This window comes from Sphingobacteriaceae bacterium (assembly GCA_016715905.1).
In the GTDB taxonomy this organism is placed as follows: Bacteria; Bacteroidota; Bacteroidia; order B-17B0; family Aurantibacillaceae; genus Aurantibacillus.
Genome location: JADJXI010000004.1, coordinates 749,729 through 807,399 on the forward strand (window position 1 = coordinate 749,729; position 57,671 = coordinate 807,399).

42 protein-coding genes and 1 tRNA gene (2 of these 43 running past the window's edge) are annotated in these 57,671 nt (G+C 34.3%); 17 read left to right on the forward strand and 26 right to left on the reverse strand.

All coding sequences use genetic code 11. The features are described from left to right. Nucleotides 1-705, reverse strand: the beginning of a protein-coding gene (locus IPM51_07585) for a DUF2339 domain-containing protein (GenBank protein ID MBK9284170.1). Its footprint begins 1,767 nt before the window's first position; 705 of the gene's 2,472 nt are visible here — the first part of the coding sequence; the start codon lies at nt 703-705; its stop codon lies beyond the left edge, outside the window. 151 nt (nt 706-856) lie between these two features. Between IPM51_07585 and IPM51_07590 the strand changes: the two genes are divergently transcribed. The 4 genes from IPM51_07590 to IPM51_07605 all read left to right on the forward strand — a co-directional run bounded on the left by IPM51_07590 (nt 857) and on the right by IPM51_07605 (nt 4,310). Next, complete coding sequence (locus tag IPM51_07590) at nt 857-2,092, forward strand: ABC transporter permease (protein ID MBK9284171.1); 1,236 nt, start codon at nt 857-859, stop codon at nt 2,090-2,092. A gap of 105 nt (nt 2,093-2,197) precedes the next feature. Continuing rightward, on the forward strand, nt 2,198-3,268 hold the full coding sequence (locus tag IPM51_07595) for a PA0069 family radical SAM protein (protein ID MBK9284172.1): 1,071 nt from the start codon (nt 2,198-2,200) through the stop codon (nt 3,266-3,268). A gap of 30 nt (nt 3,269-3,298) precedes the next feature. Next, complete coding sequence (locus IPM51_07600) at nt 3,299-3,730, forward strand: SRPBCC domain-containing protein (protein MBK9284173.1); 432 nt, start codon at nt 3,299-3,301, stop codon at nt 3,728-3,730. 46 nt (nt 3,731-3,776) lie between these two features. Next, a complete protein-coding gene (locus IPM51_07605; protein MBK9284174.1) occupies nt 3,777-4,310 on the forward strand; it encodes a hypothetical protein in 534 nt (177 codons plus the stop codon). A gap of 16 nt (nt 4,311-4,326) precedes the next feature. On the opposite strand, the gene IPM51_07610 is transcribed toward IPM51_07605, so the two are convergent. The 5 genes from IPM51_07610 to IPM51_07630 all read right to left on the reverse strand — a co-directional run bounded on the left by IPM51_07610 (nt 4,327) and on the right by IPM51_07630 (nt 16,882). Beyond that, complete coding sequence (locus IPM51_07610; GenBank protein ID MBK9284175.1) at nt 4,327-5,010, reverse strand: alpha/beta fold hydrolase; 684 nt, start codon at nt 5,008-5,010, stop codon at nt 4,327-4,329. Beyond that, entirely contained in the window at nt 5,007-8,237 is a 3,231-nt protein-coding gene (locus tag IPM51_07615; GenBank protein ID MBK9284176.1) for a SpoIIE family protein phosphatase, read from the reverse strand. Before IPM51_07615 ends, IPM51_07610 begins: the two co-directional genes overlap by 4 nt. Before the next feature lie 68 nt (nt 8,238-8,305). Further along, complete coding sequence (locus IPM51_07620; protein ID MBK9284177.1) at nt 8,306-10,984, reverse strand: T9SS type A sorting domain-containing protein; 2,679 nt, start codon at nt 10,982-10,984, stop codon at nt 8,306-8,308. Nucleotides 10,985-10,990: 6 nt separating this feature from the next. Continuing rightward, complete coding sequence (locus tag IPM51_07625) at nt 10,991-13,660, reverse strand: T9SS type A sorting domain-containing protein (protein ID MBK9284178.1); 2,670 nt, start codon at nt 13,658-13,660, stop codon at nt 10,991-10,993. 81 nt (nt 13,661-13,741) lie between these two features. Then, the gene (locus IPM51_07630; protein ID MBK9284179.1) at nt 13,742-16,882 is read right to left on the reverse strand and encodes a CHAT domain-containing protein; all 3,141 of its coding nucleotides are present in this window, start codon (nt 16,880-16,882) and stop codon (nt 13,742-13,744) included. A 22-nt stretch (nt 16,883-16,904) separates the two neighbouring features. Here IPM51_07630 and IPM51_07635 point away from each other — a divergent pair, with 22 nt between their 5' ends. Next, entirely contained in the window at nt 16,905-17,252 is a 348-nt protein-coding gene (locus tag IPM51_07635) for a hypothetical protein (GenBank protein ID MBK9284180.1), read from the forward strand. A 34-nt stretch (nt 17,253-17,286) separates the two neighbouring features. Here IPM51_07635 and IPM51_07640 read toward each other — a convergent pair whose 3' ends face one another. The 3 genes from IPM51_07640 to IPM51_07650 are packed head-to-tail and all read right to left on the reverse strand — an operon-like array spanning nt 17,287 to nt 22,245. Further along, nucleotides 17,287-17,748 (reverse strand): hypothetical protein, encoded by a 462-nt coding sequence (locus tag IPM51_07640; GenBank protein MBK9284181.1) that lies wholly within the window; start codon nt 17,746-17,748, stop codon nt 17,287-17,289. Between the two features lie 42 nt (nt 17,749-17,790). Beyond that, nucleotides 17,791-20,142: an immune inhibitor A gene (locus IPM51_07645; protein ID MBK9284182.1), complete on the reverse strand. Its 2,352-nt coding sequence runs from the start codon at nt 20,140-20,142 to the stop codon at nt 17,791-17,793. Beyond that, nucleotides 20,143-22,245: a S9 family peptidase gene (locus IPM51_07650; protein ID MBK9284183.1), complete on the reverse strand. Its 2,103-nt coding sequence runs from the start codon at nt 22,243-22,245 to the stop codon at nt 20,143-20,145. Between the two features lie 86 nt (nt 22,246-22,331). On the opposite strand from IPM51_07650, the gene IPM51_07655 reads away from it, so the two are divergent. After that, a complete protein-coding gene (locus IPM51_07655; GenBank protein MBK9284184.1) occupies nt 22,332-23,114 on the forward strand; it encodes a glucosaminidase domain-containing protein in 783 nt (260 codons plus the stop codon). Here IPM51_07655 and IPM51_07660 read toward each other — a convergent pair. Next, a complete protein-coding gene (locus IPM51_07660) occupies nt 23,085-23,420 on the reverse strand; it encodes an SRPBCC domain-containing protein (protein MBK9284185.1) in 336 nt (111 codons plus the stop codon). The genes IPM51_07655 and IPM51_07660 overlap by 30 nt on opposite strands. 947 nt (nt 23,421-24,367) lie before the next feature. Here IPM51_07660 and IPM51_07665 point away from each other — a divergent pair. Both IPM51_07665 and IPM51_07670 read left to right on the forward strand, forming a co-directional pair. Continuing rightward, nucleotides 24,368-24,441, forward strand: a tRNA-Met gene (locus tag IPM51_07665). A 91-nt stretch (nt 24,442-24,532) separates the two neighbouring features. Then, nucleotides 24,533-26,314 (forward strand): chloride channel protein, encoded by a 1,782-nt coding sequence (locus IPM51_07670; GenBank protein ID MBK9284186.1) that lies wholly within the window; start codon nt 24,533-24,535, stop codon nt 26,312-26,314. A gap of 14 nt (nt 26,315-26,328) precedes the next feature. On the opposite strand, the gene IPM51_07675 is transcribed toward IPM51_07670, so the two are convergent. Next, on the reverse strand, nt 26,329-27,792 hold the full coding sequence (locus IPM51_07675) for a glyceraldehyde-3-phosphate dehydrogenase (protein ID MBK9284187.1): 1,464 nt from the start codon (nt 27,790-27,792) through the stop codon (nt 26,329-26,331). Nucleotides 27,793-27,892: 100 nt separating this feature from the next. Beyond that, complete coding sequence (locus IPM51_07680; GenBank protein ID MBK9284188.1) at nt 27,893-28,105, reverse strand: hypothetical protein; 213 nt, start codon at nt 28,103-28,105, stop codon at nt 27,893-27,895. Nucleotides 28,106-28,242: 137 nt separating this feature from the next. Here IPM51_07680 and IPM51_07685 point away from each other — a divergent pair, with 137 nt between their 5' ends. Next, nucleotides 28,243-30,624 carry a hypothetical protein gene (locus tag IPM51_07685; protein ID MBK9284189.1) on the forward strand — a complete coding sequence of 794 codons (2,382 nt, stop codon included), beginning with the start codon at nt 28,243-28,245 and terminating at the stop codon, nt 30,622-30,624. A gap of 129 nt (nt 30,625-30,753) precedes the next feature. Here the strand turns inward: IPM51_07685 and IPM51_07690 are convergent, their stop codons facing one another. The 3 genes from IPM51_07690 to IPM51_07700 are packed head-to-tail and all read right to left on the reverse strand — an operon-like array spanning nt 30,754 to nt 33,759. Continuing rightward, entirely contained in the window at nt 30,754-32,019 is a 1,266-nt protein-coding gene (locus tag IPM51_07690) for an aminotransferase class V-fold PLP-dependent enzyme (protein MBK9284190.1), read from the reverse strand. A gap of 2 nt (nt 32,020-32,021) precedes the next feature. Beyond that, entirely contained in the window at nt 32,022-33,308 is a 1,287-nt protein-coding gene (gene purD / locus IPM51_07695; GenBank protein ID MBK9284191.1) for a phosphoribosylamine--glycine ligase, read from the reverse strand. Nucleotides 33,309-33,354: 46 nt separating this feature from the next. Beyond that, nucleotides 33,355-33,759, reverse strand: a complete 405-nt coding sequence (locus tag IPM51_07700; GenBank protein ID MBK9284192.1) for a hypothetical protein — start codon at nt 33,757-33,759, stop codon at nt 33,355-33,357. Between the two features lie 233 nt (nt 33,760-33,992). Here IPM51_07700 and IPM51_07705 point away from each other — a divergent pair, with 233 nt between their 5' ends. Both IPM51_07705 and IPM51_07710 read left to right on the forward strand, forming a co-directional pair. Next, a complete protein-coding gene (locus IPM51_07705) occupies nt 33,993-36,539 on the forward strand; it encodes a T9SS type A sorting domain-containing protein (GenBank protein ID MBK9284193.1) in 2,547 nt (848 codons plus the stop codon). A 102-nt stretch (nt 36,540-36,641) separates the two neighbouring features. Next, the gene (locus IPM51_07710) at nt 36,642-38,645 is read left to right on the forward strand and encodes a gliding motility-associated C-terminal domain-containing protein (GenBank protein MBK9284194.1); all 2,004 of its coding nucleotides are present in this window, start codon (nt 36,642-36,644) and stop codon (nt 38,643-38,645) included. On the opposite strand, the gene IPM51_07715 is transcribed toward IPM51_07710, so the two are convergent. Next, nucleotides 38,642-39,040, reverse strand: coding sequence for a hypothetical protein (locus IPM51_07715; GenBank protein ID MBK9284195.1), 399 nt, complete (start codon nt 39,038-39,040; stop codon nt 38,642-38,644). The genes IPM51_07710 and IPM51_07715 overlap by 4 nt on opposite strands. A 90-nt stretch (nt 39,041-39,130) precedes the next feature. Between IPM51_07715 and ligA the strand changes: the two genes are divergently transcribed. Then, complete coding sequence (gene ligA / locus IPM51_07720) at nt 39,131-41,158, forward strand: NAD-dependent DNA ligase LigA (GenBank protein ID MBK9284196.1); 2,028 nt, start codon at nt 39,131-39,133, stop codon at nt 41,156-41,158. Nucleotides 41,159-41,207: 49 nt separating this feature from the next. Here the strand turns inward: ligA and IPM51_07725 are convergent, their stop codons facing one another. The 3 genes from IPM51_07725 to IPM51_07735 are packed head-to-tail and all read right to left on the reverse strand — an operon-like array spanning nt 41,208 to nt 45,209. Continuing rightward, nucleotides 41,208-42,434: a T9SS type A sorting domain-containing protein gene (locus IPM51_07725; GenBank protein ID MBK9284197.1), complete on the reverse strand. Its 1,227-nt coding sequence runs from the start codon at nt 42,432-42,434 to the stop codon at nt 41,208-41,210. A 56-nt stretch (nt 42,435-42,490) separates the two neighbouring features. Continuing rightward, complete coding sequence (locus IPM51_07730; GenBank protein MBK9284198.1) at nt 42,491-44,488, reverse strand: dehydrogenase E1 component subunit alpha/beta; 1,998 nt, start codon at nt 44,486-44,488, stop codon at nt 42,491-42,493. A gap of 22 nt (nt 44,489-44,510) precedes the next feature. After that, nucleotides 44,511-45,209 (reverse strand): hypothetical protein, encoded by a 699-nt coding sequence (locus tag IPM51_07735; GenBank protein ID MBK9284199.1) that lies wholly within the window; start codon nt 45,207-45,209, stop codon nt 44,511-44,513. Between the two features lie 172 nt (nt 45,210-45,381). Here IPM51_07735 and IPM51_07740 point away from each other — a divergent pair, with 172 nt between their 5' ends. Continuing rightward, nucleotides 45,382-46,803: a beta-lactamase family protein gene (locus tag IPM51_07740; protein ID MBK9284200.1), complete on the forward strand. Its 1,422-nt coding sequence runs from the start codon at nt 45,382-45,384 to the stop codon at nt 46,801-46,803. On the opposite strand, the gene IPM51_07745 is transcribed toward IPM51_07740, so the two are convergent. The 5 genes from IPM51_07745 to IPM51_07765 all read right to left on the reverse strand — a co-directional run bounded on the left by IPM51_07745 (nt 46,800) and on the right by IPM51_07765 (nt 52,293). Beyond that, a complete protein-coding gene (locus IPM51_07745) occupies nt 46,800-48,317 on the reverse strand; it encodes a T9SS type A sorting domain-containing protein (protein MBK9284201.1) in 1,518 nt (505 codons plus the stop codon). The genes IPM51_07740 and IPM51_07745 overlap by 4 nt on opposite strands. A gap of 62 nt (nt 48,318-48,379) precedes the next feature. Continuing rightward, on the reverse strand, nt 48,380-49,822 hold the full coding sequence (locus IPM51_07750) for a fused MFS/spermidine synthase (GenBank protein MBK9284202.1): 1,443 nt from the start codon (nt 49,820-49,822) through the stop codon (nt 48,380-48,382). 235 nt (nt 49,823-50,057) lie between these two features. Further along, complete coding sequence (locus tag IPM51_07755) at nt 50,058-50,834, reverse strand: sulfite exporter TauE/SafE family protein (GenBank protein ID MBK9284203.1); 777 nt, start codon at nt 50,832-50,834, stop codon at nt 50,058-50,060. Between the two features lies 1 nt (nt 50,835). Further along, nucleotides 50,836-51,681 (reverse strand): ATPase, encoded by an 846-nt coding sequence (locus tag IPM51_07760; GenBank protein ID MBK9284204.1) that lies wholly within the window; start codon nt 51,679-51,681, stop codon nt 50,836-50,838. 87 nt (nt 51,682-51,768) lie between these two features. After that, nucleotides 51,769-52,293: a 30S ribosomal protein S16 gene (locus IPM51_07765; protein ID MBK9284205.1), complete on the reverse strand. Its 525-nt coding sequence runs from the start codon at nt 52,291-52,293 to the stop codon at nt 51,769-51,771. 131 nt (nt 52,294-52,424) lie between these two features. Here IPM51_07765 and IPM51_07770 point away from each other — a divergent pair, with 131 nt between their 5' ends. From IPM51_07770 to IPM51_07785, 4 genes are all read left to right on the forward strand, one after another. Further along, on the forward strand, nt 52,425-53,252 hold the full coding sequence (locus IPM51_07770) for a universal stress protein (protein ID MBK9284206.1): 828 nt from the start codon (nt 52,425-52,427) through the stop codon (nt 53,250-53,252). A gap of 16 nt (nt 53,253-53,268) precedes the next feature. Next, nucleotides 53,269-54,615 (forward strand): hypothetical protein, encoded by a 1,347-nt coding sequence (locus IPM51_07775; GenBank protein MBK9284207.1) that lies wholly within the window; start codon nt 53,269-53,271, stop codon nt 54,613-54,615. Nucleotides 54,616-54,868: 253 nt separating this feature from the next. Then, nucleotides 54,869-55,348 (forward strand): GNAT family N-acetyltransferase, encoded by a 480-nt coding sequence (locus IPM51_07780; protein MBK9284208.1) that lies wholly within the window; start codon nt 54,869-54,871, stop codon nt 55,346-55,348. A gap of 91 nt (nt 55,349-55,439) precedes the next feature. Next, a complete protein-coding gene (locus IPM51_07785; GenBank protein MBK9284209.1) occupies nt 55,440-56,093 on the forward strand; it encodes a hypothetical protein in 654 nt (217 codons plus the stop codon). Here IPM51_07785 and rfbH read toward each other — a convergent pair. Continuing rightward, nucleotides 56,090-57,397: a lipopolysaccharide biosynthesis protein RfbH gene (rfbH, locus tag IPM51_07790; protein ID MBK9284210.1), complete on the reverse strand. Its 1,308-nt coding sequence runs from the start codon at nt 57,395-57,397 to the stop codon at nt 56,090-56,092. The two genes, IPM51_07785 and rfbH, sit on opposite strands and share 4 nt — an antisense overlap. Nucleotides 57,398-57,400: 3 nt before the next feature. Next, nucleotides 57,401-57,671, reverse strand: the end of a protein-coding gene (gene rfbG, locus IPM51_07795; protein MBK9284211.1) for a CDP-glucose 4,6-dehydratase. Its footprint extends 794 nt past the window's final position; only the last 271 of its 1,065 coding nucleotides appear in the window; the start codon falls outside the window, past its right edge; it ends in the stop codon at nt 57,401-57,403.

Genomic DNA, 57,671 nt, shown 5'->3' on the forward strand with positions numbered 1-57,671 from the left:
GACCATAATCAAAAAGGCAACTGTTTGTGAAAAAATATGATATTCGTGGAAAGCTATGGCAATGGTAAAGTAAAAAACAGCAACAGCGCCGGCCACTAAAATGGAACTGAATGCCTTGAATTTGGTATGCAATTTATGCGCAAAAACCATAATGATGGCGCCGGTTAAAATACCTATGCCTACCCTAGCCGTTTCATTTATCCAATCTTTATCAATAGCGTATTTCACAAAGAAAGCTATGCCCAATACTAAAATGGTAATGGCTATTTTGCTGAGTAAATTCTCGCCAATAAATTTTTCGAGATCAGGATTGTTTTTCCGAAAGGTTTCAATAAATCCGGGAGACGCAACTTTAATCGGAGCTTTGGTTATTACCTTTTGTTCTGGAACTTTTTGTTGCGGTATTTCAGCTTCCTTTTTGGTTACTTTAATTTCCTCTTTAGGGATTGGAATTTCCGTTTTCTGAACTTCTTTAACCGGCTCAACTTTAATTTCCTGCTGCAGCGTTTTCTCTTCCTCTTTTTTTACTTCCGAAACTATTTGCTGGCTTGTAACCTGAGTTTTTTCATTTAAAAATTTGAGTTGAATAATAATCTGTTTTTGCAGATTATCTATCTTATTCTGAAGCTCTTTAATTTTGCTTTTTTGTATGGAATGAAATACAATAATTAAAACTAAAACAACCAATAATAAAAAAATTTCCATAACCGTATAATACTAGCGAATATAATAAAATATAGGGCACTAACAAGTAGGAGTTATATCCCAAAAATTCATAATTTAATGTGTACTGCATTTGTAAAATATTATTATTAAGCATTCTTACAAAGCAAGGAATGATTACCTTTATTTATTGATTTTTTTAAAAGATAATATAGGTATAGCTTGGGAATCGATTAAAGCGAACAGACTACGTGCTATCATTACCATGCTCATTATTGCCATTGGTATTACTGCATTGGTTGGTATACTTTCAGCAATTGATGCGATTAAAAACGGTATAAATAACAATTTCACCAGTATGGGCGCCAATACCTTTACTATTCGTAATGCCGATGGTAGTATTCGTATTGGAAGAAAAGGTAAAAAAGCCCGAGTTTTTAAACCGATAACCTATAAAGAAGCCGCAAAATTTAAACAGGATTTCACGTATGATGTAACCACTTCCATATCTACCATGGCAAGTGGCAATGCACGGGTTAAATATTCTAACAAAAAAACAAATCCAAACATTCAAATTTACGGGAGTGATGAAAATTATTTGACTACAGCAGGTTTTGATTTAGAAAAAGGCCGGAATTTTACACCTTCTGAAGTACAAGGCGGTGCACATATAGTATTATTAGGTCACGAGGTGAGGTATAATTTATTTGGAGATAAAGAAGACCCTATTGATAAAACCATTAAAATTGGTGCGGTACGATATAAGGTAGTAGGCACTTTAAAGGAAAAAGGTACGGGTGCCGGTTTTGGTGGTGATAAGCTTTGCATTATTCCGGTTACTAATGCGCGACAATATTTTGGAGGTCCGGATATGGATTTTACCATAAACGTTTTATGCAAAAATAGTTTTTTACTTAATTTAATTATTTACGAGTCTAAAGGAATGTTTCGTAAAATCAGAAAAGTAGGTATTACAGAAGAGGAAGATTTTGATGTGGTAAAGTCAGACAATTTAGCTTCCCTATTAATCGGAAATTTGCAAAAGGTAACGGCGGGCGCAACCATAATAGGATTAATCACTTTATTAGGGGCAGCCATTGGTTTAATGAATATAATGTTGGTAAGTGTAACGGAAAGAACCCGGGAAATTGGAATTAGAAAAGCCATGGGGGCTACGCAAAATATAATTAAATCACAGTTTTTAATTGAAAGCGTGGTAATTTGTGTATTTGGGGGATTAATCGGCATATTATTCGGAATTATCATTGGTAATTTAATCAGCATGGCCCTGGAAACCGGATTTTTCATTCCCTGGTTTTGGATTATCAGCGGCGTTATTATTTGTATTGTAGTTGGATTACTCAGCGGATACATTCCCGCTAAAAGAGCCTCCAAGCTTGATCCTATTGAGAGTTTACGATTTGAGTAGGTAAATCAACTCCGTTTAAATACTTTTTATAATATCAAACCTAATTTTAAGGAATGCTACAATTTGTAGCAAGACATTGCTACGCGCCTAGCTACCTTTGTTGTGATGATAGCAACGGCAAACACTTATTTTAAAGGAAGAGGCGCTCAATTGAATACCTTAAACCGATTTGAGAAATCTTCCTACGTGACCGATTATCAAGAAGTTTTGGATGAAGAATTACTCTTGGAACAAAAAACAGAAGTAATCTTTACGATTCCTAAAACAATAATAAATACGGTGCAAAGTCCGGATTTGGGCATGGAGTATTCCTTAAATCCCTATCAAGGCTGTGAACATGGTTGTATTTATTGTTATGCACGGAATACCCATGAATATTGGGGATATAGTGCGGGGGTAGATTTTGAGCAAAAAATAATTGTTAAACAAAATGTAATCGAAGTTTTAGAAAAACAATTGAGCAACAAAAACTGGAAAGTTAAACCTATTGTGATTTCCGGAAACACGGATTGTTATCAGCCACTAGAAAAGAAATTTGAGATTACCAGAAAAGTATTGCAAACCTGTTTAAAATTTAAACATCCGGTAAGTATCATCACTAAAAATGCTTTAATACTACGTGATTTAGATGTATTAGCTGAATTAGCCTCTTTAAACTTAGTTCATGTAATGATTTCCATTACCGGAACGGACGAAAAAATGAGGAATAAATTAGAACCTCGTACAAGTACATATCAAAATAGATTGAAAATAATAGAAGGTTTAAGCAAGGCAGGGATTCCTTGCGGAGTGATGATTGCGCCGATTATTCCCGGCATTAATAACCATGAAATTCCTGCGATAATAGATCTCGCCGCAAAATCCGGCGCCACTTCTGCCGCTTATCAAATTGTTCGTTTAAATGGAGCTGTCGGTCCAATTTTCAAAGACTGGCTAACTAAAACATTTCCCGATCGGGCAGAAAAAGTTTGGAACCAAATATGTGATGCGCATGGAGGAAAAGTAAACGACAGTAGATTTGGTGTTAGGATGCGCGGCGAAGGTAAAATGGCTAAATCCATAAAACAGTTGTTTGATATTTCGTTAAATAGATTTATGAAGAATCGAAAAAAATTTGAATATAATTTAAATGATTTTAATTATAAAGCAGCCAATGAACAATTAAGTTTATTTTGATTGGCTATTAATAAATATTAATTTAAACAAATGAATAAGCACTTAAAAATTTCCAACTCAGTCACCATTACTTGTACACCGAAGCGCTTGTGGCAGGTTTTAACCGAACCTGAACTGATAAAGATTTACTTATATGGAACTGAAACACTAACGGATTGGAAAATTGGAAGTGATATTGTATTTCAAGGAGAATATGAAGGTCACAAATATCGAGATCATGGGAAAATATTAGATATTATTTTACATGAAAAAATACAATATAGTTATTGGAGTGGTTTTAGTGGTTTAGCCGATAAGCCGGAAAATTATCACACGATTACTTATAGAATTAAATCCAATGGAGAAAATTGTGAATTTACCTGGGAGCAGGAAGGATTTGCCGATGAAAGCAGAAGGGATCACACCCAAAAAAACATGCCTGAATTTTTAAGTTCCATTAAAAAATTAGCAGAAATAGTTTAGTTTTTTATGGAATTAATACTTTTTCATCATCTTAACAGTAAAGATGATGAAAAGTTATTTTATTTATGTGTTTCTTACACTATTAGCCATAGCTAGCATTGGTAACGCACAAAAAATACCAGTTTCGAATTTAGAAAATACTAGATCTGAAATACAACAGAAAGCTATTTATTTAAATGAAAATTGGAAAAGAATTTCCGATAGCAGTCAGGCTTCCTTTAAACGTATAACACTTTTAAAGGATAATAATAATTTGCTACCCATGGGCGCATGTGGCAAGAAAAACTGGGAATTATACGGTTACAGAGATTCTTCTTCCAAATATACACTGCTTAATGGAGAATATTATTGGTTTGATTCCAAAAAGAGACTCAGTTCAGTACATTCATTTAAGGACGGGAAATATAAATACTGCAAAGAGTATTATAAAAACGGAGAATTGAAGCAATTTTTTAATTACGAAAGTGATTCATTAAACTCATTATGGTCGGTGACGCTGTACTCCAAAAAAGGGAAAATTAAAACAATGTATTTGATGAAATCGGATGAACATGGAAAATGGCCTAAAACAAGAGATTAAACCAATATTATTTTCTTTATTTAGTTTCCTTGCATATTAATTCACACAAGAATAAAACATCAATAGTTTCTAGTATATGAGCACCATGATTTATGGAAATGAATTTTGAATGGGGTATTAAACTAGCAATATGCTTTGATTCCTTTTCGCTTACCATTTTATCGCCTTCGCTCAAACAAATACACACCGGGTTTGTAATCTTTTTAAAATCCTGTTCTTCTATAGGATTCTTCTCCCCCATCGCATGCATCATTCGGCCGGTTTTCTGCAATAACTCGCGCCAAGATTCTCCATGCAATTCTTGTAGTATATGTGCGAATTTCGGAATTTTAGCTGCAATTAATTCCGGATTTAAATTTTTTATTTCCTTTGATGCAATTTCCGGATTCCATTCAAATTTAGTACCTAAACAAATTATCACATTCAATAAACCGGGATTTTGCAAAACGGTATACAAAGCAACATAACCTCCCATACTATACCCAAAAACATCAACACCTTGTAATTTGTTTTCATCAATAAATTCGGCTAATTCGTTCGAAAATTGTTCAATTGAAAAACCTTTGGCAAAAGTTTTTTTTCCATGACCCGAAAAATTAAACGTGTATACCTTTTTCCCTTGCGAAGATAAATTTCTTTGAAGTGCATTAAACTGAACATCGCTACCTAAAGCGCCGTGCAATAAAATTATTGAACTCATAAACAAACTCCAATAACCAACACATCATCAACCTGTTCATGATTACCTTTCCATTCTTCAAATGTATTCTTAAGAACAAGTTTTTGTTGAGCTGAATTCTGATTGATAATTTCAGAAATTAATTTATGCATGTTGGCCACCATTAATTTTTTACCTCTGGGTCCACCAAACTGATCAGCAAAACCATCACTAAAAATAAAAAACTTATCTCCTTTTTCAACATCTATCACGTGATTAGCATACAATCTACTCTCTTCTAACTCTAATCCTCCAATAGGATATTTAGTTGGTTTAATTACTTCAACTTTATAATTTTCTTTTTTACGGTACAACCAAAGCGGACGGTTAGCCCCGGCAAACTCTACTTTAGCACTCTTTTTATGAATAGCACATAGGGCGATATCCATACCATCTCTCCTTTGACTTTCACGTTCATTACTACTCAAGGCTTGTTTTACTCCTTTATGTAATTCAAGTAAAATATCACCCGGGCTAACTGCCAGTTTAGCATGCAGAATTTCATTCAGAATGGTATTTCCGACAATGCTCATAAAGGCACCGGGTACCCCGTGACCGGTACAATCTGCTGCAGCTATATATTTAATTTCGTCTGTTTCATAAAACCAGAAAAAATCACCACTAACTATATCTTTAGGCTGGTAAAATATAAACGCATCATTAAACGATTGTTCTGCTTTTATAATGGAAGGAAGTAAGGCTTCTTGAATATTCTTAGCATATTTAATACTATCGGTAATTTCAGTATTCTTATGTTCAATTTCCTGTTTCTGTAAAATAACTTCCTTATTAATATTTTCAACTTTTTCTTTTTCTTCCCTTAACTCTTTAGTTCTGATTAAAACTGTTTTTTCCAATTTAATATTACTTTTCTTTAATGCATTGGTTTTATACGCATTATAGGCGGCTATACCGACTAAAACTAAAATAACTGACAAGGAATAAAACCACCACGTTTTATACCAAGGGGGCAAAATTTCAAATGCAAAAGTTGCCGGTGTTTCATTCCAAACACCATCATTATTCATTGCTTTAACACAAAACGTGTACGTGCCTGGCGGCAATGACGGATAAGTAATTTCAGTAGTTCCTATTTCCGGACTCCAGCTTTTTTCTAAACCGGCAAGTTGATATTTATAACGAACTTTTTCAGGAACCGTTAAACTTACACCATCATATTTGAAATTTAAATTATTTTTATCATACGGTAAAACCAAATTTTTAGGTAAATGGTTTATGGAATCAAAGCCTTCACAATATTTTTGAATATCATCTAATCCAAATGAGAGTTCAACATTTACTACATGTACTTTTGGTTCGAGTTGATTTATGAAATCATGTACCGGATCGTAAATTTGCAAACCATTTATTGTGCCAATAAAAATTCTATTACTTTCATCAATTGCAATAGCATTAGCATTGGACTCTTTACTTAATAACCCTTCTTCTTTTACAATTTGTTTTAAGTGTAATTCTCCTTTGTAATATTTGTTTAAATCTAAAATCCCAATATTACTATTTCCACCTATAAATAATTTATTTTGCCTATCTATTGCTAACAAACAAATATTAGAACTGGTAACATGGTATCCTTTTCCAATTAAATTAAAACTTTGATTACTGAAATGGTAAAGTCCTTTTTCAGTTCCCAACCAAACATTGTTATATTTATCTCCTACAATAGCATTTATTCGACCAGTAATAAAACCATTCAGCTTATTGTAATATGTTAATGAAGCGGCATCCTTTTTGATTACTCCAAAATCTGTAGCAAACCATAAATTTCCTTTATTATCTTCCCTAATACAATAAATACTTAATTCCTCTCCTACAGGGCATAATTTATTTACATCGTGACATTCTTCAATATTTTCATTTTGAAGTTTATATAATCCATTGGTAGTACCAATATATACTATTCCATTTTTATCTTCATATAAACTGTAAATGTATTTCCTTCTAATCAGGTTATTTTCAATAGTAATAAACTTTTCATTTTCAAAATAACACAAACCTTCTTCAGTTCCGAAATATAACCTTCCTGCCTTAGTGCAAATAATGCTATTGATATTGTTATCAACCGGACCAACACTCGTTTTAAAATCATTTTTAAAAACTTCGATCTGCTCATTTTTAATTCTCACTGCTCCAAAGCCGGTTATTGCTAACCAAGTATTTTTATCTTTATCAATACAAACTGAAGTAATATAATTAGCGGGTAAACCATCATTCTTACTCATGTAAGTGAATTTCTTACCCGAATATTTATACACTCCGCTTCCATTAGTTGCAATCCATAAATTTTGTTCCCGATCTAAAAGCAGATCTAAGACGTGACTATTAGTGAACCCTTTACTTGCTCTATAGCTTGAAATAATATTATTCTTAAAATCAGCTTTGATTAAACCTTCGCCAAATGAACCAAAATACAAAAGATTATCCTTAGCCTTTTCAATACATGTAAAAGATACATTCATGTTTTTATTAAATTCTTGTACCGATGAAATTTTATCATTAGTGTCGATTTTATTTAAACCGGTTTGAGTACCAATTAGTATTTCCCCTTTTTCTGTTTCATTAATTGAAAAAACATAATCGTTTGTTAATCCATTGGCAGTAGAATAATGACTGTACTTATTTTGGGGAAGATTAAACTTGATGGCACCGTTTTGAATTGTGGCAAACCAAATATTTTGTTTTCCATCTATATAAATTCTGTACACAGAACTGTTTTCAAGAATAGAATCTCCTTTTAACTCTTTAATTGAACCTGATTCATAAATAAAAACACCCCTGCTGGTTGCGATATATAATTTGTTATTGTAAAATTTAGTATGGAAAATAAATGTAGAAAGTAATCCGTTCTTTTCATTGTAATTAGTGAACGTTTTGTTACTATAAACGCTTAATCCTTTTCCGGTTCCAAAATATAATTCTCCATTCCCATTCCCGCTTATTGAATAAACTACATTATTAGCTAACCCATCATTAGTGTTTAAATTAAAAAAATGTTTGCCATCAAATTTGCTTACACCTCCGCTATTGGTTCCAAACCACAAATAACCCTTCTCATCCTGATAAATACCCAATACTTGAGATTGCGGTAAACCATCTTCTGTACTGTAATTTTGAAAATTATGGCTTTGAGCATAAAGCGTATTATAATTTACATAGCAGTAAAATAACAGGAAAAGGATAATTGCTCTCATTATATTTCAAATATAAGAAAAAAGCCAAACGTATGTTTGGCTTTATATTTAGATGGTTATAATTTATTTTAATTTATTAAAATTTTAATTGTTTTCAGCTGACCATCTTCTTTAATATGCAGAAAATATAATCCGGATTTCAAATCTTTATGATCACTGATTATCGTTAATTGCTTACTTTCTTCAAGCGACTCCGGATATATTGTACTTACTTTTTTACCCAAAACATCATACAATTCAACATTTAGAACAACCGGTTTTACAAAATCAAATTCGATGTATATTTTTCCATTTGATGGATTAGGGTAGATTTTATAATTTTTCTCGGCTATCACTTTTTCATTTATACCAACAAATATTGCAGGATGAATTTTAGCGGAATCCACAATAAAATCTAAATCAAAAAACTGATCATTTCCGGTTAACACAACTTTATGGTATGTACCATTAGTGTCTAATCCCGGAATATCAACCAACACAAAATAAGATTCTCCGGCTATATTATTTGGTAATCCGGATAAAGTATAAGAACCGTTTGGCAATGTTCTATCTTGCGCACCAATATTTCCTCCGGGATTTCTTCCTCCTTTAACACTTATTCCTTTAATCGGTTGTCCGGGTACTGTTATTCCGGCTCCTTTCTGTCCATATTTCAATCCCTCTACAATTTTACCGCTCAATATCCCATTTCCAACGCCAAAATTTGTCAATTCTTTCACGTCCACATTTACTAGGTCAGAAGTAGCGCAACTATGATAAAAAATATTGGCGTCCTTCCATCCTGTTTTATTAGGAGCATAGGTTGTAATTAAAGTATTAGAAGTTGGATTAGCCTGAATAATATAACTGCCTTCAGGAACGGCTAAAAAATTATAGGCGCCTCCGCTTAAATTTTGTTTTACTACTGTATCAAACTTGGTGAATTGAGATTCATATTTAAATAAAACTACTTGGCCATTTACCGGAACAGGCGTTACTGTATTACTGGTTACCGTACCTGAAATATTTGTGAGTGGATTTACCGTTACAGTTCCACTAAAACATGCACCTCCTGAAGGAACACAACCTCCATCACCTTTAACAAAATAAGAAGTGGTTACTGTTGGGCTAACTACTAATAATGTTCCGGTGTTAACTAATGTACCACCGCAGGTACCGGTGTACCATGACCAATTGGGAGCATCATTTAATTGTCCGATAAGTGAAAAGGTTACACTAGCACCTTGGCAAATATTATTACCGGACTGAAAAAACGAAGACAAAGCCGGTAAATTACAATTTGAATACTTAGCCATAAAAAAATCAACGGCTCCAAAATTATTTACCGTACTTGTTGAAGGCCCCGGATCCATGTCCATAGTTTTGGAATGATTTCCTGCTAAATAAACATCCGTACCATTTAGATGAATGTATGATGGATAACTATTCGGATTAGAATCACTGCTACCTAAAACATAAACATTACTCACATTTGCATTGGATAAATCATAACTACCCATAAAAATATCAATGCCCGGCAAAGCAATGGCACTAACCGTGTAACTTCCGCCATTCAAATCAAAATTAACTACATTACCAAAACTACCTGTAACAAAAAATCTATTATTTCCGTTAATTGCCAAAGCATTTGGAGTAACATCCACTCCTGTAAAAGCAGAACCGGTTAACTTACCCCAAATTCCGGTTCCGGTACCTCCGGTTAGTAATCCCAAAAACATATCATTAAAAGTTGATAAACCTACTTTTAATATATTATTTACAACCGGCCCCGGATCGTTATCAAAAGTTAAACTCTTTACAGCGCCAGATACAAGCACATCCCCATTATTAGTGAATTTTACACTGGAACCAAAATCAAAATCCGGACCTCCATAAGAACCTGCCCATAAAAATGCACCTGACGCATCGTACTTGGCTACAAAAATATCTTCTGCTCCTGCAGAAACAATTGTATTGGTACCTACGCCCGGATTTACATCTACTGTATAATCAAATCTTCCTGTAATAGCTACTTCACCGGTTGCGTTCACATCCACTGCGTAAGCATGATCGTATCCAGCCCCACCAATACTAAATGACCAAATATGATTTCCTAGATTATCTAATTTCAACACAAAGGCACTTTCAAAACCATTATTTGTTAATGTACTTACGCCAATAATATCCGGATCAAAATCACAATTCATATTGAAATAACCAACTATATGTACACTTCCACTTGGCGTTACTTTCATTGCTATTGGGTCTACATTGGTTGACAATTGTCCAACTTTTTTATGCCATTGGTAATCGCCATTACTGTTTAACTTCACAATAAACATATCACTTTGATCAGCTGTTACTGTTTGTGTTCCGGGTCCGGGATCAAAATCAAGTCCTCCGCCCTGAAAATAACCGGTAACATAAACATTTCCTGTTGCATCAATTCCTATAGCTTGACCAGCTGCATTAGCCGTTCCTGTAAAAGTTTTAACCCAAACCAATGCCCCATTGCTTGTGTATTTTGCCACATACGGTTTAAACACCAAACTCTCAATTGCATTTCCAATTCCGGGATCAAAATCAACATTTCCATTGATAACCCCGGTAATAAATGTATTACCTGTAGCATCCGTTACGGCTGCATTTAAATAATCATTTCCACCACTACTTCCAAAACCATTTGACCAGGTATGTGTGAAGTTTATCTGAGCATTAATTAAGGTACTTAATAATAATGCTACTAGAACAGATATTTTATTTTTCATAATTTATTATTTAACAATAGATATACGTTTTACATACTCCTTGGAATCTATTTTAACTTTTAAAAGATAAATTCCATTTGAAAGTTTAGATTGATCGCTGATAACGGTAATATTTCGGCTTGATTCAAATGAAACCGGATAGGGTTCTCCAATTTTTTTACCCATGATGTCAAATAACTCAATGCTTAAAAATGAGGGTTTTTCCAATTCACACTCCACATAAATTTTACCATTAGAAGGATTAGGATAAATTTTAAAATTTTTCTCTGAAATTAAATTTTCATTTGCCCCCACAAAAATAGCGGGATAAATTTTTACAGAATCTACAACAAAATCTAAATCAAAAAATTGATTGTTACCGTCGGTAACTATTTTATGATATGCGTTTGCTGTATCTAATCCCTGAATATCAACAAAAACAAAATAAGATTCACCGGCTATATTATTTGGTAAACCGGCTAATGTGTACGAACCGTTAGGTAAGGTTCTGTCTTGGGCTCCAATATTTCCTCCCGGATTTCTTCCTCCTTTCACACTTATTCCTTTTATAGGTTGCCCCGGAACAGAAATCTCCAATCCTTTTTGTCCGTATTTTGTTCCCTCCACAATTTTTCCCGATAGAATACCCGGACCGGCACCAAAATTGAATAATTCTTTTACATCAATATTCTGAATATCATTGCTGATACAACCATGATTAATTATTATGGCATCTTTCCATCCCATTTGATTGGGCGCGTAAGTTGGAATTAATGTATTAGCATTTGGAATAGCTTGCAATATATAACTGGCGGCAGGAACAGAAGTTAAATTGAAAGCGCCACCTACTCCAATGTTTTGTTTTACAATAGTATCAAACTTGGTTAAGTTAGGTTCGTACTTAAATAATAATACTTGCCCTGCCACTGGAACAGCACTTATTGTATTTGAGGTTACATTTCCTCCAATATTGGTATTTGGGTTTACCGTTATGCTTGTTTGTTGGCAAGCCCCGCCCGGAGGAACACAACCACCATTACCTTTCACAAAATAAATTGTGGTTGTTGTTGGATTTAAACTCACACTTGCTCCTGTAGCCACTAATGAGCCTGTACAAGAACCGGTAAACCACGACCAATTTGGAGCATCATTTAAGGTTCCACTGGTTACAGATAAGGTTACAGTATTTCCTATACAAATTGGTGCTGAACCCGAGAGCCCTGTTAGATTTGGTAAAGTACAAAACGTATATTTAGAAATAAAAAAATCAGTTAAACCTTCAAGACCTAAAGAAGGGCTTGCAATACCCGGATCCATATCCATGGTGTTTGTGTTTACCCCCATTAAATAAAGGGTGTCATTTCTTATCGATAAATTCTCGCAATTATTTCCATTCTGATCGCCACCACCCAAATTAAAACCGAAAACAAGATCGGCGTTTGCGTCTTTATATTTAGCCACAAAAATATCGCTGTTAGAATTCGTTATTGCACTCAATGTGGTTGTTCCGGGATTCAAATCTATATCCATAACACCACTAAACCTTCCACCGATAAAAATATTATTTTGCGAATCAATTTTCAAAGCGCTTGCCATGGCTTCATTTTGCCCAAGAGCACCTGCGGTTTTTCCCCAAATTAAACTTCCATTTGTTCCATTTAATTTAGAAAGTAAAATGGATAAATATCCCGGATCACCTATTTTAACCTGAGGAGTAACAGGAAGCATTGGATTTATATCAAAGGTTCCGCTGCTAACAACAGAAGACAATACAATATCACCTGCATTATTATATCTCACTCTTCCGCCAACATCATTTAAGTCTCCACCCATAGAACCACCCCATAAAAATGTTCCTCCATTATCAAATTTTGAAATAAAAATATCATCTCCGCCGTTTGTGATCACATCATTATTACCAGCACCCGGATCCAAATCAACTGTAAACTGCATTTGACCGGTAACAGCAACTTCACCGGAAGCATTTATATCAACACCAAAAGCTCTATCATTACCCAATCCTCCAAAACCATGTGCCCAAACAAAATTACCTGAAGTATTATATTTAGCAATAAAAGCATCTACTCCTCCAACGGTTGTTAATGTTGCGGTGCCGGGTCCGAAACTAAAAAAATTATTGAATTCACCACCTAAACAGATTTCTCCAGACGGTGTAACACGAATACCATAAGGAGTCAATACTGCATTTGACTCACCAAAATGAACTACCCATTGGTAATTACCCGCAGCATCATACTTTGCCAAAAAAACATCATTGTAAATTGCTGTTAAAGTGCTTTGAGATGGGCCAAAATCAAAATCTGCATCGCCCAATTCAAATTTACCTAATACATAAATGTTATTAGATGCATCAACATCAATTCCAAATACTTTATTACTTGCACTACCTTCAAAATTTCCGGCCCAAAGCAGAGCCCCGGAAGGACTGTATTTGGCAATGAATCCGCCAACATATCCGGTAAAGGAAGTTACCCCGCCAATGCTAGGATCCAAATCGAGATCTCCGTCCAAATAGCCTCCAACAATAGTATTACCCTGGCCATCAACAATACCACCTCTTAATTCCTGATCAACATCGGACGCCCCAAAATTATGAGACCAATGATAGTTAATACTGGTTTGTGCATTAAAACTTAGTGAGAATAGTATACCAAAAGATAAGAATAAATTTTTCATTATTTTTTATAAAATTAGAGTGAAAAGATACAAAATAAATCGTTATAGATTTATAAGAAAATTGAATAAATTATTAAGATTTCACAATCCTTTTAACAATACAAAAGCCGCCCAATAAGCCGGATGGGGATATTTGAGCTTACACGCATTTTGTGCAACGATAAATGAATTTTCTATACTATTTGATTTTGCAAATTGTTGGTAAAAGGTAGTCATTAAAAATTTAGTTGCTTCATCATCAACCGGCCATAAACTCATAATTATATTTTTAGCACCTGCAATTGCAAAAGAGCGCTGTAAGCCGGCAACACCCTGACTACCCATATTATCACCTAATCCGGTTTGACATGCGGATAATACTACCAATTCGGTTTCATGCAAATCCAGTAATAATGCATCATAAGCTGTTAAAATACCATCATTTTCTGTATTAGAATTAACGCTATCGGCGCTAGAAGGAATAGCTCCTGCCAATATTATTCCTGATCTTAAATAACTATTTTCTTTAAGTCGACTCCTTTCAAATCCAAGAAAAAACGGATCTGTGCTTTCAATATTCTTCAAATAAAATCCATGAGTAGCTATATGCAAAATGCGCGGAGAATTTATTTCTCTCAAGTTTTTTTCACTGGCATTTTCATTCAGGTAACTTTTTACACTCCATCCTGCACTTTGAAGTATTTGTCCAATTTCGTTCACTTCAATTTTGGTACCGGGGAGTTTTGATAATTCCGTTAAACCATATCTTTTGGCTATTGCTAATGGCTGCTCAATTGTGGGAACTGACGGTGTATTAAAATTATACTCATAATCCGGATAACCGAATAATTGCGCCGATTTATGGGTTGAAATTAAACTCGAAGTGTTTTGGATTATTCCGGCCAAATTAGGCATGGATAGAACTTGGTATTTATCAAAAATAAATTTATGTTGGTTCGCTATAAACAAACCATTCAAATTAATTTTTTGATAAACTCCATCCGCAGAAACATATAGTTTTTGAATTCCTTTAAGATTTTTGTCGATTTTTTCGAAATAAACAGAATAAGATAGTGAATCGATTAATTCATTTTCAATGGCCTGAGTATACAATTGAAATTTTGTATTTTCCAGTTCATTTCCGTTATTAAAAACAAACAATTCCGGTTGTAGTTTATTTTTATGAATTAAAATAGCACCATATTTTGCTTGATAAGTAGTATCGCTAACCCATTCAGTAGTTTTAAAAATTTCCACCAAAGCTTCATCTTTACTTAAATGCTTCTGAAGCTGTTCCATATCAACATGCTCCACTTCAAAAATAGCTCCAACATTTTGTTTAAGATACGTTTCCATTTGTGAAACTTTTTTCACTAATTCATTTTCCAAACTATCATTCTGTCCGCTTTTATTTAAATTGATCAATTGGTTCTTCACTATTTTCCAGTCATCATACACACTTTTTAGTTCCTGATTATTACTTTTCGATATTTGTTTCTGTAATCCAGATGCATTTTTTCCTAATAACGATTTAATAAGCAATTGATTTTTTAAAACTTGTTTAATTAAAGCATTAATATTTTTTTGGGGATGACTCAGTTTATAATTTAACACAAACAAATTATAACTCTGAAAAACGGACTCAAATAAAGATAAATAATGAGCTTGATTTTCTTCACTCATCGCACAAAAATAAGTATCAATTTTTTTTATGTAATACTGAATGCTTTCATTGTATAAGCTAGTGGCTTCTTCAAAACGGCCGGTTGTTGCTAAAATTTCAGCCAAACCAAATTGAGCGCGAACGTAAAGCTCGTGACTTAAGCCAAAATTCTTTTTCGCTAATTGCCCGGCTTCCATTAAAGATTTTTCAGCAAGTTTATAGTCGGCTAAGCGCACATGCATTGACGACAAAGAAATTAAAAAGTTAATATAGCGGTAATGATCTTTTCCAACACTATTTTCTGTTATGGCCAGTGCCTTTATTTTATTTTCTTTCGCCAATTTATATTCGCCAGTAACAAAGTTTAAAGAAGAAATATTATTTATACAATTTCCGTAAAATTGATGTTGAGTTCCCACTGTTCTTTCATAAACCAATAAAGCGTGATTTAAACGTCTTAATGCTTCATCATAAAAGCCGGCATCAAAATAAATCAAACCCAAATTATTTAATGTATTAGCATATACTTTAGAGTTTGTATCTAAATATGTCTTTCTTATAGTTAACGATTTTAAAAGAATTTCAGAAGCATAGCCATACCTTCCTAGTTCTCTATATAAATCTCCTTTGTTGTTTAGCGTAACACAATAATCGTTTGTGTTATTGTGATTGGCCTTATCATATAATAAGAGAGCGGAATCAAAAGATTCTTCGGCTTCTTTTATTTCACCATTCATTTTATAACATAAACCCATGTTATTTACAATAGAGCCTAATATTGGAAGTTGATTTAAACGATAAGTATAAAATTCCTCTTTTGCTTTTTTAAACAAAATTATGGCCGAATTACAATCGCCGGCTTCGCGATAAACATCACCTAAATTGCTGTAACTTTCAATGTAAGCTGCGGTATCCTTTAATTCTAAAAAAATTTTATTCTCTAGCAATGGTTTTAAAATTTCAATGCTTTTTTGATATTCACCCAAATATTGATAAATGTCAGCCAGATTATTATTTAGATGAGCATATTCTAAACTTTTTTCTCCATCCAATGTTTTATAATAATAAATTAAGGCTTCTACTCCCGGTTTTGCCTCTGCATACTTCCCTTGAAACATTAAAACCTGCAAATATTCAAAATAGATTTGTGAATATTCTCTGTTAGATTCACCTAATATAACGGCTAATGTGCTCAAAGAACCCAAATAATATTTTTCTGCCTCAATATAATTTCCCGTTAATCTATAATAATCTCCGAAACGATAAACAACAATGTGTTTGAGTGTTGTATCATTTGCTTGTGTGGAATAATGATAGGAATATTTTAAGGCTTCTAAAGCCGAATTCTGGTCTTTTACATTTAATAAAGCATAAGCATAAGAACTATAAAAATGAGTGGCCTCATTTGCAAAATCAGCAAATTTCTTTTCGTATTTCTTTTCAAATTCTTCGTATACGGCTATTGGGAGATTTTCTTTTTCCATTTTTTTGGAAAAATCACTCCACGCTTTCCCGAAATCCTGTGCTTTGGTATAAATACCTGTACAAAGAAAAAAGATTAAAAATAATTGTACTTTCACTCATTAAAATTAAGCAATTAGAATGAGAAAAATATATCATTTAGGCAGTTGTTCCACCAATCAGCGAATAATTAAAGAATTAGATCTGACGAATAAGAATTTTGAATTTCAGGAAATAAAAACGGAAAAAATTACTGCCAAACAACTTCAAGAAATGAAAGAATTAAGTGGAAGCTATGAAGCATTATTTAGCCGCGTTGCCCTCAAATACAAAACACTTAATCCTAAACCTGCTACGGAAAATGAGTACAAAAAACTGATTTTAGAAGAATATACTTTTTTAAAGAGGCCGGTAATTTTATTGGATAAAAAAATATTTATCGGAAATTCAAAAAGTACTTTAGCAGACTTACAAAAGTATCTGTTATAAAAAAACCTCCAATTAAAAATTGGAGGTTTAAGTTTTAATCTTCTAAATCTAAATCCAGAGGCTCTTCATTCATCTTTCCTTTTCTGTTTTTCATTTTCGCTTTTCTTTTCTCCATTTTCTCCTTTTTAATAGCCTCATGCTTTACTTTCTGCTCATCCGTTAATAATGAATTTACAGCTTCATCAAACTTTTTATTATTGGCTCTAACATCTGCATGTATCTGTTTTCGTTCATCAGGCGTTGTGGAGCCTTTTAATTTGACGCGATGTGGGTCATTCCCTTTTATTCTTTCCAAACAGGCTGCTTCCCATTTTGTTTTTTGATCGGCGGTTAATCCCAATTTTTTTTCGGCGTGATTTGCACCCGCTTTAGCCCTTTCTTCGGGCGTTTTGTTTTTCATTTCTTTGCCGGGTTTTACACTGGAATCTGTTTCCTGAGCTAAAGAAGTTGTTCCGGTTAAAGTCAGAACTGCGATTGCTAAAATTAATTTTTTCATAGTTTGTGTTTATTTGATTTGACTGTAGGAAAACGACATAGTTTAATCCTTAACAATTTTTTTGATTTCTTCAATGCCATTGTGTTTCAATTTCACAAAATACACACCATTGGGTAGTTCGCTTGTAGAAATGGCAAGCTCCCGTTCATTTGTATTTTTATCTTGTAAAACTTTTTGACCTAAGACATTAGAAATGGATACGGTTATATCAATTTCATCCGGATTAGAAATATTAATAAAAGCTGATGCCGGATTAGGATATATACGGATATTATCCATTACGATTATTTGATTATTCACCGATGCCGGAGGCGCCGGAGCCAGCTTTCTGATCAATAAATCATCAAAATAAAAACCATCTTTATTTACAGAAGGATCTGTTTGAAATTGAAATCTCAAACGAATACTTTGACCAATGTAGGCACTCAAGTCAAAATCTTCCATCACCCATTCATTTTGAATGCCATCGTAAATAGGATTTGTACCTCCAAAGGTTACCGGTGGAGTTTCATATTTTCCACATAAAGGACTCCAACTCGTTCCATTATTTGTACTGATAAATATTTGTGCGTCATCGCCGGCTTTTTCCATCTCGAAACGCGTGAAAAATTGCAAATGTGCATAAATAGCATTGGTAATAGCAATGTTGGATGCAGTGGTAATTGTTTTTAATTGATTGCCTGAATAATTTCCGGCCGGACTTTCGGTAATACTAGAGGGAGCCGAATTAAATTTGGTAGTACTTAAACCCCAAGTTCCTGTTGTTGTGAAATTTGTTACAGTACTGTTACCTGGGTCGTATAATAAAGTAATGGGGTTACCATAAACTTTACTAATCGTATCATGATAAATATAATCCCCATTATTAATTTCCAGTTTATATTTGATAACTTGGCCGGGAGACAATAAGAAATTTGCGGTATAGGAAATAGAATCGAGCACTTCCTGATTTAAATTTAAACTCGGATAAATTTTTGGTGCACCAACCGCGCTTAACTCTGTCCCAATTGGATTTATACTTACCGTAAAACTACCGGTTCCCAAACCTAATCGCTTGATTCTGTATTTTAAATATCCGCTGTTTGATAAAAATTTATCTTGTTTATCGAGTACCCTTGCATATTTACCGGATAATTTAGCCAGGTTATAATTTTGAGTAAAAGTTGCTTTGCAAATATCTAAAATACGAGAAGAGGCAGGCCAAAATCCATCAGCGGCAGATCCGGCTTCAGGAGTCATGGCTAATATTTTTGGTTTAGTACCTTGTTCTCCATACATCCAATCGTCACTAGAGCCGTTTGTTACATAATTTACAGTTTGATCGGCTGTGCCATATAAAAATCTGCTATCCTGCGTTAATAAAACTCCCCAATTCACATAGGTAGCGCTATCAGGTGTATATAATCCTAGTTGATAACCCCAAGGATAAATTAATAAATTACCATAAGTATGCGCATTCAAAGCGTTTACAAAAGTTCTGGTATTACAAAAATTACGAATGGCCTGTGTTTCGGGTTCGCTAAATGCCGAAGGGCCTCTGTATGTATCACTAGTAGATGTTGGTGATGAGCCTGAATTATCAAATCCCCAATTATATCCATAATTTCTGTTTAAATCCACACCAAAACTTCCTCCTCCATTTGTTCTCCTGTTTTTACGCCACATACCCCCACCGTTAGGACTAATAGTTTGATTATACACATAACCATCCGGATTCACTACAGGAATAAAATATAACTCTGTACCATCCAAGGTTGCTTTAATATCCGGATTAGTTGCATAATTTTCTAACAAATACCACATATAAAAAATTAATTGAGATACACTAGCCGCTTCGCGAGCATGATGAAGCGAAGTATATAACACTTCCGGTTCTGCTTCGTCTGTATTCGGATTATCGCTGATTTTTACTTGCCAAATAGTTCTTCCCTGGTGAGACAATGGACTCAATGGTTGTTTAACAGTTATCAGATTTGGATACAATAAAACCATACTATCTAAAATCTGAACAACTTCATTAAACGTAAAATACCCGCCCATAGATCCTAAATGAAAATAAGTAGGTTTTTGTAAATTGGACTTATTGCAATCTTGCGGGGCCAAAATTTTATTCATTACATCCTGTTTGTTTCTCTCTACATAATAATTAGTCACATCTTCAATTAAAATTGAATGCTTAATATTATTTTGTTTAAGAATATTTACTTCTAATTCACTAATCTCAGCAATCAGTCCTCCTTCTCCTTTTTCGGAATGATCAATAGTTATTCCCAACGAAATTAATTTTTGAGCCAGTTGTTCATCTCCTTGCATTAACACACGATGATATTTGGCGATTTGTGCTGAAGCGTTTATTGAAACGATAATCACAAAAAATAATACAATTTTTTTCATTTATATTTTCATTTTTAAATTATTAAACACAAAAGTCCACATATCAGTAAACTCATCAATTTGTTTATTAGTTGGTTTACCGGAACCATGCCCTGCATTTACATCAATGCGAATAAGTATTGGATTGGTACTTGTATTTTTATTTTGCATAGTTGCAGCAAATTTGAAGGAATGTGCCGGCACCACCCGATCATCATGATCTCCGGTTAAAATAAGTGTAGCCGGATACTTTACTTTTTTGATATTATGTAAAGGAGAATACTTGATCAGACATTCAAATTCACTTTTATTTTCGCTACAGCCATAATCAACTGTCCATGCGCTACCGATGGTAAACTGATGAAAGCGCAACATATCTAAAACGCCAACTGTGGGTATTGCTGTATTGCATATATCCGGACGTTGAGTCATAACCGCACCGATTAAGAGCCCTCCATTACTTCTGCCGTGGATAGCTAATTTTTGATAGGAAGTGTATTTATTTTTTACCAGATAATCGCAGGCTGCAATAAAATCATCAAACACATTTTGCTTGTTACATTTTGTGCCGGATTTATGCCATTCCTCTCCAAACTCTCCTCCACCTCTTAAGTTAGGCACGCAATAAATTCCTCCCGCTTCTATAAATACAGCTCGGTCAATTCTAAATTCGGGAGCCAAAGAAATATTAAATCCGCCATACCCAAAAACAAAGCAGGGTGTATTTTCATCTTTAATCAATCCTTTTTTGGAAGTAATAAACATTGGGATTTTTGTGCCATCTTTTGATTCAAAAAAAACTTGTTCGGTAGTATAATTTCCGGAATCGAATTTAATATCAGGATTGAAAATCATTTTACTACTCCATCTTTTTGCATCCAATAAATAAATTTGTTCGGGAGATGTAAATTTTACTGTGCCATAAGTTGCAAACTCATCATTTTTAGAAGAATGAAAATCAGTTAAACGACAAACTCCGTCTAAAGGAATTTCCTTTTCAAGATTTCCTTCTATGGAATAACAATATAATTTAGAAGTGACATTTTCGAGATAATTAACTAAAATTTTATGATTGCAAAAATGCACACCTTCCAACAAATGTTTGGATTCAGGAATGATGGTATTCCATTGATCAAAATCCGGAGTGTCTAATGTGAAGGTTACCAGTTTATAGTTTGGAGAACCATGATTAGTTCTCATATAAAAAACTTTACCGATATTATCTACAATCCTTCCTTCTGAATTAAAATCATTTTCAATAACTACAAATTTTGCATTCTCCTGATTAGCTTCCTTCACGGCTATCATATGTCCGCTGGTGCTTTCACTCGTATAAAGTGTAATGTATTTTTCATCGTCACTTACATCCACCGAGAAATTGTAATTAGGGTGCTCTTTATCCTCATGAATCAATAAGTCAGTAGTTTGATCTGTACCAACTTTATGGTAATATACTTTATGGAATTGATTTTTTTGTGACATTACGCTACCGTCGGGCTCATCGTATCTGCTATAATATATTCCATCCCCTTTCCAACTCATACCACTAAACTTTACCCATTTTATTATTTCCGGCAATTCTTTTTTGGTAGCGATTTCTTTAAAATGAATTTCAACCCAATCGCTTCCGGCTTTAGAAATACCATAGGCCAGATATTTACCATCTTTTGAAACGGAAGTTCCGTTTAAGGATATCGTTCCATCCTTGGATAATTCGTTTGGATCGAGTAAAATTTCACCCTCATCCTCCATTGTTTTTTTTATGTATAGTACATTTTGATTCTGAAGGCCGTTATTTTTAGTACAGAAAAAATGATTTCCTTTTTTGTAGGGTGCTGATTGTTTTGAAAAATTCCAAAGTTCGGTTAATCTTTTTTTAATTGTTGCTCTCCCCTTTTGTTGTTCAAGGAATTTTTCGGTAACCACGTTCTGAGCTTTTACCCAATCTTCTGTTGCTTTACTTCGGTCATCTTCCAACCAACGATATGGATCCTCAATTTTGGTCCCGAAATAATTATCGCTAACCTTTTCTTCAACGGATTTAGGATATGTAACAGTATTTTGGCCAAAAGCGTTTGCTAATGAAAAATTGAGCAGAAGTATAGACACGAATTTCGCAGACATTATTAAAAGGACTTTGTTAATATAAAAATAAGCAAAATAGATTAGCCATTTACATGGCCCTTAATTTTGTATTAAGATTTATTAATATGAGTAAAAGCTTAAAAAGCTTAACATTAGTCTCCATCATTTTAATTATTCTCTTTGCAAAAGAGAATCTACATGCTCAACCCCCCTTATTTAAGACGCCTGCATATGTTCATTATTTTGCTGAAATAGCTGTTCAACAAATGGTGGAACATAAAATTCCCGCCAGTGTCACGTTGGCTCAAGCCATTTGCGAGAGTAATTGCGGTACAAGTGTCCTCGCAAAAAGAGGAAATAATCATTTCGGAATAAAATGTCATGTTGGATGGCAGGGCGATACCATTTTAAAAACGGATGATGAGATAAATGAATGTTTCCGTAGTTATGCTTCAGCTAGAGAATCTTACAATGATCATAGTTTGTTTTTGAAAAATCGACCGCGTTATTCTTTTCTATTTAACATTGCTATAAATGATTATAAAGCTTGGTGTAACGGCTTAAAGCAAGCCGGCTATGCCACTTTTAACGGATACGCAGAGGAATTAATCCGATTAATTGAAGAGAACAAACTTTTTGAGATTGACGGGTACGAGTATTTGCCTTTCAAAGCATTTAAATTTGAACAAAGAAAAATTGAAGTTAAACAATTAGAGAATACATTAACTAAAGAGATAAAGACCGAAAACTTGGAATGGTTTCTTCAAAAACCTATGCCCATTAGACCTATAGAAAACAGATTGTTAAGCCGTGAAAAAAGAAACGATAAACCGGTTAAAATAAAAATAGGGGTTCCGAATGAACTAGATATTGTTGAATTAATGGATGGACCCCATAATGTGCAATAATTTATCTACCTGACTTTGCCACAATCTTTTTGCAGACTCTCTTTCTGAAACGCTATCACCGAAATCTGTAATGATTAATGAAATATCATTCGTTAAATCGTCGCGTTGAATACGAAATTCAAAATAACTACCGTCCGTTTTTTCAACCCATTGAAAACGTACAATGTGATTTTCAACTGTTTTTAATAAGCGGGCTTGTTGTAATTGGCCGTCCCAGATAAAGGTGTAAATTCCATTACGGATATTTACATCATCACAAAACCATTCGCTTAATCCGCTAGGTGTTGAAAGAAATTCGTACAACATTTCCGGAGAAGAGCGAACTACAAATTCTTGTTCAAACTTTCCGGCAGGTTCTTTTTCCACTTTAACGGCATATGAATCGCTTTGTTTTATTGGATTAGTAATAGAACTGGAAATGGAAGCAATTTTTGAAGCAGATAATGGTTTGATTTCAGTTTTAGGTATGGTGTTTGAAATTGCTAAAACCTCATTAGATTGAATTTTTTCTTCTTGTTTTTTAGTTTCCTTTATCGGTTCAATATCAAAATGATCATCCGAATCTTTTGATTTTATGATTTTTTTGGGCGCTTCTTTAACTATTTTTTTAGGTTCGGCAACTTTTACAGCGGTTGGAATACTCTTAGTTGAAGTAACATTCTTTATCTTTTCAACTTTTTTAGGTGCAATTACTTTTGCAGGCTTTTTATCCTTAGCAATTGCAACCGGTTTTTTTGGGCTTGCTTTTTTGGCAACAACCTTTTTTACTTTTATTGCTTTTTTGGGTGAAGGCTTTTTCTTAGCTGAAGGCTTAGCTTTAGCAGCAATTTTTTTTGCAGGCGCTTTTTTTGCCGGTTTTGCAGTTTTCTTGCTTGCCTTTGTCTTTACCGCCTTTTTTGTATTGCTCTTTTTTGCAGACGAAGCTTTGCTTTTTTTCGACATAATCCCAAATTTTTATGAAAAATATAAATTTTCAGTTACAAAACAAATTATATTATCAACGAAAAAAAGAAGTTAATTCTATATTATTGATTTTCAACTATTTAAATAGTTTTATTTTAAGTTAGACTTTTAATAAATAAAGTATAAAGAGGATACAGATGAGATTTCGTAATAATCAAGGCCCGGGCCCATTTAATGCTAGTTTTTCTACTGCTTTTTTTTATTGTGAGTGCTAAAAACTTAGATTTAGATGGAATTTGAATCTTTTAATATTGTTATATTTGCAACCCTTAAGAAAAAAACCACAAAATGGCGGGGTAGCTCAGGTGGTTAGAGCGCAGGATTCATAACCCTGAGGTCGGGGGTTCAACTCCCCCCTCCGCTACTAAATAAAAACGATAGGTTATTTTACTTTCGCGAACCTAAAATTTGTATTAAGAAAATCTAATATCCGAAATTCGGAGTCATTAGAATAAATGGAAATAAAAAAACTAAACGCTGCCGAAAAATTAATCAATTGGTTTCACCAAAAAACCAATGAAAAGCAGTTTCTTATTTTTGCAAGTATACTTGTTGGAATTAGTTCAGGTTTAGCGGCTGTTGTTTTAAAACTTTTCGTTCATTTTATCCGAAAGTATTTTATTGAAGAAAATATTTTCAAATTTTCATTTAATTACCTGCATTTAATTCTCCCGTTTGTAGGTATTGGTTTAACCTTACTTATTTTAAAATATTTATTTAAATGGCCCTTGCAAAGAGGAAATACTCCTATAGTATATGCCATTGCTAAAAAAAGCAGCTTTTTGCCATTTCATCAAATGTATACCCATATTGTAACTAGTGGACTAACGGTTGGCTTTGGTGGGTCGGCCGGATTAGAGTCGCCGATAGTTAGCACGGGGTCTGCCATAGGATCTAACTTTGCCAGAACTTATAAATTAACATATAAGGAGAGGACACTTTTACTTGCAGCAGGTGCAGCGGGTGGAATTGCCGGAGCATTTAACGCTCCTATTGCAGGTTTACTATTTGCGCTAGAAGTTTTATTGGTAGATGTTAGCATTAGTGCGTTCATTCCACTCTTAATTGCTTCGGCTTCCGGTGCTTTAATTTCCAAAATTATTTTAAATGAAAGCAGCAACTTGCTATTTTTTAAACTTCAACAGCCCTTTGACTATCACAATTTGCATTTATACATTGTATTGGGATTATTAGCCGGTGTTGTTTCTTTATATTACGTGAATGTTTTTGATAAAGTTGAAACTCAATTTGCTAAAATAAAATCCGGTGTTGCCCGTTGGTTCATAGGAGGTTGTTGCCTTGCACTCTTATATGCACTCTTTCCTACTTTATTTGGTGAAGGTTACGAAAGTATAAAATCTTTGGCTGAACTGAACACCGCAGAATTAATCAAAAATAGTTTATTGCAAAATTATGTTTCTAATAACTGGCAAGTATTATTATTTATTACCCTAACCCTTTTGCTAAAAGTTTTTGCAACCGGAATTACTTTGGGTATTGGAGGCAACGGAGGTAATTTTGCTCCCTCCCTTTTTCTTGGCGCTTATTTAGGATTTATATTTTCTTTCTTTCTTAAACTAATTGGTATTGAAAATATTCCGGTAAGTAATTTTACAATTGTAGCCATGGCCGGAATTTTAACCGGAATTTTTCATGCACCGCTTACAGGAATATTTTTAATTGCTGAAATTGCCGGCGGTTATGAACTTATTATTCCGTTAATGATTGTTTCAGCTATCAGCTATGCCATTGTAAAATACTTTCATCCGGAATCGTTGGATATTCGCAGATTAAAAGCAAAAGGCACTGTGGTTTCAGAAAATAAAGACACCAGTATATTGGGTAAAATTGAAATTAACAGCATGATTGAAAAAGACTTTTCTCCAGTACATTTTAAATCCAATTTACGTGATGTGGTGGAAATCATTAAGCACTCCAAACGAAATACATTTCCAGTGGTAAAAAAGAATAATAAACTCTTAGGCATTATTTATCTGGATCATATTCGGGAAGAAATGTTTAATGCAGAATTATATGACAAATTATCGGCCCGCGAATTAATGCGTAAACCCGGTGAAGTAATAGAAGTGAATGAAGATATTTTCTCTATTATGAAAAAATTTGAAGAGTCGGGACATTGGAATTTACCGGTTGTAAAAGACGGAATCTATCTTGGATTTCTTTCAAAATCAAGTATCCTGAATAAATACCGACACGAATTACTGGAATCCGTATAACTTCAAATTAAATTCTAATAATAAACAGATCTTCTTACCTCGCTGATGTGTTTACTGAAACGGATTACCTGACGAGTATAACCATATTCATTATCATACCAAACATAAAGCACAATCGATTTTCCATCCGGAGCTATAATTGTATTTTGACTATCGAAAACACTCGCACAAGGATTTCCGATTACATCCGTACTTACTAATTCATTACTAAAGGCAAATTGTATTTGTTCAACCAAACTTCCTTCCAACGCATAACGTTTCATGATTTCATTCACTTCATCCTTGGTCACTTTTTTATTGATATTTAAGTTTAAGATAGCCAAACTTACATTAGGCGTTGGAACACGTACAGAATTGGCAGTAAATTTCCCACTTAAATGAGGTAATACTTTTTTTAGCGCACTTTCAGCGCCGGTTTCGGTGATTACCATATTCAAAGCGGCTGATCGCCCACGACGATATTTTTTATGATAATTATCCAATAAATTCTGGTCGTTTGTATATGAATGCACCGTTTCAATATGTCCTTTCTCTATACCCAATTCTTTATCAATTACAAAAAGTACCGGCATAATTGCATTAGTAGTACAACTTGCCGCTGAAAAAATATTTTCTTTTTTCAAATCAACTGTATCCTGGTTGATACCATGTACCACATTAGGTACATCCCCTTTAGCCGGAGCAGTTAATAAAACTTTTGCTGTTCCCTTGGCTTTCAAGTGACGGCTCAAAGCCTCTCGATCTCTAAAAACACCGGTATTATCAATCACTAAAGCATCTTTAATGCCATATTTCGTATAATCCACATCTTCCGGATTGTTGGCATGAATCATATGCACGGTATGTCCGTTAATGATTAAAGCTTTATTATCTACATCTTCGATTACTGTCCCCGGAAAAGGTCCGTGAACTGAGTCTGTTCTTAATAAATCTGCTCTTTTAATTATCTCTTCACTACTGTTACCCCTGGTTACTATGGCTCGTAAACGCAATTGTTCACCTTTTCCGGCCATTTGTACTAATTCACGGGCAGCTAATCTTCCAATTCTTCCAAAACCGTATAACACCACATCTTTGGGCACTAAAGTTTTGGCAGTACCTATTAATCCTTTTAATTTATTATTAATAAAATCTCCTTGTGTTTTGAAATTGTCTTTTTCCTGATGCCATTCAAAAGCCAGTTTTCCTATATCAATTCGGCTTGGACCTACTCCTGAATTTAATATTTCATTAGCCAATGCCACTGTATCAAAAACCGTTATTGGTTTTTTTACAATTTTCTTAGCATACAAATGCAGGTTCATAATTTCACTAGCACTTCTGTCCACCAATTGATTTCTGAATAATATTAATTCAATTGATTTTTCAAACCAAAGCTTACCAACTGCACTAATTAAATCAATGGCGGCCTTTTCATGATTAACCCATTCATTCAACTGAGTTTGATAATCGGAATGTACTTTTTCTAGAGATACCATAAAGGGAAAAATTTAATATTTGCGCAAAGGTAGTAAAAGGGTAAAAACAGCAAATTGAATGTTGAAAAACTATCCGATATTTGTTTAAAATAAGTGATGTTTAATCCTTCACTTCTTCAAAATCCACATATTCACCCTCTTGTTGGGTACTTTTTCGAAAAGCATGCTGCTTATTTGCCTGATTATGGCTAGTTTGAGTAACTGTAGCTTTATTTGAGTTAGAACTTTGATTAGAATTACGCGGACTTTTGAATATTTCAATTAGTTTGTAAATCACCCAAACTGCAATTATGGTCCATATCACATCTCTCATTTGCACACAAATTTAATCAAAAAACAACATTCCATTTTGATTTTTCATTGCACTTCTTATCTTTATGCCAATAAATGTGAATTCCGCATTAAAAATTTATTCTCGTTGAATAAACTTGGATTCCGTTAAAACTTTATATGAGAAAAATTAGCTTATTGTTCCTTTTTGTTTTTGCCTCTTGGTATTGTCACGCACAAAAACTTTCCGTAGAAGACGAGCACTCCTTTCACAAATACTTTAAAATAGATGAATTACCGCGCTTGTTGGTTAATGAGTTGAACAGATTCAGAATAAGCAAAGGTTTGGATACCGTTGAGGTAAATGAGATGATGGATTACGCAGCCGAAATGAGTGCCTATAAAATGGGGAATTCAGGGAAAGATAAAGTTGATTCTAAAAACACACAAAAATTTCTAAAAAAAGCCGGAGCTACCAAAAGAGGAGAAGAAATTGCAATGAAAGCCAATGTATTTAAAGGAAGAGACGATTACCCAACAGCCGATATTGCTAAAGTTATTTATACCAAATGGGAAAATAATAAAAAGAATTTGGAAGTGCTGCTTAATCCAAAGTACACCTTAGTTGGAATAAAGGCGCAATTTGATCATGATGAGAAAAAAGTATTTGTAAGTGCTATTTTTGGCGGATATGATATTTTAAATAACGGCGTAACGCATAAAAAAGAACTAGCCGTTAAATACAATACAAAATCTAAAAAATTGAAACTACCCGAAGCCAGAAAGTGTAAAAATTGTGATCGCTGGAGAAACTATGATATATTACAGCAAGGCGCTTATGTGAATAATGGAAAAGTGTATTTAAAATACCACAATTCTAAAGAATTAAGAAGATTAATTAAAAAATCTACCGATGGTATTGCCTTTGATATTGTGCAACGTGAACAGTATATGAAACCGGATTATAATATAGTTGACAATAATTTATTGAACAAAGGAGTAATGGGTAAAGTAATTTACCGCGACCAATTATTTAAAAAGAACTTACTCATTAACCCAAAAGATAAAAAAAGTAAAAAGATTAAGGCCATAGAAGTTGAGTTGGGAAAATTCAATAAGAAAATAAAAGAGCCATACGAAATCAATTTACTTATTGTGCAAGATAAACGAGTATGCAGAACGCTAACCAGAGGATTTACTGAAAACGGCAAAATTGAAAGTAACACACCCATTGGGTTATTGCCGGTGAATGGAACTTCGGGATTAAAACCTCCTTTTCTTCCCAAATCAGAAAGTTCTATCATTAATTTCCTGATTCCTTTTGAAAAAAATAAATTCGAATTTAAAGATACCGATATACAACCCTTTATTAACGCATTAAATGAACCTGATTTTATTATTGATGGGTTGTACATTTATGCCTATTCATCTATAGAAGGTGATTCAGTTGCAAATGCAAAATTGCAAAGAAAAAGAGCAGAAAGTGTTCTAAACGTGTTACAAGCCAAACAACAAAATAAAATTCAACCCAGTATTGAAACAAGAGACAGTTGGGGATTATTTTTATTAGAAAACGAAGACGGAGAGTATAAATACTTAGTTGAAATGGGTAAAAAACAAGCCATAGCAAAAATAAATTCCGATAAAAAATTACAGGATAAATTAGAACCCATTTTAGCTAAAGAACGATTTGCGCAAATCATTATGGATGTTACCTATGATGTTAAAGGTGACAAAGAAATTAAATTCAGTAAAGTAAGTTTCGACAGAGCACTAAAAGCCGGCAATTATCCCCAAACTTATAAAATTTTGGAATACATTGGCAAATGTGTAAAGGATAAAAAATATCCGGCCACCTTGTATGATAGTTTAGTAATAGAAGATAAAGCGATAAATGCGGCATTATTAAATAATAAAGTTTATTACAAATATTTAAGTAATAATGATGTTGATGAAGAGGATGAGGCCACTTTTAATAAACTACTTACTTACGAACCGGCAAATCCGGTATTTCAATACAATAAAATATTCTGTCAGATTAAACTCGATAGTAATGCCGGTAAACCTGAGCATCAAACTAAAATACAACAAACTATTGATGGATTTTATGGCAAATTAGATTCAAATTTGGTTAACGGATTAAATATAGAGTGGCAATTTAAAATAATGGAGAGTGTTGATACTTCAGATAATGCTGACCAGATAATTGAGAATTGTATCACTCGTATTAAATCTTTTTACAATATTAAAGACGCGAGTTGGCAAAATGCATTGAAACTCTCTTATGTTTTTTCTCGCGCAAAAGATTTTAAATATGCCGCAACGGTTTTAGAACCTTATATTGACAAACCCGATGTACAAGAAAATTTAGTGTTTATGTATATCGCCAGTGCCAGCCGTATGCCCGAAAAATATTATTCAAGAACATTTGCTCGGGCACTGGAAATTGCTAAAAACCTCAACAAAGAAAGATATTGCAAATTATTCGGAGAACCGTTTATGACTTTCCAGGTACTTGAAAATGTGGATGTGAAGCGAGTATATAATGCCAGCTGTCGCTAATTTTCTTTTACCCTAAATATTAATTTATAGTTGAACGCACCAAGGCACCTGCCTGCCGTAGGCAAGTTTTCTGCTTCAATTACCTGTACATTCAAAAAAATCATTAAAATGTGAATTAGCTGAATAATTCTAATTCTTTGAAATCTCTTTAAGGGCATGAACAAGTTGATCTATCTCACTTGTTAAGGTATAAATGTTAGGCGTTATTCTGCAGCCATGCACTCCTTTTCCATCAATAGCCACGGTATAAATTTTATACTTTTTCAATAATATTTCGGCTAACTCTGCAGGTTTAATATTTTCAACACCCACATTAGCAATAGCACAAGATCGTTCTTTTTGTTCAGGGGTATTCAAAATAATTTTCGGTAAGCCTCTAACTTTATCAGTCCAGTAATTTTGCAAGTACCTTAAACGTTCTTCTTTTCTTTTTACTCCTAATTTATTGTAATACGCAATGGCATTTGCTATAGCCAAATCGGTATGAACCGGAGTTGTTCCCTGATGATTTAATCGTGAAATATCGTTTTCATTCCGTTCTGCCTCTGCCATTAAAGGCCAAATTCCGGCTATGTTTTCTTTTTTTACGTATAAAAAACCTGCACCTAATGGCACGCTCAGCCATTTATGCAAACTACATCCGTAATAATCACAGTTTAATTCGTTTATTTTAAATTCAATATGTGCAAAGGCATGCGCTCCATCAACCATCACTTTTACTCCTTTGGCATGAGCCATATCACATATTTTTCTAATCGGAAGAATTTGTCCGGTAATATTTACCATATGGCAAACCATGAGCAATTTTGTTTTGGCGGTAATGGCTTTTTCATACAATTGCACAATCTCTTCATCTGAAGTTGGATTCATAGGCAAAGAAATTATTTTATTAATCATCCCATGTCTTGCACTTACTTGCTTAAACATTTCCAACATAGCACCATAATCCTGTTCAGCCATTACGGCCTCGTCTCCTTTTTCCCATTTAAAACCTGAGATAATGGTATCTAAAGACTCTGTGGTATTTCTGGTAATGATTAATTCTTCAGCGGAACAACCGGCCATATCAGCCAGCATTGCAGCCATCTTTTTTTTATTTTCATTTTGTACGGTGCGCATATAATAGGCACCTTGCAAATTAATTTCTTTTAAATGCTCTATGTAGGCTTCTAATACTTCCTGGGGTTGAATACAATAATAACCGTTTTCAAGATTTATATAGTCTTCCTTTAAGCGATAACCCTTTCTGATCTGCATCCAAAATTCTTCCTGGTCAGCTAATAATTCCGGTGAAATATTTTTTATAGGATCAATAATTTTTGAAAGAGCAGGAAAACTAAAAATACTTCCAAGCCCAATAGTAGCGCTAGTTTTTAAAAACGTTCTTTTATCCATACTTAATTTTTAAAGTGAATAAGATCTTGCCCAATATCCTTACGATAATACTTTTTGCTATAACTTATTTTTTGAGCTGCGGTAAAACTTTTGTTTACCGCATCGGCAATGGTATTACCGATTGAAGTAATTGCAAAAACTCGCCCTCCATTGGTAATCACATCTACTCCTTCATTCTTAGTTCCTGAATGAAAAACGATGGAGTCTCCACTATCTTTTAGTCCTTCAATTTTTAATCCTTTTTCAAAGGCTTCCGGATAACCACCGCTAACTAAAACAACAGTAGCTGCATACTCATCAATGGTCTCGTAGGCTTTTTGATTTAAAATTTGTTTAGCCACACCCTCCAATAAATCTAAAAAATCAGATTTTATCCTGGGTATAACTACTTCCGTTTCCGGATCACCCATTCTACAATTGTATTCAATCACAAAAGGTTCTCCTCCGCAATTCATTAATCCTATAAAAATAAATCCGCGATAATCTATTTTCTCTTTAATTAAGCCGGCTATGGTTGGTTTTACAACCTGTTCTTCTACTTTATCAATAAAGGTTTGATTGGCAAAAGGAACAGGACTAATAGCTCCCATTCCTCCGGTATTTAATCCGGTATCTCCCTCTCCTATTCGTTTGTAATCTTTAGCGGCTGGTAGTATTTTATAAGAAATGCCATCTGTTAAAACAAAAACAGATAATTCGATGCCATGCAAATATTCTTCAATCACAACTTTGTTACTTGCTTTCCCGAATTTTGAATCAGCTAACATACTTTTTAATTCGGCCTTAGCTTCATCAATATCATTCAGTATTAAAACACCTTTACCTGCTGCAAGTCCATCCGCCTTGAGCACGAACGGAGGTTTAAGTTTATCTAAAAAGGCGTACCCTTCATTTAAATTTTCTTTAGTAAAAGTGGCATAAGCTGCAGTTGGCACTTTATGCTTAATCATAAACTGCTTACTAAAATCTTTACTTCCCTCCAACATAGCTCCGTTTTTAGTTGGGCCAATAACCGGTATATCTTTTAATACCTCATCATTTAAAAAAAAGTCGTGTATGCCTTTCACCAAAGGATCTTCCGGTCCAACCACCACCATGTCTATACTTTTTTCCCACACCAGATTTTTGATGGCCTCAAAATCGTCAACTGCTATATTGATGTTCTGTCCACACAAGGCCGTGCCTGCATTACCCGGAGCTATATATAAATTTTGTAATTTTTTACTTTGTGCAATTTTCCATGCGAATGCATGTTCTCTTCCGCCTGATCCTAATATTAATACGTTCATAATTTAATGCTTGTACAAAAATAAAAAATCCCGGCATTTTCCGGGATTAGTATTTCTTTTTGTGGAAAACTGCGCTTCCGCGTACTCTTCTCCTCGCCCTGTCATTATTCTGTTTGGCCAAAATTCCTTCCCTGTAACGCTTACCTTTTGTGCGGTAGCGACTAAATAAAAATTTACTTTCTCGTTTTTGTGAACGACTTTCTTTTTTATGATGCATTACCCAAGCCGGGGCCTGGTTATGATAAAATACCCTTTTAAAAAATCCGCTTCTACCGGCACCACGTGCAAATCTATCTGCATTACCATTATGCTTTGAACTTTTATGAAAAATACGAATAGTTTTACGGCGCTGATTGCGATGTTCTCTTTTCCTTCCTCCGCCTTGAGAAAATAAATCCTCTGAACAGAAAAGTCCAACAAGAAATAATAATATGAAGAGTATCTTTTTCAAGTACTTATGATTTACAAGTATAGTAAAAAAAAGTGAAAATTGGATTACTGTTCGTCGATTTGAAGCTGATTTATGGATAAGATTTCAACATCAAATGGTTTATGAGGATAATCGGTTATTGAGTGCCATAAACGGCTTAGGGAAGCTAAGAACAATTCGGCATCTATATGAAAAAAAATTTCAATCTTTATATAAACTATTACTTAAAGTGATTGTTTATATAAAATACGCGTATGAAAAAAATACTAATATTATCCCTGCTCCCAAGCGCAATAGTACTTGTTTTTATTCTCACGAATAAAAATATGGGTTCTACTTTAAAAGTTAAAGCCAACGAAAAAGATGAACACGTTGCTCCTTTCGAATATTTTAGCTTCATGCGATCTTACCCCGATAAGACATTTGATTATAAGGCATATAATCAAACATTAAGGGAGTCAACCATCAGCAATCTTGCACAAAAAAATGGGGCCCCTTTAAGTTGGGTGAATGAAGGACCAACCAATATTGGAGGAAGAATAACCGCCCTGGCCATACACCCGACTAACCAAAACATCATTTTTGCAGGTTGCCCCGGTGGAGGCATGTTTAAAAGTACTAATGGTGGGACAAGTTGGACACCTGTATTTGACGCTCATCCGTATTTATCAATAGCCTGTATTGTTTTTGATCCGGTAAATCCAAACATTATGTATGCCGGAACCGGAGACCCGGATACACCTTTCACAGTTTTTGTTGGTAATGGAATATATAAAAGTACCGATGGTGGTAATACCTGGGTAAACTTGGGTTTAAACCAAATGGGAATCATTACGCAAGTTTTAATTGATCCCAACAACACTTCCATTATGTATGCCTCAGCTATGGGTGTACCCATGGTAAGAGATTTTAATCGGGGAATTTATAAAAGTACCAACGGCGGGCTTAACTGGACACAAGTTTTAAGTATCAATAATGAAACCGGTGTGAGTGATATGGTGATGGATTTTACTAATTCGTCTATTATCTATGCAACATCGTGGACTCGAATAAGAACTAATCAGGAATCAACAGGATTCAGTAATACAACCCGAGTTTATAAAACCATTAATGGTGGAACAAATTGGAATATTATTAATACTGGTTTACCTAATACTAAAGTTTCCAGATTTGGAATTTGTATGAGTAAACAAAATGCCAATAAATTATATGTTTCGGTTTGCGATAGCAATTATCAAATCTATAATGTTTATGTTACAACAAATGGCGGAAGCAGTTTTACCCCGGTAGGTGGAATTAATGACTTAAATGGAATGTATGGTGGCTTTGGTTGGTATTTTGGGAAAATAGCTGTTAAACCAAACAATGATAACACAATACTTATTTCAGGTGTTGAACATTTCAAAAGTACTAATGGCGGTTCAAGTTTCACTTTAAATCAACCGCAATGGTGGATGTATAACCCACATGCTGATATACATGATATAAAATTTAAATCGTCTACCAATTACATTATCGCAACCGATGGTGGACTATATGAAACATTTGATGATGGGGTTAACTGGAATAAATTAGATGATATTCCAAATACGCAGTTTTATAAAGTGAATATTAATCCGTTTAACAACAATGAATATTTTGGAGGAGCACAAGATAATGGCACCATGTATGGAGGAGCCGTTGGCGGCATTGGAAACTGGACGCCAGAATGGGGAGGTGATGGTTTTCAACCTCGACTTGATCCAAACAACAATCAAATTCGATATGCTGAAACTCAAAATGGCGGACTTTGGATGAGCACGGATGCAGGTGCGAATTATACAAATTATGTAAATGGCATTGATCAAAATGACAGAATGAATTGGGATATGCCTTATATTTTTGGTTCAAGCAGTACTTCAACTATGTACACCGGAACTCATCGGGTATATAAAAATAGTACCAATCCGGTTGATAATTGGGTGGCTATAAGTCCGGATTTAACCGATGGAGTAATTTTTGCTCCACGCTTTCATAATATTTCCTGTTTAGATAATTCCGCTTTAAATAACCAATTTATTTATGCAGGCACAACAGATGGCAATGCCTGGAGAACATTAAATGGCGGAAGCACCTGGACCAATGTAACCAGTGGTTTACCTGATCGTTATGTAACTTCCATAAAAGCTTCGCCAAACCTTACCAATAATGTTTATGTGAGTCATAGTGGTTACCGTTACAATGAATATATTCCGCACATTCATAAATCTACCAATAACGGAACAACGTGGACAGATATCAGCGGAAATTTACCGCAAGTGGGTATTAACGACCTTATCATTGCTCCGGGGTTTGAAAATGTAATTTTTGCAGCAACAGATATTGGCGTGTATTATACACAAGATAACGGCTTAACTTGGTCAAGATTGGGTAATAATATGCCCTATTTTGTGATTTGGGATTTAGAATATAATCCGGCAACGCAAAAATTAATTGCAGGCACCTATGCAAGAGGTATACAAACTATTGATGTTAGCACATTGCTTACTGTTCCTCCTCCACCATCTGCTCTTCATGAAGAAAATGGGAAAATGGAATTAATGGTATATCCAAATCCGGCGCAAAACACTTTCAAAATTAAAAGCGAAGGTGATTATGGTTCACTTAAAGTTTCACTTTATAATAGTGAAGGGAAATTGGTACTGGAATCAAACGTTGATAAAAACGCAAGCATTAACATACAAACTTTACCTTCGGGTATCTACAATGCAGTGTTCGAAAACAAAGAATACAGCTTTATTAAAAAGCTAATCAAACAATAACTTTGTTTAGTATCTATTTTACGTTTTAATTACTATTGTTGGGCGTATAATAAGCCGATTTAGCAGTAATAAAACGCCTATAATTACGTTATTACATTAGATTTGAAGTTACTTCGAATAATACTGGTTTTTGTTTGCATCAAGGCTATGGCTCAGTTGCCGGCACCCTCATTACGTTGTATAGAAGTAAAAAGTAATGGAGATGTTAAATTAACTTGGCTCCCGGTAAATGATCCGGGCGGGATTTTTGATTCGTATCAAATTTTTTATTCGCCTACCGCAGTTGGAACTTATTCCAATGTCGGCACTGTGGCTGCTGTTAACTTTTCAACGTTCACCCATAGCGGCAGTAGCGCAACTGTGCAAGGTTGTTATTATTATATTAGAACTAAATCAGGCCCGGGAGGAGTTAACACTTCCTCGAGTTCTGATACTTTGAGGAGCATGTTTATTAACGCTATTCAATCCACACCGGATGTAAAATTAAATTACAATGCACTACATTCTCCAAAACTAATTACCTCCTCTTCAACTTATACTTTAAGTCGCGAATACCCTACAGCCGTGTGGAATAATTTGGGTACTACTTCTGCTTTGCAATATGCCGACACGTTAAGTATTTGCTCTGCCAGTATTAATTATCAGGTTCAATTGGCTGATCAGGCCGGTTGTATTTCTGCTTCCAACATCAAAGGTGATATTTTTAAAGATAAGAAAGCACCGGACGAGCCGGAAATAGATTCCATTAGTGTGCTTCCTAACGGAGAAACCGTAATTGCCTGGAAAATTCCGCGTGACTTAGACATTAAAAAGTATAGAGTATATTATTTTAACGGGGCATTTGCGGCTATTGATAGCGTTAACGGACGAAATAACACCTTATATACTTATACCACCACAACTGCCAACACCAAAACAGTTGGTTTAATGATTGCGGCCATTGACAGTTGTGGTAACATTGGCAGTTTTGATACCAAACCTAGAACCATGTATTTAGAAACTTATTATAATACCTGTGCCTATTCTTGTGTGTTAAACTGGAATGCCTATCCGGGCATGAAAGGTGGGGTTTCTGAATATCGAATTTACTACTCAGTTAATGGGGCGGCTTTTGTTCCTATAGGAACTACTACACAGCTCAGTTTTATTCACGAGGGGGTTAGTCCTGGACAAAACATATGTTATTTCATTAGAGCTTTTAATAACGGCAAAACGGTAAGCTCTTCTTCAAACCGTAGTTGTTTTTTTTCAACACAGGCCTCTGCTCCACAATTTATCTATATTCAAAATGCAAGTGTAATTGAAACAGAAAAAATTAAAGTAGATCTTTATTTAGATTTAAGTAAACCATCCACCGGAATAGATTTGTTACGATCAGAAGATGGTATAAATTACAGCAATGTGGCATTTTTACCTTTTACCGGAAATCAGAATTTTTCTTTTACCGATGAAAGTGTAAGTCCTTCTTCTACCTCCTATTTCTATAAAGCTGTAGTGAAAGATAGTTGCGGTAATCCCCGCATTAATAGCAATGTAGCCAAAACCATACTTTTAAAAATTAAAAGCGATAAAGAAAATGTATTTTTAAAACAATTAGTTTGGACCGATTACAAAGGATATGCCGGTGATGTAAGTGGTTATAATATTTACCGTAGTATTAATGGCAATCTTAACTCAACCCCTATCGCAAGCACCGGACCTTACGATACACTTTATTTGGATAACATCGAATACGAAGCTCCAAATGGTTGTGATATTAAATATCATGTAGAAGCGGTGGAAGGAATTAGCAATCCCTTTGGATTTTTATCCAAAAGCCTTTCCAATATCCGGGATGCTTACATAGAAGGTGAAGTATTTGTACCCACGGCCTTTAATCCAAGCGGAGTGAATAAAGTCTGGCTGCCAGTAACACATTTTGTAGATAAAAATGAATATAGAGTAATTGTTTACGATAAATGGGGCGGCAAAAGATTTGAAACAGAAAATGACCAGGAAGGTTGGGATGGAGCAAATGCCAAACAAGATGTTTATGTATATGTTATTCGATACAAAAACTGCAGAGGAGAGTACATAGAAATAAAAGGTAGTTTATCCCTGCTCTAATCAACTTCATCCTTAAAATTCAACAGCCAATCAATCGCTTTGGTTTCATCGGTAAAAACTTTACTTGGCTTTGGAGGTTTATCATAACTGATGTAAAATGTGGCGATGAGTTTTTGTGCAAAATTTTTCACCACCAAGGCTTCAGCCAAGGTAAACCTAAAACCCTCGGGGCTGGCTGAAAACTCCCTAGCTGTACGATCAAACTGAATCAGTGTTTCTGCAGTAATTAAAACAGGCGCTTCCTTATTTTCACTTAAATTTCCTAATATGTCGTTAATTGCTTTAGCCTCTTTGCCCGTTATTATATAATTTCCCACAAAATGTATATGCAAAACGCCATTACTTCTTAGCGCAATCTTAGCATATTCCAATTCCATGGATTTAATTATTTCCATTAATTAAAGTTATAAAAAAATGATAATATATAAATCCTTAAACCTTGTATTTTTTAATTTTGAGAAAGAATTTTCAGGCCTATACAAAAAATGACTGATAAAGAAAACGCAGCAGCCCGTATTAAAACTTTAGCTCAGCAAATAGAAGAGCATAATCATCGTTATTATAATCAGGACAAACCTGTAATTAGTGACTATGCATTTGATCAATTATTAAATGAATTAATTGAATTAGAAAAAAAATACCCGGAATTAGCCGAAGCGCACTCACCTACTCAACGCGTTGGAGGAACCATAACCAAGGAGTTTAATTCAATTAAGCATAAATACCCCATGCTTTCGCTTTCTAATAGTTACAATAGAGAAGACTTGATTGATTTTGACCGAAGAGTTAAAGAGGGATTGAATATGCAAAATAGTTTATTTGATTCCGAAATTGAGTATGTATGCGAGTTGAAATTTGACGGCCTATCCATTAGTTTAATTTATGAAAATGGTATTCTTAAGCAGGCTATTACTCGTGGTGACGGAGTACAAGGAGATGAGGTAACCCATAATGCAAAAACCATAAAATCAGTGCCCTTAAAACTGAAAGGAGATTTTCCGAAAGAATTTGAAATCCGGGGAGAAATTTATATGCCGATAAAAGTTTTTAAAGAACTTAATCAGGAACGCGAAAGTGCCGGCGAACCCCTATTAGCAAATCCAAGAAATACCGCAAGCGGCACAATGAAAATGCAGGATAGTAAAATTGTTGCTTCCCGAAAATTAGATTGTGTATTATATAATTTATTGGGTGAAAATTTAAAGTTTGAAACCCATTATAAAGGAATACAATTAGCTAATTCATGGGGATTTAAAACCAGTGAACACAGCAAATTATGTGTTGGTATACAGGAAGTAATTAATTTTATTGATCATTGGGAAAAACACAAAGCAGAATTGCCTTTTGAAATTGATGGTATTGTAATTAAGGTAAATAATTTGCTACAGCAACAACAATTGGGATACACTGCCAAATCTCCACGCTGGGCAATTGCATACAAGTACAAAGCCGAACAAGCCTGTACACAACTGATTGAAATAACTTATCAGGTTGGGAGAACCGGCGCTATTACACCCGTTGCCAATTTAAATCCGGTTGCCTTAGGCGGCACCATAGTGAAAAGAGCAAGTTTACACAATGCGGATATAATAGAAAAACTGGATGTGCGCGTTAATGATTTTGTTTACGTAGAAAAAGGCGGTGAAATAATTCCCAAAATCACCGGGGTAAATTTAGCGTTGCGCAAAACTTCAGGTGAAAAAACAAAATACATTGAAAATTGTCCGGAATGCGGAACGCAATTAATCCGTAATCCGGATGAAGCTTTGCATTATTGCCCGAACGAAAAAAAATGCCCACCTCAGGTTAAAGGCAAAATGGAACATTTCATTAGCAGAAAAGCAATGAATATTGATGGTTTGGGAGCAGAAACCATAGCGCAGTTATTCGATGCCGGATTAATAAAAAATTACGCAGATTTGTATACACTTCAAAAAGAAAACTTATTACCATTGGAAAGATTGGCCGAAAAAAGTGTTCAGAATTTATTGGAGGGGATACAATTAAGTAAACAAGTTCCTTTTGAACGCGTGTTGTTCGCCTTAGGAATAAGACATATTGGCGAAACATCAGCCAAGAAAATTGCTAAACGCGTTAAAAATATGGATGCCCTTCAGCTAATGAAAAAAGAAGAGTTGTTACAAATTGATGAAGTGGGTGAAACCATTGCTGAAAGTTTACTTCAATATTTTAAGGATGAAGAACAAATGCAAATACTTGAAAAATTAAAACAAGCAGGTTTGCAGTTTTCATTAAATGAAGAGTCTTTACAAAATACAAGTGATAAATTAAACGGATTAACTTTTGTAATAAGCGGTGTGTTTCACAAACACAGCAGAGATGAATTAAAAGAAATGATAGAATTAAACGGAGGTAAAAACTCAGGTTCTATCAGCGGAAAAACTTCTTATTTATTAGCCGGAGATAATATGGGTCCGGAGAAACTCAAAAAGGCCGAAAAACTACAGATTAAAATAATTTCGGAAGATGAATTTTTAGCCATGTTAAAATAAAAAAAAGGGAAGACTATCTTCCCTTTTTTTTATTATTTAAAATTAAATTTTATTTCGAAATCACAATTTTTTTAGTCAAAACAAATCCCTCTGAGTTTTGAATTTTCACTAAATAAATACCGTTAGCAAAATTTTCAGTTGATACCGTAACTTCATTTTGATTAACAAGGTTATTAGAATAAACCGCTTTGCCATTCTGGTCAAAGATTGAGATTTGCGATATCGATCCATTTTCAATTACTAAATTAAACTGATCATTGGCAGGAACAGGAAAAACATCCAATTGATTAGATTGTGCTGATATTTCAGACACCGCATTAATTGTTCCGGTTTGATGAACATATAAACTATAATTGGGAGCTCCGATAGTTGAGAAATACAATTTTCCATCATTAGTGGCAATTTTACGTTGTGCACTTATGGTTGGCGACCAATTTAAACCCGTTACAACATTGGTATACGTTGCACCAGCATCGCTTGATTTAAATAAATTGGTTGGTTCATCCTTAACATATATATTATTTAATCTATCTACCATATATACCCCTGAACCACTTGGAGGGGCAGTCATTTGCACCCAGGTATTACCACCATCGGTTGATTTATAATCGCTAAAATAAACGTTACCGTTTGGTGTTGCATAAATATTATTTTGATTACCCTGCGATGCATTATTTGGCATCAATGACCATGTTACTGCTCCGTCGGTACTCTTCCAAATATTCCATCCTCCATTAGTTCCACAAGCAAATAATGTATTGCCGGTTACTGCTAATCCTTTCACGGCAAAGGTTCCACTTACATTAGCAAAAGTAGCACCATTATCAGTACTTTTTACAATCGGACTTCCTGCCGCATAATTATAAACATACACATTCGCTGCCGCATCCTGAATTATATTTTGATTGAATCCGGTTATTGTTGCAGTGGATTGAGTCCATGTAGTACCATTATCGGTGCTCCGGTATACAACAGGTACAGTAAACGACTGCGAACCTGTTACAACTAAATCGCCATTTACAAGGCAAAGTATATTATTTACAGCAGTTGTAGAATTAATAGTCACGGCAACTGTACTAAAAGGAGCTGCGCCTTGTTTGTAATGAAGTTCACCGAAATTGCCTAAAATTCCATTATTTGCCCAAATCTTATTCCCATCATGAGATACAGCGTAATAGCTACAATTATTTGGTGAATTTAAATTAGTCCAATAGGTTTGGGCATTCCAAGCTCCTAAAACTAAAAGAACAAAAATTGAAGTAAAGATTTTTTTCATATTTTTTTTTTAAAAGGTTTATATAAAGGTAAAAATAAATTGATAAATATCAATTTTTAATAAATGATTAATTGCCTTAATTTCTCCTTAAACCTTGCTTTAGGTAAAAAATTATTTTCTAAATCTGCATTCATAGGTACCGGCGTATCTAAACTTCCCTCACGCATAACCGGGGCATCCAAATATTCAAAACAGTTTTCTGTGATCAAAGCCGCTATCTCCCCTCCTATTCCTCCGGTTAAAGTATCTTCATGCAATACAATTACTCTTCCCGTTTTTTTAACGGACTTGTAAATGGTTTCTTTATCCAAGGGAACTAAGGTCCTTAAGTCAATCAAATCGGCTTTTAAATCCTTCATTTCATTCAATATCTCCAAAGCCCAATGTACACCCAATCCATAGGTCACAATACTCACATCGCTTCCTTCTTTCACTAATCTGGCTTTACCAAAGGGAATGGTATAATAATCATCCGGCACTTCTTCCGTTATACTTCGATATAAAGCTTTATGTTCAAAAAACATAACCGGATTCGGGTCTTCAAAGGCCGTTAGTAAAAGTCCTTTGGCATCGGAAGGAAATGCAGGATAAGCAATTTTTAATCCGGGTGTTTTAAAAAACCAAGCCTCATTACTCTGACTGTGAAAAGGTCCTGCTGCTACACCAGCTCCTGTTGGCATTCTTACTACTACATCTGCGTTTTGTCCCCAACGGTAATAACTTTTAGCTAAATTATTTACAATTTGCGTCATGCCTTCACTTACAAAATCAGCAAATTGCATTTCAACCATGGCCTTAAATCCGTTTATGGATAAGCCAAATCCGGCTCCTAAAATGGCACTTTCACATAAGGGCGTATTTCTTACTCTGTGCTTTCCGAATTTTTCTACAAAACCTTCGGTAATTTTAAATACTCCACCATACTCCGCTATGTCTTGTCCCATTAAAACCAAATTATTGTGTTTTTGCATGGCCTGATTTAATCCTTGACTAATCGCATCAATCAACCGGATAGTACTGGTATTACCGGAGTTAGTATTTGATTCCAATACATAGGGTTTATACATTTCATCCAATTCCTTTTTAGTATCGGGTGCGGGTAATTTTTCGGCGAAGGCTATTTCTAAATTATCTTCAATTTCTTTTTTAAAGGCTAATCGAATTTCATCTATCATATCCTCGGTTAATACTCCTTCTCCAATCAAATATTTTTCAAATGTATTCACCGGATCTTTTTTACCCCATTGCTCAAATAATTCTTTGGGCACATATTTTGTTCCGCTGGCCTCTTCATGTCCACGCATTCTAAATGTTACGCACTCCAATAATACCGGTCTTGGATTTTCGCGAATATCTTCGGCTAATCTCGAAATGGTTTCGTACACCTTCAGTACGTTATTTCCATCAATGGAAATACCTTCTATTCCATATCCAATGGCTTTATCGGCAAAGGATTTACACTTAAATTGCTCGTTCGACGGGGTACTTAAGCCATAACCATTACTTTCCACCACAAATATTACCGGTAAATTCCATACTGCAGCTGTATTTATACTTTCATGAAAATCACCCTCACTAGCTCCTCCGTCTCCACTAAACACCACGGTTACTTTTTTATCTTTTCTAATTTTATTGGCTAAAGCTATACCATCGGCCACACCCATTTGCGGACCCAAATGTGAAATCATGCCAATAATTTTATACTCTTGTGTACCGAAGTGAAAAGAACGATCTCTTCCTTGCGTAAATCCCCCGGGTTTACCTTGAAATTGAGAAAACAACCGATTTAACGGAATTTTACGAGTTGTGAAAACGCCCAAATTACGATGCATGGGTAAAATATATTCATCGCTATGCAAAGCTGAAGCCACACCTACAGAAATAGCTTCCTGCCCTATTCCGCTAAACCATTTTGCAATTTTACCCTGCCTTAATAACAGAAGCATTTTTTCTTCTATCATCCGGGGTTTTAAAATATTATGATATAGTGTAATTAAAACCTCATCCTTTATTTTCTTTCGGTCGAATTTTACAGGAGAATCCGCTGTTATCATAGGGAGTTTGAAAATTAATGCGTTACTTTTTTTTCTTGTCGGGAATTAAAATATTGAATCCTAATCCGATATTAATCCAATTCATGAAATAATTATTTCTTTTGCTACGAATATCGGGTGAAGCTAAATGATTAAATCGTGGGGCCTTGGGATCGAATTTATAAAACAAGGTAGTATAAGAAAGTAAAAGGGAAAAGCTTAATTGTTGTTTTTCTCCTCCCATAAAATGTATAGAAAATTCGGGCTGTACGTAGGGCGCAAAAAATTCGGTTAATCCGTAAGGACGATTAGCCGCATTGGTATCAATTTCGATATTATTGTATTTACAGGATAATAAACCGGAATTGGTTACAAAACTCAGGTATACCACTTCACTTACATAATGATCGTAACCCAATTTTAAAAAGCCTCCGTGTTCAATAATTTGGGTGTTGTATGAAATAGAACCAGAATTTGTAGGAATTAGCACAAAGGTTTTTTGATTTTTAAAAAGCGCATTTTGATAGCCAAGGCCAATGATAAATTTGCCTCCCGGCGAAATTACAGCAGCCAAATTGGCTTCATAAATTCCAGTAAAACTACTCCTGAACATTTGCGTGCCTGTAGTTCTGGGAATACCCACACTTCCTCTAATAGAGAAAAAAGGATTTGATTTATCTACTTTCTGAGCAAAAGAAAATAAACTAAGCAGTGAGAGGATTAGGAAGAAAAATGACTTCATTTAAGGGATAAAGATACATTAATCTCTAAAACAAATTACACCCTTTAAACAAAAATAAAGCCCAGATATTAACGTTTTCAGCTATGATAAAGTAATACTTTACTAATAAAAATTTAATGTTTATGCGCTATTATATAAAACTGCTTATGTACTTTTGTTTTACATTTTAACTATGAGAAAATTATTTTTACTGATAGGACTGCTTACCTGCCTACAAATTAATGGGCAAGAGCTTAAGGTAGTTTCTAATATTGTTGACTCAATACGATTGCATTATAATGATACCAATTACGCTGCTTTATACAACTTATTGAATTCCGACTTTAAAAAGAATTTTTCCTATACCGACCACCATACTTTTTATAGGGAGAATATATTGAAAAGTATGGGAAAACTTAAATATGCTAAATACCTGCAGAACAAAATGGGGTCGGAATGTTATTTGATGTATTTCGAAAACGGAAATTTGGAGTTAAGCTTGTTTGTAGATTCAAAACTTAAAATTGCCGGACTCCAATGGCTGCCTTATAAACCCGAAAAAATAAATCACCTCACCAAAAAAACAAGTTATAAAAGCGATTCAAAAAAAACTAGTCCTTTAGATTTAAAGGTGGATAGCTTAGTGCATGATTATATGCTTGGAGGAGCGAGCTGCGGACTGAGTATTGGCATTTATCAAAACGGAAAAATTTATTATAAAAATTACGGGGAAATAAGTAGAAATGCCGGGAAATTACCCGATAGCAGTTCTATTTTTGAAATTGGAAGCATTACCAAAACGTTTACCGGGCTTTTATTAGCCAAAGCGGTGAAAGAAAAAAAAATAAATTTGAATGATGATATCCGAAAATTTTTACCGAAGGGCTATGAAAATTTACAATACAAAAACAAAGCTATTTTAGTTGAACATTTGGCCAATCACACTTCCGGCTTAGCTTCGGTTCCGAGCAACATCAGTACCCTAAGTAATTATGATTCCCTAAATCCATACCAACATTATTCTAAAAAACATATTTTAGAATATTTAAAAACGGTGATACCGGATACTTTTCCCGGTGCAAAAAATAATTATAGTAATTTGGGTATGGCGGTGTTGGGAATAATTTTGGAAGAAGTAAATCAACAATCCTATGCTGAACAAATTGGGGCTTTGACATCCGAAATGAAATTAACTTCTACTGCTATTGAATTAAGTGAAGAACTTAAAACAAAGTTGACCAAAGGTTATAATTATTTAGGAGATGAAACCCCTTATTGGAATTTAAACGGATTTGAAGCGGCCGGGGCAATAAAATCAAATAGCAGTGACATGATGAAATATTTACTATTTAATTTAAAAGAAGGTGCCGAATATATTCGCCTCAGTCATGAATTAACCTGGGGTGATGTAAATTACGGTATTGGTTTAGGCTGGCATGTCATTAAAACAAAATATGCTCATAAATTAATTTGGCACAATGGCGGAACCTATGGCTATGCCAGTTTTTGCGGATTTATAAAAGAAAAAGATTGTGCCGTAATAATTTTAAGTAATAGCGGAATAAATGTAGATGCAATAGGAATAGGGATTTTTAAATATTTGCAGAGTAATTAACGGGCAATAATAAATTTTTTGACCATACTTTGATTATACAATTTATCAAAATGCAAAAAATAAATTCCTTCCATTAAACTTTCAGTATTAATTTTAGCCTTTTCGCTATCCAATATAATTTCTTCTTCTAAAACCAGTTGTCCTAAGCTATTGAATATTTTTACTTGATAATTTGCACCCCATAAAAAGGTTGAATTGAAGGTTAATTGTAAAATATTATTTGCCGGATTGGGACTGAGCATTAAACCTTCAGATGAAATAGTGCTATTCTGCTTTAAATTAGTTGATATGCCCGGGGCTATTCCTAAACTATCTGTTTTTACCACCCAGCTTTGGCAATCATTGAGGTAATCCGGTGAGCCGCACATGATATAACCACCATCCGGCACTTTTTTAATATCATAGAATGTCTCCAAAGTACTTAAACTATAAGCACCATAAGTTTTCATCCACAAGCTATCACCATTGCTATTTGTTTTTAAAATAACCCCATCATGGTTTATGGCTCCTATCATTACGGATGGATATTTAAAAGTACCGGAAGCAACTATACTTTCATCATTATTAATTACAATTGCTGATAATCCGGCAACAATACTTTGACTTGCATAAGTTTTTTGCCAAATAATATTTCCATTATTGGTGCAATCTAATTTTAATAAAACAATTTTATATTGGTGTATTCCTAAAATTGTTTCGGTAAATTTAAACCCGGATATTACTAAATAATTATTTTTCTTTATTATTTGTTTAAATCCAATAATATCAACTATCAATTTATTCCAGATAACATTACCCAGAGTGTCAATACACACTATTCGATTCTGAGGATTTTGTGGGATTGTATAATCAGAACCGCCAATATAAATTTGCTTTAAGATACTATCATAACAAGAAGCAGTTGGACCAAAATTCATTAAAGAAACGATTTCTAATTGACCTAAGTAATTTCCATTTGTGTCTACTTTAAATATTGTTGGCCGCCCAATAAAAGAATTATCATTCTCTTTAAATTTATTTCCGATATACCAAACTTGATTCCCCCCTTTTAAAAACCTGTTTCCCAAACCATAAGAATAAGTATAATCACAATACTTAATGGTATGAATGGTGTCCGCAAGCTTGTTGTTTACTTTGCAAAATATTAAGCCTCTATCATTACCATAATATGTATCACCTATGGCTAATGAAGAGTAACTGCTGGTTTTTACTGCTAAACGATTATTTAAATACGTAGCAAAATTATTGTTACCAAACATGAATTTGTTATCGAAAGCTACATTGCCATTTTTATTTAATTTTAAAAGTCTTAAACCTTGTTGGCTTGTTTGATCTTGCCAGGGTGCATACATTAAATAGGTGGTATCTTCATCAAAAACTTCAATTTGATTTGCGTATGATTTATTGTTTAAACCCGCATGATAATAATTACTAAAGGTAATTTGACCAAAGCAAGTTTGTACAAAAAAGTACGCGAAGGTAAAGATGAATATTTTAATTAAATTACTTAACAATAATTAATTTATTAGTTTGATAAGTGCCTGACTCACTGATTAAAGTTACAAAATTTAATCAATTAAATACTTGCCAGCAAATACAAAGCCCTCCATCTTTTACCGGCTAATGCGTTGGCTTTTTGCAGTACGGGCCTGTCGTCGGTATTAATTTCTTGAGTAGGAAATAAAAAGGGAACAAAATTTGTATCCACATATGAATTGGAATATAAACTCTGAGGATTAAAAGCGGTAAACACGATATTTCTGGAATCTTCAACCAGCGAAGTTGAATTTAAAAAGACTTCAGAAAACGAAGTTTTTAAAGTATTGTATACCACACTGGTGCCCTTACCTATTTCTCCTTTTAAATAGCCGTGCCAGTTTACAAAAACTTGTGCATTGGGATATAACAGATGTTTAAGTTTCGCTAAACTTTCTTGAGTAATTACATGATCGGGTAATTCTTCCGATTTAAAAACATCAAATAAAACCAAATCATATCGTTCATCAGATTGATTGATAAAGTGGCGTGCATCGTCGCACACGGTTCTTACCTTTTTGTTTAATTCAAAATAATTTTCGGCCACTTCAATTATTCGTGCATCAAACTCAACTGCAGTTACGTGATAACCTTTTTGAACGAGCAAATTGGAAGTTAGTCCTGCACCTAATCCCAATACTAAGGCTCTTTTAGGAGCCTTTTCGTTAATAATAACCGCATCTAATAATTTAATATAATCGGAAACCGATTTTTGAGTGAGCAAACTCATTTCGCTTTGCACAATTTTATTCACCAGTAGTAACCGCACATTTCCTTCTGCTCTTTTCACATCTTTAATTTCTACTTTACCCATTATACTTTCGCTGGAATAAAGAATATCTTCAGCCGTATAAAAATGTTTAAGGTTTAGAAAAAATAATCCGAAAAAAATAAAAAGGTAAGCTACCTTAAAAATTTTGAGCAATAAAAGAGCTGCAATAAATAACAAAGAACCGAAATTGATTAAGGTGATGGTTAAGCCCCATTGCGGAATTAAATAAAATCCGCATAAAAATGTTGCGATTATTCCACCAAAAGTAGATATAGCATAAATTGTGCCACTTACTTGACCCGAATCGTTTTGCGTTTTAGTTTGCAAGGCAATAAACAAAGGCGAAGAAGCGCCAAGCAGAAATACCGGTAAAAAAAGAATGACGAAGGAGGAAAGAACAACGGCCAGTGTAAAAGGAAAAGAAGAAAGATAATTGAGCAAATAACTTTCGCAAAGCGGCATAAGTAAAATGAATATAGCGGCCAAAAGCAATACTTTGAATAAAACGGAATTTAAGTTTTCTTTTTTGAGGGAGAGTTTTCCGCCATAAAAATAACCGGTAGCTAAAGCGCCTAAAGTAACACCCATTACAGCCGACCAAACATATAAGCTACTGCCAAATACAGGAGCCAGTAATTTAGCACCACAAAGTTCAGCTGCCATTACAGCCGCACCTTCGATAAAGCTGAGTATAAGATATCTTTTTTGCAAAACTTAACCAAGATACAAATTAATTCAGCTTGATAAATTTGGAATATTACTTAGTTTAGAATTTTGTAATTACTGCGCCCCTGAATTTATTGCGTGATGATAGCGCCAGGGATGCGAAAGGCTTGGTTCTTTTTGTGACGCCCTTGGTGTGATAATTGGGGGGCGGCACAAAAAAACCGGAGCGATAGCGTAGCCTATAGCAGCCCGCCCGGGCGCCCTATAAATATTTATAAAACTAATTAACAATACCAAGGGCAATTAAAATACCCATTGCCATCATGAATAAACCTACAAACCATTTAAAAAATGTAATGCTTGTTTTGGTAAATAATTTATTGCCGATAAAAGCACCGATCCATGCAGATAATACACAAGTGGAGAGTAATGCATAATTTATATTGCCGTTATTGAGATTTTCAAACTTGGAATACAAACTGATTCGAGCTACATCCACCAAACAGGCAATCATTACGCCGGTGGCAATAAACATTTTTTTATCCAAGTTTAAACGAAGTAGGAAGGCCGTTCGGATAGCACCTTGATGACCGCTTAGTCCCCCAAAAAATCCACTTATAAATCCGCCGGCTACCAGATATTTTTTATGGAAGGATAGCGTAGAAAATTTAGGAATTAATTCGATAATGGAGAAAGCGATGATTAAAAAACCGATTATTATTCCACCGGATGAAATTTGATATACTTTGTTTGCTAAAACATATTCGAAAATTGCGCCATTGCCAGAAAAGTTTTTTAAAATGTAAGCTCCTAAAAAAGCAGCGAGACCGGAGGGAATACCGAATGTAAATACCAGTTTCCAATTAATATTTTTGGAAACTAAGCCCAGTTTAAAAATATTATTGAGCAAGTGAACGGCGGCTGTAAGTGCAACTGCAATTTCGATGGGATAATAAATGGCGAAAACAGGAAGTAAGATGGTACCTAAGCCAAAACCAGAAAAAAAAGTAAGAAATGAAGCGATAAGGGATGTTGAGGCTAATAAAACAAAATCCATTTTATGATGAGTGATATTCTATTAAACCTTCGAGCGGAGATTTAATAACGTTTCCGATTTTATAACCGTATTTTTCGGCCACCTCTTTAAAAACATCTTTATAAACAAAACCAATGGAGCCTACCGTGTTTACTTTATGTTCTTTACTCTTGGTGTATTTACTGATTTGATGTTCGAAAAAGCTATTAAAACATCTTACCAGTAAATTATGAATATAAGGGTGTAAAATGTGTTTAAAAGCAAAATGACTGATGTTGGCTAAATAACGGCTGGGCATGGTGCCTTTATAAACGTGATTTAAAATTTCTTCACGCTCATATCCCTCCGCTTCAAAAGCTACCGATAATTCGAGTGGAATTTTTCCTTCGAAATAATCTTGTACAAAATACTTTCCTATTTGCGCTCCGCTTCCGTAATCGCCCCACAGATAACCAACAGAAGGAACATTTTCAATAATGTGTTTACCGTTAAACAGACAACTATTGCTACCAGTTCCTAATATGCAGGCTATTCCTTTTTCCTTTTTACAAAGTGCGCGTGCTGCGGCTAACAAATCGTGTGAAACATTAATTTTTTTGAGATTTAAGGTAATGGATAAACAATCTTCAATCAACAAACAATTTTCGAGTGTAGAGCAACCCGCACCGTAGTAATGCAATACATCAACCCTTGCAATAAACTCCTGTAAATAGGGTTTTAAATTACTCAGTAATTCAAGGCAAATTTGTTCCTTCGTTTGAAAATAAGGATTAAACCCCATGGTTTTAATTTGCTTTACTACATTTGAACCGTTGAGCAAAATCCAATCTGTTTTTGTTGATCCGCTATCGGCAATTAAGGTATACATGATTGCGTGTGTGTGTGTAATGAAATCCTAAAATAAAAAAACCGTTTTCTTTTGAAGAAAACGGTTTTTGATTGTTATCAAAATTAATTAACCGTTGTTTTCTTCAGTTGGAGTTGCGTTATCTTCAGCTGCTGCCGTATTTTCGGTACTTTGAACACTAGCCTTAGCAGCTATTTTTGCGGCTTTAGCTTCTTTCTTTGCAGTTTCGGCTTTTAACTTATCACTTGCTTTTTTAGTAGCGGCGCTGCTTAAATTATCTTTCTTACCTGTGATTTTTGAATCTTTCTCACTCAACCATTTAGCAAATTTTTCTTCCGCCTGAGCTTCAGTAAATGCGCCTTTTTTAACGCCACCCAATAAGTGTTTTTTCATCATTACCCCTTTGTAAGCAAGTATTGCTCTGCAAGTGTCAGTAGGCTGAGCACCTTTCATAATCCAATTCAAAGTTGAATCGAAATTAATATCAATAGTTGCAGGGTTTGTGTTTGGGTTATACACCCCTAGTTTCTCTATGAATTTTCCATCACGCGGTGCACGACCGTCGGAAACTACTACGTGAAAGAAGGCTGCATCCTTCTTACCGAATCTTTGTAGTCTAATCTTTACTGCCATTTTATTGTTTTTAAAATTGAGGCGCAAATATACTAAATATCTCGTTTTCAACAAAAAAAAGGCTATAAACCCACTAAAATTTTGACCGATTTGTGGAAAAAGTATACCTTTGTTCAACTAAACCTCGGTATATGCAAGTTAAAGAACGCGGTATCATTCTGATTCCCATAGATTTCACCAAACAATCCTTATTAGCTGTAAAGCAATCTTATAATTTGGCCAAATACACACACTCCAAACTTGTGCTTTTGCATGTGTATGAAAAAACAGGAGAAGAGAGTTACGAAGCGCTGAATACGTTAACCAAACAAACCGAAAAAGAAAGCGGTGTGCCTACCGAGTTTATGAATGTTAAGGGTGATATTTATGAAGAAGTTGATCGGGTTGCAGAAGAAATAAAAGCTACATTAATTATAGCCGGACTTGAAAGTCATATGCGTTTCAGAAACATCATTGGTTCTAGTGCTAGCAAACTAATTAGAAAAGCTCCTTGTCCGGTTATCACCATTCGTGGAAATGAACATCGTGATGGTATTGAAAATATTCTACTTCCATTAGATTTGAGTGATGAAACGCGCGAAAAAACAGATGCGGCCATTCAATTTGCGCAGTATTTTGGAGCAAGCGTTCGTATTTTAGGTGTATTTGATCCTAAAGATGCGGCCTATGAAAACAAATTACTATCCTACTGTCATCAGGTTAAACAGTTTATAAAAGCCAAGGGAATTTCTTGTACCAATAAAACAATTCCCGCCGACCATGTTGCAGAAACCGTTGTAGAGTATGCCAATAAAATTGAGGCGGATTTGATTATGATCATGAATAAACCGCATTTGGGATTAACCGATTTATTTGGCGGAACCGATACCCAAAAAATTGTGGATATCAGTAATATTCCGGTAATGACTATACAGCCTATCAAACGTGAAAGTGTAACACACTTTGGCACCGGATTGTAAAACCCGCTAAAAAATAATGTCATTTATTCATAGCTATTACGGAAAAACGGAACAAGTTTTCTGTAAGCTGACCTTTTCCAAGTTTTTGGGCTTCTTATTTCTTCTTTCTTTCAGTTGTTTAAGCGCACAAACTAAAAAAACAATTTACGTTGTAGATTCACTGACAAGAGAATCTATAGAATATGCAGTAATTACTTCAAATGACAACCGATTAAAAGTAGTAAGTACTAAAAACGGAGAGGCAATACTGATTCCCGACAAAAACACTTCCTATTTTAAAGTGTATAAAATGGGTTATAGCAGTAAAATCATACAAGTGAATACATTTAACCAGATTGACACCTTGTTATTAAGCAAAAAATACCTTTCTCTAAATGAAGTATCTATTACGATTAAAAGATTTGATACGATAGTAAGAAATAAAAAGTTTTATGTGAATGATTATCGATTATTACCGAACGGAAATTTTATTTTATTAACTTCTAAAATTAACACCAAGGGTTTTGAAGTAGTTTTGTATAGCAAAAAAACAGGTATTTTACAGCGTAATAATTTTAGTGAAGAAAAAGAAGAAGAATTGTTTCAAGATTGTTTTAGTAATTTTCACTTAATAACCAATTCTTATTCCCGCCAGCTTTTTTTTAACACCGATACCAGTTTTGAATTTTTACCGGCTTATAATAGAAGTAAATTTGACAGCACTTTGGCTAAATGCAAATTAAAATTAAAGGATGGAATTATTGCAGAAACTGATAATAAACCTAAAGTTATTATAAGACAAAATTTTAATTCTACGGTTAATCAACCCTATCATTGTTATTATAAAGTAAGTAATAATAATGCCAGCGTTTTTTATTTGAGCCAATACAATAAAGAATTAATGGAAATGTATTTAAATCAGGAAAAAGATGCCGCTATACTTAGAGCGAATGGCAAGTCAACTGAAGCGATAGAATCTGATCATGATTTATTTTACAGAAGTGTGGCTAAAAAGATTTATAATCCTGTTTTTTCTCGAAATGATACGGTTGTAATTTTCGACTTTCAAGAGAATGAAATTGTACTTCTTAATGCTTCCGGTACAATACTTCAAAAAAATAAAATAGATGCAAATGCTTACTCGTCTTTCCGGAATTTTGAAGTCTTATATGATGAAACGCTTCATTATTTTTACATCTATTCGAAAGAATTTGATAAAAGAACAATAAATAGAATTAATATATTAACCGGAAAAGCTTCTAAAAAAATTAAAATCGAAAAAACGTTTGCGTTTAAGTTGTTTGTTAATAATAATAGTATTTATTACCTCGTAAAAGAGAAAGAGTGGGACGACACTTATTACCTGTACGAGCAAAAAATTTAAAATAAGCTGGTTTTGGCAAAGACTATAATGTGTGTTTACTCAATCTATTCCATCAAACACCTTAAACCGGGCTTATTAATTTTAATCGTTTAATTGAGCTAATAATTTGATGAATCTTTGATTTTTTAAGATGTTTAAAATCTAAAAAATCTTTAGATGCAAAACGTTTCCCTCGTTAAAATCTAAGTTTAAATAAGTATTAGTTTTTTAATTATAAAAGGATTATATATTCGTGTAACACTTTTTAATTATTATGTTAATCAGAAGAATTGAGAAAAAAGATAATTTAATTCTTTCTGATTTAATCAAATCCGTTTTCAGAGAATTCAATATTGCCATGCCGGGCACCGTTTATTACGACCCTAGCACCGATTTATTATTTGAGCATTTTCAAAACAAAAAGGCAATACTATTAATTGCAGAAGAACATCATGAGATAGTTGGTGCATGTGGCATTTACCCTACTGATGGACTTGAAGCAGATTGCGCCGAGTTAGTTAAATTTTACCTATCACCGCAAGGAAGAAATAAAGGAATAGGAAAACGGCTTTTGCAAGCATGTTTAAAATGGTCGAAAGAAAACGGCTATAATAAAATTTATTTGGAGTGTTTTCCTGAATTAGAAACGGCCATTGAAATTTACAAAAAATACGGTTGGAAAAGCCTGGATAAACCGCTGGGTAATTCCGGACATCATGCCTGTTCAGTATGGATGATAAAGGAGCTTGATTAAAAAGGTTTTCTACTTTTACCTGTTCATATCATTTAAACTATTTTCTCTTTTCCGTAAACAATTGAGTTACCTTAAATCAAAATTAGCGGTTATGAAGAAATGTATTTTTTTTACCCTGTGTATATTAATTTTGTTTAGTACACATTCAACACAAGCGCAAAAGGATAATAAACAAAAATCTGCCTCTTCCGGTGGTTCTTGTTTTGCCGGTAATAATAGTGTTATTAATTTAGGAGTCGGTTTTTTTAGTTCGGTTACCTACCGCTACGGGAAAAATGGTTCTTATAAATACACACAAACACCGGCCTTAAGCTTAAGCTATGAATATGGCTTGCCTGAAAAAATTGGTCCTGGCCATGTTGGCGTTGGCGCATATTTTGGATACAGAGCTGCCACTTATCGTTTTGATGATTTTTATTATTTGAATAACAGATACTATTACGAACATAAATGGACGTATTCTTATTGGGCTATACGCGGAGTTTATCATTTAGATGATTTAATGAATGACAAGGCTGAATTATACTTTGGAACAACCCTTGGAATTCGTTACACCAAGTATAAATTTAATCCGAATAGTAACGATCCTTTTTTATATAATTATGAATTAAGAGAAAGTGCAGTTAGACCAAACATTTCGCTTTTTGCAGGAGGCAGGTACTATTTTACTGAAAATATCGGCGCATTTTTAGAAATAGGATATGGTATTACCTGGTTAACCGGAGGCTTAGCCTTAAAGTTTTAAACTAATATCTCATCAAAGCTTGTACAGATATACTGAATCATTTCTTCACTTAACATGGGAGTAACTCCAATCCAGAATGTGTCCGTAACAATTACCTCCGTATTTTTAAGATCACCTACCACTCTGTAATTATAATTTTTAAAATAAGGCTGTTTTCTTAAATCTCCGGCAAACAACAATCGTGTGCCGATTTTCTTTTCGGTTAATTTCTCTACCAATTCATTTCTGGTAATACCCGCATCCTTTTTAACTGTTATAAGAAACCCGAACCAGGAAGGATCAGCATTTTTAGTAGCTTCCGGTAATATAATTTTAGAAGAATGCTTACTTAATCCCTTTTTTAATAAATCAAAATTTCGTTTGCGAATACTCACAAATTCATCCAACTTATCCAATTGTGCCAAGCCTAATGCAGCTTGCATATCTGTAATCTTCAAATTAAAACCCTGGCGTGAATAGATGTATTTATGATCGTAACCCATTGGTAAATCTCCTAACTGCTGGCAAAAACGTAAGCCGCAGGTGTTATCTTTTCCCGGCTCACACCAACAATCTCTTCCCCAATCCCTAAAAGATTCCATTATTTTTTTGAACTTGGCATTTGAAGTGAAAACGGCCCCGCCCTCTCCCATAGTTATATGATGAGCCGGATAAAAACTGAGTGTTGCTATATCCCCAAAAGTCCCAACATGTTTGCCATTGTATTTTGCACCTAATGCATCACAACAGTCCTCCATCAGCCATAAATTATGCTTCTTGCAAAACTCAGTTATTACATCCAGATTAAAAACATTACCCATGGTGTGTGCAATCACAACTGCCTTGGTTTTTGGACTTAAAGCTTTTTCCAAATGCGTAATATCCATTTCATATTCCGGAATAGTAACATCTAAAAAAACCGGTATTGCACCATATTGTAAAATAGGATTTACCGTGGTTGGAAAAGATGCAGCAACGGTTATTACTTCATCACCCGGCTTTATAGCCTCATCGCCTAACTCTTTAGCTGTTAAAGTAGAAAACGCCACTAAATTAGCAGATGAACCACTGTTAACCGTTATACACGATTTTACGTTTATGTACTTAGCTAATCTTTTTTCGAATTCAGTATTGAATCTACCTGTAGTAAACCAAGCATCCAAAGCGGAATCCGTAATGTATTGCAATTCCTTATGATCAAAAACTTTACCACTAACCGGCACATTGGATTCACCCGGAACAAATTTTTTCGCTTTAAAAGCTTCATCGTGGTATTCTTTTACCAGATCGTGAATTTTGGATTTAATATCTTCTAATTTTGACATAGTTCAAGAATTGCAATATTTTGAAATTTGTTCTACTCTTGCTTTATAAATGTTATTTCCTCCCTGCATATCGGTTAAATAACCAGTTGTGGTCATTTGAATGGTTTGTTCAAAATTCAATTTTGGTTTCCAGCCTAAAACATTCACCGCTTTGGTAATATCTAACTTTAATAATCCGGCTTCATGTAATTTTTCGGTTTGCAGAGGTGATTTAATTTCAATACCCGGTATATTTTTCTTCACCTGATCAACAACATCGCCAACCGTGTAATTT

Bases quoted from the DNA above. Each gene is read 5' to 3' on its own strand.
- IPM51_07595 (MBK9284172.1), top strand. From the start codon at position 2,198: ATGATAGCAACGGCAAACACTTATTTTAAAGGAAGAGGCGCTCAATTG.
- IPM51_07600 (MBK9284173.1), top strand. From the start codon at position 3,299: ATGAATAAGCACTTAAAAATTTCCAACTCAGTCACCATTACTTGTACA.
- IPM51_07605 (MBK9284174.1), top strand. From the start codon at position 3,777: ATGAAAAGTTATTTTATTTATGTGTTTCTTACACTATTAGCCATAGCT.
- IPM51_07610 (MBK9284175.1), bottom strand. From the start codon at position 5,010: ATGAGTTCAATAATTTTATTGCACGGCGCTTTAGGTAGCGATGTTCAG.
- IPM51_07615 (MBK9284176.1), bottom strand. From the start codon at position 8,237: ATGAGAGCAATTATCCTTTTCCTGTTATTTTACTGCTATGTAAATTAT.
- IPM51_07620 (MBK9284177.1), bottom strand. From the start codon at position 10,984: ATGAAAAATAAAATATCTGTTCTAGTAGCATTATTATTAAGTACCTTA.
- IPM51_07625 (MBK9284178.1), bottom strand. From the start codon at position 13,660: ATGAAAAATTTATTCTTATCTTTTGGTATACTATTCTCACTAAGTTTT.
- IPM51_07635 (MBK9284180.1), top strand. From the start codon at position 16,905: ATGAGAAAAATATATCATTTAGGCAGTTGTTCCACCAATCAGCGAATA.
- IPM51_07640 (MBK9284181.1), bottom strand. From the start codon at position 17,748: ATGAAAAAATTAATTTTAGCAATCGCAGTTCTGACTTTAACCGGAACA.
- IPM51_07645 (MBK9284182.1), bottom strand. From the start codon at position 20,142: ATGAAAAAAATTGTATTATTTTTTGTGATTATCGTTTCAATAAACGCT.
- IPM51_07650 (MBK9284183.1), bottom strand. From the start codon at position 22,245: ATGTCTGCGAAATTCGTGTCTATACTTCTGCTCAATTTTTCATTAGCA.
- IPM51_07655 (MBK9284184.1), top strand. From the start codon at position 22,332: ATGAGTAAAAGCTTAAAAAGCTTAACATTAGTCTCCATCATTTTAATT.
- IPM51_07660 (MBK9284185.1), bottom strand. From the start codon at position 23,420: ATGTTGTACGAATTTCTTTCAACACCTAGCGGATTAAGCGAATGGTTT.
- IPM51_07670 (MBK9284186.1), top strand. From the start codon at position 24,533: ATGGAAATAAAAAAACTAAACGCTGCCGAAAAATTAATCAATTGGTTT.
- IPM51_07675 (MBK9284187.1), bottom strand. From the start codon at position 27,792: ATGGTATCTCTAGAAAAAGTACATTCCGATTATCAAACTCAGTTGAAT.
- IPM51_07680 (MBK9284188.1), bottom strand. From the start codon at position 28,105: ATGAGAGATGTGATATGGACCATAATTGCAGTTTGGGTGATTTACAAA.
- IPM51_07685 (MBK9284189.1), top strand. From the start codon at position 28,243: ATGAGAAAAATTAGCTTATTGTTCCTTTTTGTTTTTGCCTCTTGGTAT.
- IPM51_07690 (MBK9284190.1), bottom strand. From the start codon at position 32,019: ATGGATAAAAGAACGTTTTTAAAAACTAGCGCTACTATTGGGCTTGGA.
- purD (MBK9284191.1), bottom strand. From the start codon at position 33,308: ATGAACGTATTAATATTAGGATCAGGCGGAAGAGAACATGCATTCGCA.
- IPM51_07705 (MBK9284193.1), top strand. From the start codon at position 33,993: ATGAAAAAAATACTAATATTATCCCTGCTCCCAAGCGCAATAGTACTT.
- IPM51_07715 (MBK9284195.1), bottom strand. From the start codon at position 39,040: ATGGAAATAATTAAATCCATGGAATTGGAATATGCTAAGATTGCGCTA.
- ligA (MBK9284196.1), top strand. From the start codon at position 39,131: ATGACTGATAAAGAAAACGCAGCAGCCCGTATTAAAACTTTAGCTCAG.
- IPM51_07725 (MBK9284197.1), bottom strand. From the start codon at position 42,434: ATGAAAAAAATCTTTACTTCAATTTTTGTTCTTTTAGTTTTAGGAGCT.
- IPM51_07730 (MBK9284198.1), bottom strand. From the start codon at position 44,488: ATGATAACAGCGGATTCTCCTGTAAAATTCGACCGAAAGAAAATAAAG.
- IPM51_07735 (MBK9284199.1), bottom strand. From the start codon at position 45,209: ATGAAGTCATTTTTCTTCCTAATCCTCTCACTGCTTAGTTTATTTTCT.
- IPM51_07740 (MBK9284200.1), top strand. From the start codon at position 45,382: ATGAGAAAATTATTTTTACTGATAGGACTGCTTACCTGCCTACAAATT.
- IPM51_07755 (MBK9284203.1), bottom strand. From the start codon at position 50,834: ATGGATTTTGTTTTATTAGCCTCAACATCCCTTATCGCTTCATTTCTT.
- IPM51_07760 (MBK9284204.1), bottom strand. From the start codon at position 51,681: ATGTATACCTTAATTGCCGATAGCGGATCAACAAAAACAGATTGGATT.
- IPM51_07765 (MBK9284205.1), bottom strand. From the start codon at position 52,293: ATGGCAGTAAAGATTAGACTACAAAGATTCGGTAAGAAGGATGCAGCC.
- IPM51_07770 (MBK9284206.1), top strand. From the start codon at position 52,425: ATGCAAGTTAAAGAACGCGGTATCATTCTGATTCCCATAGATTTCACC.
- IPM51_07775 (MBK9284207.1), top strand. From the start codon at position 53,269: ATGTCATTTATTCATAGCTATTACGGAAAAACGGAACAAGTTTTCTGT.
- IPM51_07780 (MBK9284208.1), top strand. From the start codon at position 54,869: ATGTTAATCAGAAGAATTGAGAAAAAAGATAATTTAATTCTTTCTGAT.
- IPM51_07785 (MBK9284209.1), top strand. From the start codon at position 55,440: ATGAAGAAATGTATTTTTTTTACCCTGTGTATATTAATTTTGTTTAGT.
- rfbH (MBK9284210.1), bottom strand. From the start codon at position 57,397: ATGTCAAAATTAGAAGATATTAAATCCAAAATTCACGATCTGGTAAAA.